48 protein-coding genes and 2 pseudogenes (1 of these 50 running past the window's edge) are annotated in these 49,466 nt (G+C 71.7%); 18 read left to right on the forward strand and 32 right to left on the reverse strand.

What is annotated here, in order from left to right; translation table 11 throughout:
• Window positions 1-707, reverse strand: partial view of an LLM class flavin-dependent oxidoreductase gene (locus ACZ3YL_RS26230; RefSeq protein ID WP_188302682.1) — the 5' portion only. It extends 181 nt beyond the left edge of the window; the window shows 707 of its 888 coding nt (coding positions 1-707); it begins with the start codon at window positions 705-707; its stop codon lies beyond the left edge, outside the window.
• 80 nt (window positions 708-787) lie between these two features.
• Between ACZ3YL_RS26230 and ACZ3YL_RS26235 the strand changes: the two genes are divergently transcribed.
• The 5 genes from ACZ3YL_RS26235 to ACZ3YL_RS26255 all read left to right on the forward strand — a co-directional run bounded on the left by ACZ3YL_RS26235 (window position 788) and on the right by ACZ3YL_RS26255 (window position 3,654).
• Complete coding sequence (locus ACZ3YL_RS26235) at window positions 788-1,102, forward strand: hypothetical protein (RefSeq protein WP_465660039.1); 315 nt, start codon at window positions 788-790, stop codon at window positions 1,100-1,102.
• Between the two features lie 32 nt (window positions 1,103-1,134).
• Window positions 1,135-1,404 carry a hypothetical protein gene (locus ACZ3YL_RS26240; RefSeq protein ID WP_465660040.1) on the forward strand — a complete coding sequence of 90 codons (270 nt, stop codon included), beginning with the start codon at window positions 1,135-1,137 and terminating at the stop codon, window positions 1,402-1,404.
• Window positions 1,405-1,421: 17 nt separating this feature from the next.
• Entirely contained in the window at window positions 1,422-2,381 is a 960-nt protein-coding gene (locus tag ACZ3YL_RS26245) for a hypothetical protein (RefSeq protein ID WP_465660041.1), read from the forward strand.
• Window positions 2,382-2,548: 167 nt separating this feature from the next.
• Window positions 2,549-3,196 (forward strand): DUF433 domain-containing protein, encoded by a 648-nt coding sequence (locus tag ACZ3YL_RS26250; protein ID WP_465660042.1) that lies wholly within the window; start codon window positions 2,549-2,551, stop codon window positions 3,194-3,196.
• On the forward strand, window positions 3,193-3,654 hold the full coding sequence (locus tag ACZ3YL_RS26255; RefSeq protein WP_465660043.1) for a DUF5615 family PIN-like protein: 462 nt from the start codon (window positions 3,193-3,195) through the stop codon (window positions 3,652-3,654). The genes ACZ3YL_RS26250 and ACZ3YL_RS26255 overlap by 4 nt, the downstream gene beginning before the upstream one ends.
• 73 nt (window positions 3,655-3,727) lie before the next feature.
• Here the strand turns inward: ACZ3YL_RS26255 and ACZ3YL_RS26260 are convergent.
• The 7 genes and pseudogenes from ACZ3YL_RS26260 to ACZ3YL_RS26290 all read right to left on the reverse strand — a co-directional run.
• Window positions 3,728-3,961, reverse strand: a pseudogene (locus ACZ3YL_RS26260) (LLM class flavin-dependent oxidoreductase); the annotation flags it as partial.
• A 259-nt stretch (window positions 3,962-4,220) separates the two neighbouring features.
• A complete protein-coding gene (locus ACZ3YL_RS26265; protein WP_465660044.1) occupies window positions 4,221-5,486 on the reverse strand; it encodes an ABC transporter permease in 1,266 nt (421 codons plus the stop codon).
• Window positions 5,483-6,196: an ABC transporter ATP-binding protein gene (locus tag ACZ3YL_RS26270; RefSeq protein ID WP_188302683.1), complete on the reverse strand. Its 714-nt coding sequence runs from the start codon at window positions 6,194-6,196 to the stop codon at window positions 5,483-5,485. Before ACZ3YL_RS26270 ends, ACZ3YL_RS26265 begins: the two co-directional genes overlap by 4 nt.
• Window positions 6,193-7,725, reverse strand: a complete 1,533-nt coding sequence (locus ACZ3YL_RS26275; protein ID WP_188302684.1) for a peptidoglycan-binding domain-containing protein — start codon at window positions 7,723-7,725, stop codon at window positions 6,193-6,195. The genes ACZ3YL_RS26270 and ACZ3YL_RS26275 overlap by 4 nt, the downstream gene beginning before the upstream one ends.
• A 140-nt stretch (window positions 7,726-7,865) precedes the next feature.
• Window positions 7,866-8,387, reverse strand: a complete 522-nt coding sequence (locus ACZ3YL_RS26280) for a hypothetical protein (protein ID WP_465660045.1) — start codon at window positions 8,385-8,387, stop codon at window positions 7,866-7,868.
• Entirely contained in the window at window positions 8,384-9,295 is a 912-nt protein-coding gene (locus ACZ3YL_RS26285; protein ID WP_465660046.1) for a hypothetical protein, read from the reverse strand. Before ACZ3YL_RS26285 ends, ACZ3YL_RS26280 begins: the two co-directional genes overlap by 4 nt.
• 495 nt (window positions 9,296-9,790) lie before the next feature.
• Window positions 9,791-10,030: pseudogene (locus ACZ3YL_RS26290) on the reverse strand (LLM class flavin-dependent oxidoreductase); the annotation flags it as partial.
• A gap of 141 nt (window positions 10,031-10,171) precedes the next feature.
• Here ACZ3YL_RS26290 and ACZ3YL_RS26295 point away from each other — a divergent pair.
• The 5 genes from ACZ3YL_RS26295 (at window position 10,172) to ACZ3YL_RS26315 (ending at window position 14,625) form a co-directional block, all read left to right on the forward strand.
• On the forward strand, window positions 10,172-10,756 hold the full coding sequence (locus ACZ3YL_RS26295) for a hypothetical protein (RefSeq protein ID WP_188302691.1): 585 nt from the start codon (window positions 10,172-10,174) through the stop codon (window positions 10,754-10,756).
• An 82-nt stretch (window positions 10,757-10,838) separates the two neighbouring features.
• Complete coding sequence (locus ACZ3YL_RS26300; RefSeq protein ID WP_465660047.1) at window positions 10,839-11,978, forward strand: ABC transporter ATP-binding protein; 1,140 nt, start codon at window positions 10,839-10,841, stop codon at window positions 11,976-11,978.
• A complete protein-coding gene (locus tag ACZ3YL_RS26305; protein WP_465660048.1) occupies window positions 11,962-12,861 on the forward strand; it encodes an ABC transporter permease in 900 nt (299 codons plus the stop codon). Before ACZ3YL_RS26300 ends, ACZ3YL_RS26305 begins: the two co-directional genes overlap by 17 nt.
• Before the next feature lie 38 nt (window positions 12,862-12,899).
• Complete coding sequence (locus tag ACZ3YL_RS26310) at window positions 12,900-13,817, forward strand: ABC transporter ATP-binding protein (protein ID WP_188302694.1); 918 nt, start codon at window positions 12,900-12,902, stop codon at window positions 13,815-13,817.
• A gap of 91 nt (window positions 13,818-13,908) precedes the next feature.
• Window positions 13,909-14,625: an ABC transporter permease gene (locus ACZ3YL_RS26315; RefSeq protein ID WP_188302695.1), complete on the forward strand. Its 717-nt coding sequence runs from the start codon at window positions 13,909-13,911 to the stop codon at window positions 14,623-14,625.
• A 116-nt stretch (window positions 14,626-14,741) separates the two neighbouring features.
• On the opposite strand, the gene ACZ3YL_RS26320 is transcribed toward ACZ3YL_RS26315, so the two are convergent.
• From ACZ3YL_RS26320 to ACZ3YL_RS26375, 12 genes are all read right to left on the reverse strand, one after another.
• On the reverse strand, window positions 14,742-15,980 hold the full coding sequence (locus ACZ3YL_RS26320; RefSeq protein WP_465660049.1) for a CynX/NimT family MFS transporter: 1,239 nt from the start codon (window positions 15,978-15,980) through the stop codon (window positions 14,742-14,744).
• 134 nt (window positions 15,981-16,114) lie between these two features.
• Window positions 16,115-16,846, reverse strand: coding sequence for a FadR/GntR family transcriptional regulator (locus ACZ3YL_RS26325; RefSeq protein WP_465660050.1), 732 nt, complete (start codon window positions 16,844-16,846; stop codon window positions 16,115-16,117).
• 128 nt (window positions 16,847-16,974) lie between these two features.
• Window positions 16,975-17,985: a hypothetical protein gene (locus ACZ3YL_RS26330; RefSeq protein WP_465660051.1), complete on the reverse strand. Its 1,011-nt coding sequence runs from the start codon at window positions 17,983-17,985 to the stop codon at window positions 16,975-16,977.
• 16 nt (window positions 17,986-18,001) lie between these two features.
• Window positions 18,002-18,835, reverse strand: coding sequence for an HAD family hydrolase (locus ACZ3YL_RS26335; RefSeq protein WP_465660052.1), 834 nt, complete (start codon window positions 18,833-18,835; stop codon window positions 18,002-18,004).
• Window positions 18,832-20,106, reverse strand: a complete 1,275-nt coding sequence (gene serS / locus ACZ3YL_RS26340; protein ID WP_188302699.1) for a serine--tRNA ligase — start codon at window positions 20,104-20,106, stop codon at window positions 18,832-18,834. Before serS ends, ACZ3YL_RS26335 begins: the two co-directional genes overlap by 4 nt.
• Window positions 20,107-20,710: 604 nt before the next feature.
• Window positions 20,711-21,646, reverse strand: coding sequence for a prephenate dehydratase (gene pheA / locus ACZ3YL_RS26345; RefSeq protein WP_188302700.1), 936 nt, complete (start codon window positions 21,644-21,646; stop codon window positions 20,711-20,713).
• A 131-nt stretch (window positions 21,647-21,777) separates the two neighbouring features.
• Window positions 21,778-23,139, reverse strand: a complete 1,362-nt coding sequence (gene efeB, locus ACZ3YL_RS26350) for an iron uptake transporter deferrochelatase/peroxidase subunit (protein ID WP_465660053.1) — start codon at window positions 23,137-23,139, stop codon at window positions 21,778-21,780.
• 5 nt (window positions 23,140-23,144) lie between these two features.
• A complete protein-coding gene (locus ACZ3YL_RS26355; protein WP_465660054.1) occupies window positions 23,145-25,208 on the reverse strand; it encodes a copper resistance protein CopC in 2,064 nt (687 codons plus the stop codon).
• Window positions 25,209-25,221: 13 nt separating this feature from the next.
• The gene (locus ACZ3YL_RS26360; RefSeq protein WP_317621207.1) at window positions 25,222-25,752 is read right to left on the reverse strand and encodes a copper chaperone PCu(A)C; all 531 of its coding nucleotides are present in this window, start codon (window positions 25,750-25,752) and stop codon (window positions 25,222-25,224) included.
• Window positions 25,749-26,426, reverse strand: a complete 678-nt coding sequence (locus ACZ3YL_RS26365) for an SCO family protein (protein ID WP_188306532.1) — start codon at window positions 26,424-26,426, stop codon at window positions 25,749-25,751. The genes ACZ3YL_RS26360 and ACZ3YL_RS26365 overlap by 4 nt, the downstream gene beginning before the upstream one ends.
• 82 nt (window positions 26,427-26,508) lie before the next feature.
• The gene (locus ACZ3YL_RS26370) at window positions 26,509-27,267 is read right to left on the reverse strand and encodes a YcnI family copper-binding membrane protein (protein ID WP_465660055.1); all 759 of its coding nucleotides are present in this window, start codon (window positions 27,265-27,267) and stop codon (window positions 26,509-26,511) included.
• 203 nt (window positions 27,268-27,470) lie between these two features.
• Window positions 27,471-28,280: a hypothetical protein gene (locus ACZ3YL_RS26375; protein ID WP_223242677.1), complete on the reverse strand. Its 810-nt coding sequence runs from the start codon at window positions 28,278-28,280 to the stop codon at window positions 27,471-27,473.
• A 229-nt stretch (window positions 28,281-28,509) separates the two neighbouring features.
• Here ACZ3YL_RS26375 and ACZ3YL_RS26380 point away from each other — a divergent pair, with 229 nt between their 5' ends.
• Window positions 28,510-29,136: an ATP-binding protein gene (locus tag ACZ3YL_RS26380; protein ID WP_465660056.1), complete on the forward strand. Its 627-nt coding sequence runs from the start codon at window positions 28,510-28,512 to the stop codon at window positions 29,134-29,136.
• 100 nt (window positions 29,137-29,236) lie between these two features.
• Here the strand turns inward: ACZ3YL_RS26380 and ACZ3YL_RS26385 are convergent, their stop codons facing one another.
• Both ACZ3YL_RS26385 and ACZ3YL_RS26390 read right to left on the reverse strand, forming a co-directional pair.
• Window positions 29,237-29,917 (reverse strand): hypothetical protein, encoded by a 681-nt coding sequence (locus ACZ3YL_RS26385; protein WP_465660057.1) that lies wholly within the window; start codon window positions 29,915-29,917, stop codon window positions 29,237-29,239.
• Between the two features lie 100 nt (window positions 29,918-30,017).
• Window positions 30,018-30,980 carry an LAETG motif-containing sortase-dependent surface protein gene (locus ACZ3YL_RS26390; RefSeq protein WP_465660058.1) on the reverse strand — a complete coding sequence of 321 codons (963 nt, stop codon included), beginning with the start codon at window positions 30,978-30,980 and terminating at the stop codon, window positions 30,018-30,020.
• A 239-nt stretch (window positions 30,981-31,219) separates the two neighbouring features.
• On the opposite strand from ACZ3YL_RS26390, the gene ACZ3YL_RS26395 reads away from it, so the two are divergent.
• A complete protein-coding gene (locus ACZ3YL_RS26395; RefSeq protein WP_188306551.1) occupies window positions 31,220-31,450 on the forward strand; it encodes a hypothetical protein in 231 nt (76 codons plus the stop codon).
• A 25-nt stretch (window positions 31,451-31,475) separates the two neighbouring features.
• A complete protein-coding gene (locus tag ACZ3YL_RS26400; RefSeq protein WP_465660059.1) occupies window positions 31,476-32,804 on the forward strand; it encodes an amidase in 1,329 nt (442 codons plus the stop codon).
• 55 nt (window positions 32,805-32,859) lie between these two features.
• Here the strand turns inward: ACZ3YL_RS26400 and ACZ3YL_RS26405 are convergent, their stop codons facing one another.
• Complete coding sequence (locus ACZ3YL_RS26405) at window positions 32,860-33,501, reverse strand: TetR/AcrR family transcriptional regulator (RefSeq protein WP_465660060.1); 642 nt, start codon at window positions 33,499-33,501, stop codon at window positions 32,860-32,862.
• Window positions 33,502-33,651: 150 nt separating this feature from the next.
• Here ACZ3YL_RS26405 and ACZ3YL_RS26410 point away from each other — a divergent pair, with 150 nt between their 5' ends.
• Both ACZ3YL_RS26410 and ACZ3YL_RS26415 read left to right on the forward strand, forming a co-directional pair.
• Window positions 33,652-34,518, forward strand: coding sequence for an alpha/beta hydrolase (locus tag ACZ3YL_RS26410; protein WP_465660061.1), 867 nt, complete (start codon window positions 33,652-33,654; stop codon window positions 34,516-34,518).
• A complete protein-coding gene (locus ACZ3YL_RS26415; RefSeq protein WP_465660062.1) occupies window positions 34,515-35,120 on the forward strand; it encodes a TIGR03086 family metal-binding protein in 606 nt (201 codons plus the stop codon). The genes ACZ3YL_RS26410 and ACZ3YL_RS26415 overlap by 4 nt, the downstream gene beginning before the upstream one ends.
• Here ACZ3YL_RS26415 and ACZ3YL_RS26420 read toward each other — a convergent pair.
• Window positions 35,117-35,260, reverse strand: a complete 144-nt coding sequence (locus tag ACZ3YL_RS26420; RefSeq protein WP_188306556.1) for a hypothetical protein — start codon at window positions 35,258-35,260, stop codon at window positions 35,117-35,119. The genes ACZ3YL_RS26415 and ACZ3YL_RS26420 overlap by 4 nt on opposite strands.
• 203 nt (window positions 35,261-35,463) lie before the next feature.
• Here ACZ3YL_RS26420 and ACZ3YL_RS26425 point away from each other — a divergent pair, with 203 nt between their 5' ends.
• Window positions 35,464-36,285, forward strand: a complete 822-nt coding sequence (locus ACZ3YL_RS26425; RefSeq protein ID WP_465660063.1) for an integrase — start codon at window positions 35,464-35,466, stop codon at window positions 36,283-36,285.
• A 90-nt stretch (window positions 36,286-36,375) separates the two neighbouring features.
• Here the strand turns inward: ACZ3YL_RS26425 and ACZ3YL_RS26430 are convergent, their stop codons facing one another.
• The 3 genes from ACZ3YL_RS26430 to ACZ3YL_RS26440 form a co-directional block, all read right to left on the reverse strand.
• On the reverse strand, window positions 36,376-36,744 hold the full coding sequence (locus ACZ3YL_RS26430; RefSeq protein ID WP_188306558.1) for a hypothetical protein: 369 nt from the start codon (window positions 36,742-36,744) through the stop codon (window positions 36,376-36,378).
• Between the two features lie 190 nt (window positions 36,745-36,934).
• Window positions 36,935-37,894 (reverse strand): pirin family protein, encoded by a 960-nt coding sequence (locus ACZ3YL_RS26435; RefSeq protein WP_188306559.1) that lies wholly within the window; start codon window positions 37,892-37,894, stop codon window positions 36,935-36,937.
• A gap of 140 nt (window positions 37,895-38,034) precedes the next feature.
• Window positions 38,035-38,538: an SseB family protein gene (locus tag ACZ3YL_RS26440; RefSeq protein WP_375896745.1), complete on the reverse strand. Its 504-nt coding sequence runs from the start codon at window positions 38,536-38,538 to the stop codon at window positions 38,035-38,037.
• A gap of 215 nt (window positions 38,539-38,753) precedes the next feature.
• Here ACZ3YL_RS26440 and ACZ3YL_RS26445 point away from each other — a divergent pair, with 215 nt between their 5' ends.
• Window positions 38,754-40,583 (forward strand): acyl-CoA dehydrogenase, encoded by a 1,830-nt coding sequence (locus tag ACZ3YL_RS26445; protein WP_465660064.1) that lies wholly within the window; start codon window positions 38,754-38,756, stop codon window positions 40,581-40,583.
• A 623-nt stretch (window positions 40,584-41,206) separates the two neighbouring features.
• Window positions 41,207-42,520, forward strand: coding sequence for a M18 family aminopeptidase (locus tag ACZ3YL_RS26450; protein WP_188306561.1), 1,314 nt, complete (start codon window positions 41,207-41,209; stop codon window positions 42,518-42,520).
• 56 nt (window positions 42,521-42,576) lie between these two features.
• On the opposite strand, the gene ACZ3YL_RS26455 is transcribed toward ACZ3YL_RS26450, so the two are convergent.
• From ACZ3YL_RS26455 to ACZ3YL_RS26475, 5 genes are all read right to left on the reverse strand, one after another.
• Window positions 42,577-44,391 carry an NHL domain-containing thioredoxin family protein gene (locus ACZ3YL_RS26455; protein WP_465660065.1) on the reverse strand — a complete coding sequence of 605 codons (1,815 nt, stop codon included), beginning with the start codon at window positions 44,389-44,391 and terminating at the stop codon, window positions 42,577-42,579.
• 311 nt (window positions 44,392-44,702) lie between these two features.
• Window positions 44,703-46,490, reverse strand: a complete 1,788-nt coding sequence (locus tag ACZ3YL_RS26460; RefSeq protein WP_465660066.1) for an ATP-dependent nuclease — start codon at window positions 46,488-46,490, stop codon at window positions 44,703-44,705.
• Window positions 46,491-46,733: 243 nt separating this feature from the next.
• The gene (locus ACZ3YL_RS26465) at window positions 46,734-47,204 is read right to left on the reverse strand and encodes an NUDIX domain-containing protein (protein ID WP_465660067.1); all 471 of its coding nucleotides are present in this window, start codon (window positions 47,202-47,204) and stop codon (window positions 46,734-46,736) included.
• A 361-nt stretch (window positions 47,205-47,565) separates the two neighbouring features.
• The gene (locus ACZ3YL_RS26470) at window positions 47,566-49,101 is read right to left on the reverse strand and encodes a recombinase family protein (RefSeq protein WP_465660068.1); all 1,536 of its coding nucleotides are present in this window, start codon (window positions 49,099-49,101) and stop codon (window positions 47,566-47,568) included.
• A gap of 21 nt (window positions 49,102-49,122) precedes the next feature.
• Window positions 49,123-49,263, reverse strand: coding sequence for a hypothetical protein (locus ACZ3YL_RS26475; RefSeq protein ID WP_465660075.1), 141 nt, complete (start codon window positions 49,261-49,263; stop codon window positions 49,123-49,125).
• Window positions 49,264-49,466: the final 203 nt, after the last annotated feature.

Consider the following 49,466-nt stretch of genomic DNA (forward strand, 5'->3'; position numbering starts at 1 on the left):
TGGAGCAGCACCTTCTCCAGCGTCGCCACGTCCCGGCCCTTGGCCTCGCAGGCGGCGGTCAGCTTCTCGATCTGCTGGGCGATCACCGCGGGCGCCTGCTCCACCGGCACGTCCGCCGGCCCCTTCGGGTCCCCGTACGTCACCCAGCCCTGCCCGTACTCGGCGGCCAGCTTCAGCCCGCGCGGCCCGGTCGCGGCCACGTAGAACGGCACCCGCGGGTTCTGTACGCAGCCGGGGATGTTCCGCGCCTCGACCGCCGAGTAGTACGTGCCCTCCCGCGTCGTGGCGTCCTCGCGCAGCAGCTCGTCCAGCAGCGGCAGGAACTCCCCGAACCGGTCCGCCCGCTCCTTCGGCGACCACGCCTCCTGCCCCATCGCCGTCGCGTCGAAGCCCGTCCCGCCGGCCCCGATCCCCAGCGTGACCCGCCCGCCGGACACGTCGTCCAGCGTGATCAGCTCCTTCGCCAGGGTCACCGGGTGCCGGAAGTTCGGCGAGGTCACCAGCGTCCCCAGCCGCAGCCGCTCGGTCACCCCGGCCGCCGCCGTCAGCGTCGGGACCGACCCGAACCACGGCTCGTCCCGGAACGACCGCCAGGAGAGGTGGTCATAGGTGTACGCGGCATGGAACCCGAGCTCCTCGGCCCGCCGCCAGATCTTCTGCCCCTCGCTCCACCGGTGGATGGGGAGGATAACGGTACTCAAGCGCATGCCGTGACGATACGCCTGCGGATCGGCGGGACTTCGGACCGCCCGCAAGTCGGCACGAGCAGGTCCGCTAGCGTGGAGCCATGGGCACGTTGAGCAGGCGAGAACTGGCCGCGCTGGTCGAGGAAGCGACGGTCGACACCTACGACGAGCACGAGGAACTGACGGCTCTGTTCACCGCCGTCGAGGAGAACCTGGCGGTGCCGTTCAGCACCTCGGTGCTGGGCGTCGAGGTGACCGTGCGTGGCATCGACCTCTCCCGGGACGGAAGGATCGTCGCCCTGTGTGCCCGCGGTGAGTTCCGGCAGACGATCGGATTGCTGGACCTTCAGCTGCCGGAACCGGCTCCGGACGGCGCGGAGTGGGTTGAGGCGTACCGCTACTACTGGACGCAGTGAGCGCCGGAACTTTCAAGATCGAGAGGGCCTGCATGGCTGCCGTGGTACGGAACGAGGATGAGGCATCGTTGCGAGACCTGATCGAGCGAAGCTCCGAACTGAAGGGTGAACTCGTCGCCTTCGCCCAGAGCGCGCGCTTCGACCGGTGGTTGACGCCCCTCCTCCTGGAGGCCGCCGGGCCCAAGCGGCAGTTGGAGGAAGGCGATGCGATCCGGATCATCGACAACTTCATCCTGCGGTACCGCTTGCCGGACGGTTCGACCGTGGTGGACCGGTTCGTCGCCGGGCGGCGGGGCTTTTGACCGAGGCGGATCGGGAGATGCTTCTCGGCTGGCGTGACCCCGTCGAGGGCATCTTCGAGATCCGGCGCAAGGATGGGGACGCCGTCGTCCTGCTGAACCTGATCGACGACCTGGAGTACCGCACGTACTCGAACGTCGGGCGGGTGGCCTTCCGCGGAGTGTCCAAGGGGGGATTCCTGCACACCTGCCTGGTGCCCGTCCACTCGGTCGACGGGGCGTGGCTGATCTCCGGAATGATGTCGTCCTACCCGAAGTCCAGCGCCACCGAGATCGCCCAGGCGGCGCTCCAACTGGCCGCCGAACACCCCGCATTGGTCTTCCGCAACCCCGAGAAGATCGAGCAGGGATGGCGCTCGATGCGGGAGGACCGAACCGCGTTCATCGAGTTCTGCGGCAGCGACGAACTGGTCCTCCCCCCTGCCGAAACCGAGGAGCGGCTCAACGCCTACTACCGGCACCGGCAGGAAGCCGCCGTCGCCGAGCATCCCGACCGGGCCCGGGGCAGGCGGCTCCCCGGCCTGGCCTTCCCGGCCTTCGAACTGCCGCGAGGACTCGCGGAATCGGAAACGGTCGGTGCCATTTATGACGAAGTCGACGGGCTCAACTTCTACCCGGACTACGGGATGCTGCGGGACCTCTTCGCCGATCCGGCCCTCCCTGGCCGCAGGCAGCACCAGGACCTGCTGCGCGTGTACCTGCGCGAGGAGTCGATTGCACCGCTGCCGCTCCGCCGCCTGGCCGCCGCCCACCCGGAGACCGTCGACGAGGTGTTCCGGAAGCTGCTGCGGAAGCCCGGATTCACCTGGGACGAGCACGGCGAGGAGCTGCTGCGCCGGCGCAAGCCCCGGTACTACGAGCAGGAGCCCCGCCCGGGCGTTTCCGTGATCGGTGAGCGCCTCAGCGAACTCGCTGCCGGCGGCCGTCGGCAGAGGTTCACCAGGACACGGCGTGTGCCGGGTCGACCCTGCCACCCGTGACCGCGCCGGCTTTCGGTGATCATCCCCCCGACCTCCTCGGGGCGACCGACGGAGCTTCGGCCTCTGGTGAGTCCCCGTTCGGGTGAATTCCTGGCGGGCGTGCCGGCTGTAAGAGACCATGAAGTACGGTTCCGTACGCTGCCGTGTGAGCTATGGGAGGTGCCGCCGTGTCTTACGAGCCGAAGCTCGCCGCTGCGCTGTCCGGCGCCACCCTGCGCCAGCTGTCTCACTGGCGCAGGGCCACAGGCCCGCGTGGTGCCGTCCTCGTGCCGGAGATCTCCGGCTCCCGGCCGATCCTCTACTCATTCCGGGATGTCGTCGCGCTTCGCATCTGCGTGAGGCTGCGGGAGGAAGCGTCGCTCCAGAAGATCCGCCGTGCTCTGGGCACCCTGCGCGACGATCTCGACGAACGCGAGCATCTGTCCAGCTATCGGCTCGTGGCTGGCGACGGCACGATCTATCTGGCAGATCCGGACCACGCCGTCGACCTCGTGCGCAAGCGAGGCAACGTGGTCATCCACGAGATGGTCGATGTCCTCCGGCCGTTCTACCGAAACGGCCGACAGATCCCGAACCTGCTGCGTCCCAGGAATCATCTGTCCGTCGATCCCCTGGTCCGGGGGGGTGAGCCGGTGATCGAAGGAACGCGGATCCCCGCTTCGGAGGTCGCAGCTCTTCTGAGGGATGGCGTCCGACCGGAGTCAATCAGGGACTTTTACCCCGGCGTCACCCCCGAAGCAGCTCGTGATGCGGCCGACTTCACCGACTACGTCGACAGTTACTCGGACGAGGGCCCCCGGCAGGCCGCCTCTTGAGGATCCTGCTCGACGAGAATGTCCCCTTGCCGTTGGCTCATATGGCTCGATTGCTACTGAAGCAACACGAGCTTCAGCACGTGGCAGAGATCGTCGGCTGGGCAGGAACCAAGGACATCGACCTCTACACGCGGGCCGCCTCAGCCGGCTTCCAGGTCGTGATCACCAACGACACCAAGCAGATGGCTCGCCCACTGGAGGTCGCGGCTATCGCCGAATCGGGGCTGCACAGGATTGAGTACCGCCACAATCACAAGCACGGTGGCCTCGTGGGTCTGGGCGCGGCTGTCGCCACCGTCTGCGCTGGCCTGCCGCATGCGCTGACCGAACTCGAACGCGCAACGGGCCAACTTCTGATATCCCTCACCTCGATCGACCCGTCACATCAGAGCCGACTGCGGATCGTGGATCCCTCCACGGTTCCTCCGAAACACTGGCCCACATCCGGGAGTGCCTGAGGAGCAGGGCTGCCCCTGGACGAGCTCCTCGTCGAACAGGTGGGAGTGCACTCTTGCGAGGTCAGGCTGCAGTAGGTGAACGAGGCTTGACCGAGGTCACCAGCGTCCCCAGCCGCAGCCGCTCGGTCACCCCGGCCGCCGCCGTCAGCGTCGGGACCGACCCGAACCACGGCTCGTCGCGGAAGGAGCGCCAGCTCAGGTGGTCGTAGGTGTACGCGGCATGGAACCCGAGCTCCTCGGCCCGCCGCCAGATCTTCTGCCCCTCGCTCCACCGGTGGATGGGGAGGATCACCGTACTCAGTCGCATACCGGCGACCTTACGTCCGTCGGGAGGATCGGGTGGAGCCCTGTTTCACAGCCGATCGGGCGATACGGTCACCAGGGTGGTGTGGGGGCGCCACCTTGCCACCGTGGCTCCAGGAACTCCTCGCCGGCGCGGGCGGGCGGGAGTTTCGCCACATCGTCATCCACCTCTGCCCTCAGCCGACCCGTAGCCGCGTCCCGGCCGGGCCCAGTCGACGGAGTCAAGTCCTTCCTACGTGCGCAGGACACTACCGCCGCCCCGCCTAAGTGCTCCTGAGGGCCTGCAGCGGGTCGGTGCGCGCGGCGCGCAGGGCCGGGTAGAGGCCGGCCAGGAGGCCGACGACGGTGCCGATGAGCGGTGCGGGCAGGGTGGTGGCGGGCTGGAGGACGGCGGTCCAGTCGCGGGCGGCGGCGACGGAGACCACGGTGGCCGTGCCGAGGGCGGTGCCGATCAGGCCGCCGAGGGTGCCGAGGGCGGTGGACTCGGTGAGGAACTGGGCGGCGATGTGGCCGGTGCGGGCGCCCAGCGAGCGGCGCAGGCCGATCTCCTGGGTTCGTTCCAGGACGGCGACCAGGGTGGTGTTGGCGATGCCGACGGCGCCGACCAGCAGGCAGATCCCGGCCAGGGCCAGGAACAGTCCGGTGAGGTCGGAGGTGACGGTGTCCTGGAGGCTGTGCGGGTCCGGCGGGGGGACGACGGTGAACGCGTCGGGGGCGTCCGGGCGCAGGGCGAGGGGGAGTTGGGCCGCGACCACGGGTGCCGCGCCGATCCGGGTGGCGACCAGTGCCTGGGCGGCGCGGTCGGGTTGCGGGGCCGGGTTGCCGAAGTGTTCGAGTGCTGTACTGGCGGGGATCAGCAGGCTCAGCAGGGCGCCGGGCTGGCGCTGGACATCGGTGTAGATGCCGATGACGGTGTAGGGGATGCGGTCGATGAAGACGGCGGGCTGGGCGTCCAGCCGGCTCACCCCGAGGCGCTTGGCGGCGGCCTCGCTGAGCAGCACCACCGGCTGCGCGGTCCGCTGGACGAACTCGTCCAGGGTGACCCCGGCGGTCAGGGTCGGTTCCATCGCGGCGACCGCGCCCGGGGTGGCCGCGAGGACGGACAGTCCGGTGCCCTCGTCGGGGCCGTCCGGGCGGCGGGAGAGGGTCGGGGTGGCGGGTACCGGCCACCAGACGCCGCCGGCCCGTACGCCGTCGATCGCGGTGATCCGGTGGTCGACGTCGGCGGGGAAGTCGCTCGGCGGGTTGGCGCCGGGGGCGGTGCCGTCGGTGCGCGGCTGGTCGGTGACGGTGACGGTGGTGGCCTTGGTCAGGCTGAACCGTTCGCCGATCTGGCCGGTGGCGGTCGCGGTGAGGCCGAGGACGGCGACGAAGGCGCCGATGCCGAGCACCGTGCCGAGCATGGTGAGCACCGAGCGGCCCGGGCGCTGGAGGATGCCGGACAGGGCCTCGGAGAGCAGGTCGCGCGCGCTCAGGTGGGAGGGCGACTCGGGGAGCACGGCTGCGCCGCGTCGTCGGATGCGGATCACCGGACGGGTGCTCCCGCCTCGCTGAGCACGCCGTCGTGGATGCTCACCCGGCGTTCGGCGCGGGCGGCCACGGCAGGGTCGTGGGTGATGACGACCAGGGTGTAGCCCTGCTCGTGCAGTGCGTCGAACTGGGCGAGCACTGCCCCGGCGTTGGCCGAGTCCAGGTTGCCGGTCGGCTCGTCGCACAGCAGCAGGCTCGGCCGGTTCACCAGTGCGCGGGCGATCGCCACCCGCTGGCGCTCACCGCCGGACATGGTGGCAGGCAGCGCGTCCGTGCGGTGGCCGAGGCCGACCAGGCGCAGCGCCGCCACGGCGGCGGCCCGGCGGGAGCGGCGCGGGGTGCGGTTGTAGACCTGGGCGAGGGCGACGTTCTCCTCGGCGGTGCGGTGCGGGAGCAGGTGGAAGGACTGGAAGACGAAGCCGATGCGGTGTCCGCGCAGGGTGGAGCGGTCCTTGTCGCGCAGGCTGCCGGTGTCGATGCCGTCCAGTTCGTAGCGGCCGGTGGTGGGGGTGTCGAGCAGGCCGAGCAGGTGCAGCAGGGTGGACTTGCCGGAGCCAGAGGGGCCGGTGACGGCCAGGTACTCGCCGCGGCGGACGGTCAGGTCGGTGGGGTGCAGGGCGGTGACGGGCGGGCGGCCCGGGTGGGTGCGGCCGACGCCGTGCAGGGCGATCACGGGCTTGTCGCCGGCCTCGGTGGCGGGTTCGGTCACTTGCCGACCACCACCTGGTCGCCGGCCTTGAGGTTCGCGCCCTGGACCGGGGTGACGGCCACGAGGCCGTCCGCGGTGACGCCGGTGGTCACCGGGACGGTGGTGCGGTTCCCGGCCGCGTCCACCGTGGTGACGGATGTCCGGCCGGCCGCGTTGGTGGAGACCGCGGCGATCGGCACGGCGGTGACGGGGGCGCCGGCCTTGGCCTTCAGGACGGTGAGCCGGACGTTCTTGCCGTTCATCGCGGGGGGCAGCGGGGTGTTCGGGGTGATCGTCACCGGAACGTAGCTCTGTCCGCCGGGTTGGCCGCCGGGCTGGCCGTTGGGCTGGCCGGGCTGGCCGTTGGGGGCTCCGCCGCCGTCCGGTCCGCCCTTGCCGCCGCCCGCCGCGCCGCCGAGGGTGATGACCCTGCCCGCCGGGGGAGTGCTGGTCGGGGCGCCGACCTCGGCGACGGTACCGGGGACGGTGGTGTTGGTGTCCTCGGCGAGCAGTTCGACGGCCATGCCCGGTTGCACGCCCGCTGCCTGGGCCGGGGTGAGCTGGCCGGTGACGGCCAGGCCGCCACTGGTGAGCGACAGCAGGGTGCCGGAGGCGGGTGAGCCGACCGCGCCGTTGACGGCGGTGACGGTCGCGGGGAGGGTGGGCAGGAACAGTACGTGGGCGGCCGGGACCATCGGGCCGTTGGCGGCCCTGGCCCTGGCAAGGGCGGCCTGGTCGGCGGCCAACTGCTTCTTCGCGTTGGCGAGTTGCTGGTCCAGGTCGCCGGACGGGGGCGGCTGCGGGGTCTGCGGCGGAGTGGTCGCCGTCGGCGGCTGGGCGGAGCCCGCCTTCTTCCTCTCCGCGAGGCCGTCCACCGTCTGCTTGTCCGTGTCCACCGCCTTCTGCGCGGTGTCCACGGCCTGCTGGGTGGTGGCGCCGGTGGTCGGCACCGGGTAGCCGAGCTCGCCGTAGAAGGCCGACACCGCGGCGGCCGTACCCAGCCCGTACGTCCCCCTGTCGTCCCCGTCGATACCGTGTCCCAATCCGGCCAGCGCGGCCTGGAGTTCGGCCACGTCGGGGCCGGTGCTGCCGGGCTTGAGGTCGCGGTACGCGGGCACCGGCCCGGGTAAGGCGAACAGCGGCTGCCCGGACACCTCGGCGAGCAGCCTCCCGGCCGTCACGGCGTCCCCCTGCTTCACGGCCAGCTTGGAGACGAACAGCGCGGTCACCTCGGTGGAGGCGGCGGCCGGGACGACGTTGTACTGGGCGGGCGGGTACACCACGGCGCGGGCGGCTATCGAAGGGGTCAGCACCTGGCTGACCACGGGCGCGGTGAGCAGGCTGTTCGGCGGCGGTGCGGTCTGCGCGGCCCGCTCCGCCGGGGACTTCACCAGCGTCGCCGCCCCCACCCCGCCCACTGCCACCAGTGCGGCGGCGAGCGCCACCCCCAGCAGCACCCGCCTGCGCCGAGCCGCCCGAGAACGGGCGGGCGGGGGCGACGGAAGAGGCTGGGCTATGTCGTCGTCAGCGCTCATCGTCGTCGTGGTCAACGGTGCCTCCTCCTTGATGGCGCCCTGGGAAGAGCATGACCTATCGGATGTCGTTGAGACGTAAGGGGGTTGGTGACGATCGGCCGACAGCGAGCCCGAGTTGGTACCGCAGCATCACGGGAGCCGTCCCTGGTCCACCTTCAGCACTCCGACAGCACCTCGCTCCGTGTCACCAGCCAGCGGCCGTCCCTGGGCGCGAAGGTGTAGCTCGCCAGCTGTTTCGGACGGTCCGTCAATTGGCCGGGCTGAACTCTTCCGCTCCGCGCCTGGTACTGGATCCACTTGCCAACGTCGATGCAGTCCACCAGGGTTGCCAACGTCTCGTCCACCGTGATGCTGCGGATCCGGTGATCGACGGACCCTTTGGCAACGAGCCCGGCGCCGGTCAGGGCGCTCAGGTTCGCACGCAGGATCTCCAGTTGCTCACCCGCCGCGTGGTCGGCCAGTGCCGAGCCGTCACCGGACTCATTGGCCACCAGCATCGCCTTCCAGTAGTCACTGTAGTCCTGCTGGACGTGTAGTCGTTCACCCGTGAATGCCTCACCGCTCTCGGTACCCGAGCGGTTCGCGGCGAGCGTGCCGACGAATCCGGCGACGGCGAGGAGGGCCAGGACGAGCAGCAGGAGCCAACCACGGCGACGGCCGCCTGCCACCACCGTCATGCCTGGCCCAGCAGCTTCTTGGCTGCGGCGATCCGCTGCTGGGAGATTTCCCTGTCTGCTTGGAGGGCCTGCTCGTTCCTGCCGATGTACACCTGCTGGTAGGCGTTCAGCACGGCATTCCAGGTGGCGAGCAGTTTCACCTGCCCTTTGCAGTTCATGTCGGCGGCCGCCGTGTCCCGCTCCTCCTGTGACACCTGCTCCGGCCAGGCCGCCGAACTCGCCTGTACCGGATTCGCGTAGTTGTAGCCCAGCTTGGTCATGCAGCTCTGCCAGTCCGCGAGCGAGGCGCGGACCCGGCTGTCGACGGCGGCGTGGTCGTACGCCTTGGCACGGAGGGTGCCGACCAAGTCCGACGCGGTGTTCTTGACGCCCTCCGCCTGGAGTCGCCGTTCGAACTCTCCCATGCAGCCCCGGTCTGCCTTGGGATCGGCGGCACCGGCCTTCGTCCCGCGATCCCCCATCAGGGCCTTCTGGTATTCGGGGCCCTGCCCAGCCGGATTCCCCGTACCGGAGGTGCCGTTGCCTCCTGGCCTGGGCGGCCGGTGGTACCCGGTCTGCTGCGCAGCGGAGACGGAGAGCAGGCCCAGAAGCGAGGTGTCGATGGGAGTCGGCGGGGGAGGTGTCGACGCCGGCCCGGGGTCGTAGTCGAACCCCTTGGCGGTCATGCAGGTCCGGGTGGCCTGGCCCATGGCCCGGAAGATCAGCGCGGACTCCTCGGCCCCTACCGAGTAGCTGTCCAGCGGATGGGTCACCGGCGAGCCGTCTGCCGGGTCCGCGCTGATCTGCGGGACCACCGGTTCGCCCACGATGTCGGAATCACCGCCCGCCTTCGTGTCTTTGCTGCAGCCTGCGGCGAGCACCGCTAAAGCCACTAAACAGATGGCCACTTGAGCCCTGTTCATCCGCATTCCACACGCCACCTTCATGTCCGACGTCGCCTGACGACGCAAGCCTCGCACCGTCGTGGCCCCGCGGGGCGTCAACCGTCTGGCGGTGGCAGTAGCCCTCCGGCTGCCCACCCCGTCCTTCCAACCAGGCGGGGACGGGCACCGCGTCGCGCACGACCGCCCACTCCGCGGCGCTCATGTCTGACGTGCGACTCGGACGCCCGTACGGCCGGTTGCCGCTGTTCTCAAACCGGTGAGCGATACGGTCGCATGTGCGGGCAGCGGAGTTGGAGCCAGCTGGCGCGAGGGATACAACAGCGACAACAAGGTCTCCTGGCGTGCTCAACGTCTCGACGACCCAGAGCTGCACAAGAGGCCCAGCTCCCTCAGGAAGGTAGAGACGTCACCGTTGTCACGAGTGACACGGACGACTCGCGCAGGCTGTGCGGCCCGCACACACTCGAGCCGGCCTAAGCGCCTGCGTCGATCCCCTTGTCACGTCTTCGCGGGTCAGCACGTGATGGGTGAATGAGGCTTGACCGAGGTCGCCAGCGTCCCCAGCCGCAGCCGCTCGGTCACCCCGGCCGCCGCCGTCAGCGTCGGGACCGACCCGAACCACGGCTCGTCGCGGAAGGAGCGCCAGCTCAGGTGGTCGTAGGGGTACGCAGCGTGGAAGCCCAGCTTCTCGGCCCGCCGCCAGATCTCCTGCCCCTCGCTCCACTGGTGGATGGGGAGGATCACGGCGCTCAGTCGCATGTTCCGACCCCAGCCGCTTCGCCAGGTCCGGTTCGGGATCGCGCCGGGCCTGAGCGGTGGGGAGAGGAGGTGGGTGGGAGGCGCTAATCTGTGCGCCGCGTACCTTTATCTGATCATGCGTTAAACGGGGGTTCTTTCGTCATGTCTGCATCCAGGAGGCTGCTCGCCACCGCTCTGGTCGCCACCGCCGCGTTCGGCCTCGCGGCCTGCGGCCCGGACAACTCGTCGGACCAGGGTGCCGGCGGCACCACGGCCACCGCAGCCCCGGCCGGCGGCGGCGCCGCCTCGCCGACCGCCGCCGCCCCGGCCACCGGCACGGCCAAGCCCGCCGCGAGCGGCAAGCCCACCGATGGCGGTCCGGAGGGGTTCTGCACCAGTGACCCGCTGCCCGCCGGGCAGAAGTGGATCAACGTCGAGAAGGGCACCAGCGCGACGGCCCTGGTCTACAAGGAGACCAAGGACGCCTGCGGCGTCGACGACGTCGCCCACGAGCCGACGGGCGCCGACAAGACCGCGCAGTTCGCCCCCACCGTCAAGGGCCACCTCAAGTCGGTCGTCGCCGCGCCGAAGGACGTCAACGCGGCCGACCTGGCGAAGCACATCAACGAGTGCATCGCCACGCCGGGGAACCAGAAGGGCTTCTACCCCTGTTCGAGCGGTACCTACAAGGCGGCGATCGACGCCTCCGGCAAGGTCGTCGAGATGTGGGAGCGTCCGAGTTCCTGATCCACCGTTGCCGGGCCGCCCCCTAGGGGTGGCCCGGCCCGACGTCATACCGGGGCACTAGAGGACCTCGTCATTCCAGCTCATGGCCCTTGTGGCGCACGCCCGTTACGTTGAGGGCGTGTCCACTGCTGTCATCAAGACCGAGGGCCTCAGCAAGAGGTTTCCCCGGGTCACCGCCCTCGACCAGCTGACCGTCGAGGTGCAGCCCGGGGTCGTCGGGCTGGTCGGGGCCAACGGGGCGGGCAAGTCCACCCTGATCAAGATCCTGCTCGGGCTCGCCCCGGCGACCTCCGGCCGCGGCGAGGTGCTCGGCCTGGACATCGCCACCCAGGGCTCGGAGATCCGCGAGCGGGTCGGCTACATGCCCGAGCACGACTGCCTGCCGCCGGACGTGTCCGCGACCGAGTTCGTGGTGCACATGGCGCGGATGGCGGGGCTGCCCGCCACCGCCGCCCGCGAGCGCACCGCGGACACGCTGCGGCACGTCGGCCTGTACGAGGAGCGGTACCGCCCGATGGGCGGCTACTCGACGGGCATGAAGCAGCGGGTGAAGCTGGCCCAGGCGCTGGTGCACGACCCCAGGCTGGTGCTGCTGGACGAGCCGACCAACGGCCTCGACCCGGCCGGCCGGGACGAGATGCTCGGGCTGATCCGCCGGGTGCACACCGACTTCGGGATCTCGGTGCTGGTCACCACCCACCTGCTCGGCGAGCTGGAGCGGACCTGCGACCACCTGGTGGTCATCGACGGCGGCAAGCTGCTGCGCTCCTCCTCCACCGCCTCCTTCACCGAGGCGACGGCCGTCCTCGCGGTCGAGGTCACCGACTTCCCGCCCGTCGCCCACTCCGCTGCGCACCCCTCGGTGGACGCGAGCGCCGAGCCGGGCGCCGAGGTCCGGGCCCGGCTGGCGGCCTGCGGACTGGAGGTCCAGGCGGAGGGCTCGCACCTGCTGCTGGTCCGGCTGGCCGGCGAGGACACCTATGACACCATCCGCGACACGGTCGCCGAACTCGGCCTCGGCCTGGTCCGGTTGGAGCAGCGCCGGCACCGGGTCGCCGAACTCTTCACCGACGCCACCGCCGGCACCGACGCCACCGCCGGCACCGACGCCACCGCCGGCAACGGCACCAACGCCGGCAACGGCACCAACGGCACCACCGCCACCACCGACGAGGACGACCGGAACGCCAGGGGAGGTAAGGACGATGCCGCAGCCTCCTGACACCAGGCCCGCCGACACCGGTGTCATCCACGACATCGGCTACCGCGGCTACACCGGCCCGCGCCTGGGCCGCGGCTACGCCGCCCGCTCGCTCTTCACCCAGAGCCTGCGCGCCGCCTACGGCCTGGGCCGCTCCGGCAAGTCCAAGGTGCTGCCGATGCTGCTGCTGGGCGTGGTCACCGTCCCGGCGATGATCTTCGTCGCGGCCGCGGTCTTCCTGAAGCGGGACGAGCTGCCGGTCGAGTACGCCGGCTACCTCTCCAGCCTCAGCCTGGTGGTGTCGATCTTCCTGGCCTCCCAGGCGCCGGTGCTGCTCTCCCGGGACCTCAGGCACCACACCGTCCCGCTCTACTTCTCCCGCCCGATCACCCGCGCCGACTACGTCCGGGCCAAGTTCGCCGCCATGGCCTGTGCCCAACTCCTGCTGATGGCAGCGCCGTTGCTGGTGCTGTACGTCGGAGCCCTGCTCGGCGGGATGGACTTCGGACACAACACCGGCCAGTTCCTGTACGGCCTGGCGGCGGCGGTGCTGTACTCCCTGGTGCCGACCTCGGTGGCGCTGGTGATCGCCGCGAGCACCCCGCGCCGGGGCTTCGGGGTGGCCGCCATCATGGGCTACCTGACGGTGAGTTCGGCGGTCGCGGCGGTCGTGGTGGGCATGAGCCGCCCGGGCCCGGGCGGCTCGGACGCGGCCCAGTGGACGGCGCTGATCTCGCCGAACGGCCTGGTGGAGGCGCTGGTCAACGAGGTGTTCGACCTCGGTGCCGGCATCGACCGCCGGCACGCCCCGGGTGCGCTGGGCACGCTGGTGTTCGCCCTGGTCGCGGTGGCGATGGTGGCGGGCTCGTACCGGCTCCTGCTGCGCCGCTACAGCCGCGTCTGATGAACCGCAGTGTCGAGCGAGAGGTCTGAGAGGGCGGCATGGCCACCATCACCATCGACAAGGTCTCCCGCTGGTTCGGGAACGTCGTCGCGGTCAACGACATCACGATGTCGATCGGCCCCGGCATCACCGGCCTGCTGGGGCCCAACGGCGCGGGCAAGTCCACCCTCATCCACATGATGAGCGGCTTCCTCGCCCCGTCCAGCGGCGCGGTCACCCTGGACGGCGCGCCGATCTGGCGCAACCAGCAGGTGTACCGGCAGATCGGCCTGGTCCCCGAGCGGGAGTCGATGTACGACTACCTGACCGGCTGGGAGTTCGTCCTCGCCAACGCCGAACTCCACGGCCTGCCCCAGCCCGGCGCCGCCGCCCGGCGCGCCCTGGACCTGGTCGAGATGGCCTACGCCAAGGACCGCCGCACCGGGACGTACTCCAAGGGCATGAAGCAGCGGGTCAAGATGGCCTCGGCGCTGGTCCACGATCCGGCCGTGCTGCTGCTGGACGAGCCCTTCAACGGCATGGACCCGCGTCAGCGGCTGCAGCTGATGGAGCTGCTGCGCCGCTTCGGCGCGGACGGCCGGACGGTGCTGTTCTCCTCCCACATCCTGGAGGAGGTCGAGCAACTGGCCCGGCACATCGAGGTGGTGGTGGCCGGACGGCACGCCGCCTCGGGCGACTTCCGGCGGATCCGGCGGCTGATGACCGACCGCCCGCACCGCTACCTGGTCCGCTCCAGCGACGACCGCCGGCTCGCCGCCGCGCTGATCGCCGACGGCTCTACCACCGGCATCGAGGTGGACGGGCGGGAGCGGGCGCTGCGGATCGAGGCGGTGAACTTCCAGGGCTTCACCACCCTGCTGCCCAGGGTCGCCCGGGAGGCCGGCATCCGGCTGTACACCGTGTCCCCGGCGGACGAGTCGCTGGAGAGCGTCTTCTCCTACCTGGTGTCCGCATGACCGCTCCTGACGTCCGCATGACCGCCCCTGACGTCCGCATGACCAAGCAGACCTTTGCCCAGGAAGTTGCCCAGGAAGGGGCCGACCGGCCATGAACCCCACCGTCGCCAGGCTGACCCTGCGCGGCCTGCTCGGCCGCCGCCGCGGCGTCCTGCTCCTGGTGGCCCCCGCCCTGCTGCTGGTCGTCTCGGCCATCGCGAGCGGGTCGAGCGGGGACTCGCACAGCCTGACCGTCAAGATCCTCGGTCAGCTGGACCTCGGCACCCTCGTCCCGATCCTCGGCCTGGTGATCGGCACCGGGGTGATCGCCACCGAGATCGACGACGGCTCGATCGTCTACCTGCTCGCCAAGCCGCTGCCGCGCTGGCAGATCATCACCACCAAGCTGACCGTCGCGATCGGCACCACCTGGGTGTTCGCCGCCGTCCCGACGCTGCTCGCCGGGCTGCTGCTGTACGGCACCGAGGACGGTGTGGCGCTCGGCTACACCGTCGCGGTGCTGGTCGCCGGGGCCGCGTACAGCGCGCTGTTCCTGCTGCTCGGCGTGGTCACCCGGCACGCGGTGGTGGCCGGGCTGGCGTACGCGCTGATCTGGGAGTCGCTGATCGGCAACTTCGTCGAGGGCGCCCGGACGCTGAGCATCCAGCAGTGGGGACGGGCGGTCGCCGAGGCGGTGGCCGGGGACACCGCGATCGGCGCCGACGTCTCCTTCGGAGTGGCCGTACCGCTGCTGCTGGTGGTCACCGTGGGGGCGACGGTGCTGGCCTCGGTGAAGCTCGCCGGGCTGACCCTGGCCGCCGAGGAGTAGCCGCCGCGCCCGGGGCCCTGCCCGTGGGACAGGGCCCGGCGGCGTCAGCGGGTCCTACGGCGTCAAAGGGTCCTGTGACGTCAGCTGGTCCTGTGACGTCAGCGGGTCCTGCGACGTCAGAGGGTCCGGCTGCGCCCGGCCCCGAAGCCGGCCGCGCCGACCACCAGCACCAGCACCAGCATCAGCACCAGGGTGGCGTCCCAGCCGCCGGTGAGCTGGTGCAGCGCACCGGCGCCGACCGGGCCGGCCGCCGCGACCAGGTAGCCGATCGCCTGGGACATGCCGCCCAACTGGGCGGCGCCGGCCGCGGTGCCGGTGCGCAGCACGATGAAGGCGAGGCCGAGGCCCAGCGAACCGCCCTGGGCCACGCCGAGGACGGCCGCCGTCGCCCAGGCGCCGGAGACCGGCGCGACCAGCAGCATCGCGATGCCGAGCCCGTTCAGGGCGGCCATGGTGACCGCCAGGGCGCGCTGGCTGGTCATCCGGCCGGCCATCAGCGGCACCAGGAAGGCGCCGGCCACCTGGACCAGGTTGGAGAAGGCGAAGACCAGGCCGGCCTGGCCGCGGTCCATGCCGTGGTCGGCCAGGATGGTCGGCATCCAGGCGACCAGGGTGTAGACGAGCAGCGACGAGATGCCCATGAACAGGCTGATCTGCCAGGCCAGCGGGGACTTCCAGATGCCCTCGATCGGCTTGGCGGGCTGGGTCGCGGTGGCGACCGCCGTCTTCGCCTGCCGGGAGCGCAGCACCTGCGGCAGCCAGGCCACCGCCGCGACCAGCGCGAGCAGCGACCAGGCGCCGAGCGAGGCCCGCCAGCCGCCGCCGAGCGCGTGCTCCAGTGGGACGGAGGTGCCGGCCGCGAGGGTCGCGCCGACCAGCATGGTGGTCGAGTAGACGCCGGTCATGGTGGCCGCGCGGTCCGGGAACTCCCGCTTGACCAGGCCCGGCATCGACACGTTCAGCACCGCGATGGCCACGCCGATCACCACGCAGCCCGCGTACAGCGCGAACACCGAGGGCAGCACCCGCAGCAGCACGCCGGCGCCGAGCACCAGCACCGCGCCCAGCACGACCCGCTCGGCGCCGAACCGGCGGGTCAGCCGGGGGGTGAGCGGGGCGCCGACGCCCTGGAACAGCACCGGGACGGTGGTGATCAGCCCGCTCGCGGTGGCGGACAGCCCGAAGGTCCGCTGGATCTCGGCGACCATCGGGGAGACGGCGGCCAGGCAGGCGCGCATGTTCAGCGCGACCAGCAGGATGCCGGTCAGCAGCGGCGCGGGGTGGGCCAGCCGGGAGCGGACGGGGAGCGGGGCAGGGGTGGTGACAACCGGCTGCTGGGCACGGGTGACGGCCATGGGTGTGCTGTTCTTTCCGTGGTTCAGGGGGTGGCGCGGGCACGGCGGAGGAAGGCCTTCACCGGCCGCGGGGAGGACGGAAGCGGGGAGGAGGGGAGGGGAGCAGGGCGGAGGGAAGCGGGGCTTGCGCCGTCCTACTTCCGGGCCGCGATGGCCGCGAGCAGCTGCTCGACGGCCGCGGTGGGCTCGGCGAGCAGCGCGCGACACGCCGCCTCGGCGCGGTCCGGGTCGCCGCTCTCGATCGCGTCGACCAGCGCCTCGTGGGTGGCCACGACCGCCTCGGGCATCTCGTGGTCGCCGAAGGCGGAGGTCATCGCCTCGTGCACGGAGGCGCCGAAGTAGCGGTACACCTCGGCCAGGGCCGGGTTGTGCGCGGCCTCGACGATGGCGGTGTGGAACTCCAGGTCGTGCTCGACGGTGGCCTCGCGGCCGGCCCGCTCGGGGTGCTTCGCGAAGACCTCGGCCTCCCGGGCCAGCGCGGCCCGCATCCGCCGGATGTCCTCGGGGGTGTGCCGCAGCGCGGCCAGCCGGGCGCCCTCGGTCTCCAGCGCGGCACGGACCTCCAGGACGTCCCGGATGCCCGAGCGCTGGACGCCGCGCAGCACCGCCGCCGGGTCGCTGGTGGACCGTACGAAGGTCCCCTCGCCCTGCCGGGAGACCAGCATTCCGGCGTGCACCAGCACCCGGATCGCCTCCCGCACGGTGTTCCGCCCGACCTGCAGCTGTTCGGCCAGCTCGTGCTCGGTGGGGATCTGCGACCCCACCGGCCAGGCCCCGTCGGCCAGCTGCTCGCGCAGCCGGTCGATCGCGGTGTCCACCAGGGAGCGTCGCCCGGCCGCCTGCAGGCCGTTGCCGTCGCCGCTCATGCCGGGTCTCCCTTCGCACACCACTCATCGATCGTCGGTCATCCTACAACCACTTGCCCGGTCATCCTACAACTGGGGATGAGCCCGCCCTGAACAGCCCGGACCGCCTCGCGCGGCCCGCGACCGGTTCAACCCCGCTCGTCCGGCTCCCGCAGCTCCAGGAGGTCGACCGGCCCCCGCGCGTCCCCCGGGGCCCACCCGGTCAGCTCGGCCATCGCCTCGCCGGGCGTGAGGCCGAGGTCGTGGGCGGTGTGCAGCCGGGCCAGCCACGCGCGGGCCGTCCGGTACCGCTCCGGGTGGTCGAGCACGTCCAGGCCGAGCGGTTCGAAGCTCGCCGCGTGCTCGGCGTCGCAGGCCCACAGGTGCCCGAGCGGCCCTTGCTCGTCGGAGACCGGTACGTAGCGCACGGGGGCCGCCGTGGTGCGCCGGTAGCCGATCCGGCCGAAGCCGGGTGCGTCGATGAACTCCCGGTACCGGCCCGCCAGTTCGAAGCGGGACCAGGTGTCGGACGGGCTGCCGTCCCGCTCCGCGCGGGGGAGCACGCCGGTCCTGGTGGGGGTGGCGAAGGGGGTCGGCTCCGCCGGGTCCGGCTCCCGGCCGAACGCCTCGGTCAGCCCGGCCAGCACGGCCGCCAGCCGGGGCGCGTTCGCCGCGTGCACGGCGGGCTGCGCCCGGCCCCGCAGGTCGAAGGGCAGCCAGGCGTCGGAGTACGTCACCAGCTCCACTCCGGTGAACCGGGTGTGCGCGCCGGCGGACAGCAGGAACAGCCCCTCGGTGGGCGCGGCCACTCCAGCCGGGAGATCGCCGACCGGGAGATGGCCGAGCGGGAGATCGCCGAGCGGGAGATGGCCGAGTGGGCCGGGCCCGCCGTCGAGCAGCCCCGGCACGGTGCACCAGGCCTCCGCCGAGCCGTACGGGCCGGGCGGCAGGTTCCTGGTGAGGGCGCCCCGGTACAGCTGGGCGCTCGGCCGGCCGGTGTCGTGGAGGGTGAGCCGGACGTCGGGCTCACCGGCCGCGAGCCGCTGCTCGGCCAGCACCGTCCAGCCGGTGCGCAGGTCCCGCAGGCAGCGGGCGAGCGGGTCGGGTGCCGCGACGGCCTCGCCCCAGGTCCACCGGGCCACCGGCGTGCTGGCGATCACCGCGGGCCCCCGATGCTCAGCGTGCCGGGTAGAGGCGTTCCAGGACGACGGCGACGCCGTCCTCGTCATTGCCCGCGGTGACCTCGTCGGCGACGGCGAGCAACTCCTCGTGGGCGTTGGCCATGGCCACGCCGTGCGCTGCCCAGCCGAACATCGGCACGTCGTTGGGCATGTCGCCGAAGGCGATGGTGTCGGCGGCGCGCACCCCCAGGCGGCGGGCGGCAATGGCCAGGCCGGTTGCCTTGGACAGGCCCAGCGGCAGCAGCTCGACCACGCCGGCGCCGGCCATCACCACGCCGACCAGGTCGCCGGCGGCGCGCCGGGCGGCCTCGGCGAGGGCGTCGTCGGTCAGGCCGGGGTGCTGGATGTAGAGCTTGCTGACCGGGGAGGCGAGCAGTTCGCCGCGCTCGACCCGGACGACCGGGAGGTCGGAGCCGATCAGCAGCTCGTAGCCGGGGCCGGCCAGCACCTGGCCGTCCAGGCCGTCCTGGTTGGCGGCGACGGCCAGCGGGCCGGTCTCGGCCTCGATCTTCTCCAGGGCGACGGCGGCGAGCCGGCGGTCCAGGGTGAGCGAGGTGAGCAGCTTGTGCGCGCCGGCGTCGTAGACCTGGGCGCCCTGGCCGCAGACCGCTATCCCGGTGTAGCCGATCTCGTCGAAGACCGGGCGGGCCCAGACGGCCGAGCGGCCGGTCACGACGATGTGCAGCGCGCCCGCGCCGGTGGCCGTGGCCAGGGCGGCGCGGGTGCGCTCCGAGACGGTCTCCGCGCTGGTCAGCAGCGTGCCGTCGAGGTCGGTGGCGACCAGCCGGTAGGGCAGCTCGCCACTGATCGGGTGTGCGGTCGAGGTCACTTGACCGGCTCGAGGACGGTCCGCCCGCCGAGGTACGGACGCAGCGCCTCGGGCACGACGACCGAGCCGTCGGCCTGCTGGTGGTTCTCCAGGATCGCCACGATGGTGCGCGGGACGGCGACCAGGGTGCCGTTCAGGGTGGCGAGCGGGCGGGTCTTGCCGTCCTCGCGCATCCGGATCGACAGCCGGCGGGCCTGGTACTCGGTGGTGTTGGAGGTCGAGGTGACCTCGCGGTACTTGCCCTGGGTCGGGATCCAGGCCTCGATGTCGAACTTGCGCACGGCCGAGGAGCCGAGGTCGCCGGAGGCGACGTCGATCACCCGGTACGGCAGCTCCAGCGCGTTGAGGAAGTCCTTCTCCCACTGGAGCAGCCGGCGGTGCTCGTTCTCCGCGTCCTCGGGCGTGGTGAAGACGAACATCTCCACCTTCTCGAACTGGTGGACGCGGATGATGCCGCGGGTGTCCTTGCCGTAGGTACCGGCCTCGCGGCGGAAGCAGGACGAGTAACCGGCGTAGCGCAGCGGCAGCTTGTCGGCCTCGATGATCTCGTCCATGTGGTACGCCGCCAGCGGGACCTCGCTGGTGCCGACCAGGTACTTGTCCTCCTCGGGGAGGTGGTACACGTTCTCGGCGGCCTGGCCGAGGAAGCCGGTGCCGTCCATGGCGGCCGGGCGGACCAGGGCCGGGGTGATCATCGGGATGAAGCCGGCCGCGGTGGCCTGGGCGATCGCCATGTTGACCAGGGCGAACTCCAGCAGCGCGCCGGGACCGGTCAGGTAGTAGGAGCGGGCACCGGCGACCTTGGCGCCGCGCTCGGTGTCGATCGCGCCCAGCAGCTGGCCGAGTTCGACGTGGTCGCGGGGCTCGAAGCCCTCGGCGGCGAAGTCGCGCGGGGTGCCGATCTCCTCCAGGGTGACGAAGTCCTCCTCGCCGCCGACCGGGGCGGCCGGGTCGATGAGGTTCGACAGGGAGCGGAGCAGGCGGTCCGCCTCCTCCTTGGCCGCGCTCTGTTCGGCGTCCGCGGCCTTGACCTCGGCGGCCAGTTCCTTGGTGCGCTGCAGCAGGGCGGTCTTCTCCTCGCCCTTGGCCTGGGCGACCTGCTTGCCGAGCACCCGCTGCTCGTTGCGCAGTTCGTCGAAGCGGCTGCCCGAGGACCGGCGTCGCTCGTCGGCGGAGAGGAGGGCGTCGACCACGTCGACGTCCTCGCCACGGACGCGCTGCGAGGCGCGCACTCGGTCAGGGTCCTCACGGAGCAGGCGAAGGTCAATCACAGGCCCAAGCGTACCGGGCGGGCGTTCCTCCACCGGTACCGGTTTTTCCCTGGGGATAACTCACCGGTTCCTGTGGATAACTTCTGTGGGGAACAGGCGGGGTCCGGATCGGGGGTGGGTTATCCACAGGCCTGGGCCTGGGCCTGTGGATGAGAGGGGATGATCGGCATCCGCTGATCGAAACCGAGGAATTGAGGTTTCAAACCTCAATGAACCTTCTCGGGTGAGGGAATTGAAGCACTCGCACGGGTGATTTGCAGGCAAGCGGGTGACTCTGGTCGGATTAGTCATCTCTGCGACGCAAACCGATGGTCCGACCGGTTCTGGGCAATGGCTATACCGTTTTGTCGACTCATCCCCAGGCCTGTGGATAACTCGCGGCTGTGGACAGCGGGGAGGCCTGTGGACAGCGGCCCCCGGAGCCGGACGTTCCTGTGGATGACGGCACGGTCACCCGCCGCACTTGATCAGTCCGGTCGATAACGGTCGGAAAAGGTCAGAAAGACACCAGATGGCGTTCAGGCGTCCTGGATCACGCCCGGACCGCCGGATGTCCCTGCGCGGATGTGCCCGCTCTCAGATGTCCCCGCTCGGATGTGCCCGCTCAGATGTCCCCGCGCCCGTCGAGCGCCCGGGAGAGCCAGTCCGCCGCCGCGGTGAAATCCTCGTCCGAGGTCCCCGGCCGCCGGTGCCTGGACGCCTGCCGGTCCGCGCGCGGATAGGAACCGAGGAACCGCACCTGCGGACTGATCCGCTTGAGCCCCATCATCGCCTCGGCCACCCGCCGCTCGGACAGGTGCCCCTCGCAGTCGATCAGGAAGCAGTAGTTGCCCAGCCCCTCACCGGTCGGCCGGGACTCGATCCGCATCAGGTTCACCCCGCGCACCGCGAACTCCTGCAGCAGCTCCAGCAGCGCACCCGGGTGGTCGTCCGGCAGCCAGACCACCATCGAGGTCTTGTCCGCCCCGGTCGGCGAGGAGACCCGCCCCGGGCGGCCGACCAGCACGAACCGGGTGGTCGCGCTCTGCGCGTCCGCGATCTCCTTGACCAGCGGGTCCAGCCCGTAGATCGGCGCCGCGAACTCGCCCGCGAACGCCCCGTCGTACCGGCCCTCGGCGACCAGCCGGGCACCGTCCGCGTTGGAGGCGGCCGACTCCCAGACGGCGTCCGGCAGGTTGGCCGCCAGCCACTTGCGCACCTGCGGCTGGGCCACCGGGTGGCTGGTCACCGTCTTGACCCCGGTCAGTTCGGTGCCCGGCCGCACCAGCAGCGCGAAGCTGATCGGCAGCAGCACCTCACGGTAGATCATCAGCGGTGCGCCGGCGGCGAGTTCGTCGTTGGTCGCGGTGACCGCGCCCTCCACCGAGTTCTCGATCGGCACGAACGCCCCGGCGGCCTCCCCGCCGCGCACCGCCTCCAGCGCCAGCGCCACCGAGGACAGCGGCACCAGCTCCCGGGTCGCCGCCTCGGGCAGGGTGTGCAGCGCCGCCTCGGTGAAGGTGCCGGCCGGGCCGAGGTAGGTGTAGCGGGTGGCCGACATGACGCCTCCGTGGAGAGAACGGGAGTGGTACCGGGGCAGGGTGTGCCGAAGCAGTCACCATAACGACTCCGCGGCCCCGGCAGGACGGCGTTCCACCGGCCGGGACCGCTCCACCGCGGTGGGGGCCGGAACTACCCCTCCAGCAGCTGCTGCCCGAGGTACCCTCCGGCCGGCACCCCCGGCGGGACGGCGTACAGCCCGCTCGCCTCGTGCCGCAGGAAGCGGGACAGCCCGTCGCCCCGGGAGAGCTTGCGCTGCACCGGGGTGAAGCCCCTGCGGGGGTCGGCCTGGAAGGCGAGGAAGAGCAGTCCGGCGTCCGGTGAGCCGTCCGGCAGCGCCCCGTCGTGGTACGAGAAGCCGCGCCGCAGCATCGCTGCCCCGCCGTTGCCCGCCGGGGCGGCGACCCGTACGTGGGCGTCGGAGGGGATCGCGAGCCCGCCGTCCGGGCCCTGGGCGCCGAGGTCCACCGGGGTGCCCTCGCCCGATCCGGCCGGCGCGTTCAGCGGCGAACCGTCCGCCTTGCGCCGTCCGATCACCCGCTCCTGACGCTCCACCGGCAGCTCCTCCCAGTGGTCCAGCAGCATCCGGATCCGCCGGAACACCAGGTACGAGCCTCCGGCCAGCCAGGCCGGCTGGTCCCCGCCGGCGGTGCAGAACACCTTGGCGGCGAAGCCGTCCTCGCCCGGCTTGGGGTTGTTGGTGCCGTCGATCTGGCCCATCAGGTTGCGCCCGGTCATCGGGCGGGCGGTGGCGCCGGGGGTCCGGGCGAAGCCGGCCGACTGCCAGCGCAGCGTCGCCGTGCCGGCCGCCAGCTTCTGCAGGGTCCGCAGGGCGTGCACCGTCACCAGCGCGTCGTCGGCGCCGAGCTGGACGAACAGGTCGCCCTCGCCGCGCGCCGGGTCCAGCGCCTCGCCGGGGAAGGCGGGCAGCGGTTCGAGGGCCGCCGGGCGGCGGTCGGCCAGCCCGGCCTTGTCGAACAGCGCGGCGCCGAGGCCGAGCGTGAGGGTGAGCGAGCAGGGCCCGGCGTCCAGCGCGACCTGGTTGTCGAACTCCTCGGCCGGCTCCCCGGCGGTCAGCCGGTCGACGGCCTTGGTCCAGCGCTGCAGCAGGGCGCGCAGCCCGTCCCGGCCGGCCCCGTCGACCAGGTCGAAGGCGGCCAGCTGGACCCGGGCCTGCTGGGGTTCGAGGATGCCGGCCTGGTGCTCGCCGCGGAACGGCACCCGGCCCGCGCCGAGCGCGCCGCCCGTCGGGTGCGCGTCGGTGCCCGGCCGGCCGTAGGCGACCGCCCCGGCCACGCCGGCCCCGGCGCCGACCAGCAGTCCGGCACCGGCCGTGCCGAGCAGTGCCCGCCGGGTGAAGCCCGCCGGGGTCGCCCCCTGCCGTCCCCCCGCGTCCAGTCCCACCGCGTCCTGTTCCACCGCGTCCTGTTCCGCCGCACCCTGTTCCACCGCGTCCTGCTCCGCCGTGTCGGGTGCCGCCGTGTCCGGATCCACCGCGCTCACCCGACCTTGAACGACTGGGTCGGGGTGGTCTGGTCGATGTCGGAGGAACGGATCTGCACCGAGACCACCCAGGTGCCGCCCAGCGGCAGCTGCGCGGTGCCGCTCCAGCGGCCGGTGCCCTCCGGGGTGAGCGCGACGGGCAGCGGGCCGAGGTCGCGGTCCGGCAGGGTGAAGGCGAGCTGCACCTCGGGGACGTCCACCGGCTTGCCGTCCGCGCCGTCCAGCGCGAGCTTGACCTCATTCGGGCCGGTCCGGGCCGGGTTGAGGGTGACGGTCGCGATGCCCTTGGCGTTCGGGGTCCGGCCCTTGGTGTCGTACGGCAGCTTGAGCTCCACCGTGCGGCCCGGCTCGGTCTGCGGGGCGGCCGCGGAGCCACCCGCCACCGGGGCGGCGGTCCCGGCCGCCTTGACCTCGCCCGCCACCCGCCCGGGCGGGGAGTTGGTGAGCATCGTGGTGACCACCAGCACCGCCACCGCGACCAGCGCCTCGACCAGCACCGAGCGGCGCAGCCCGGCGCGGGTCGGGGTCAGTCCGCGCTCGCGCCCGGCGCTCGCCGCGGCGGCCCGCTGGCGCTCCAGCTGGGCCCGTCGGACCGGGTCCTCGCCGTGCGCCGCGGCGCCGACCGGCTCGGGCACCTCGGCCCGTTCGACCTCCGCCGCCTCGGCCGGGGCCGAGCGCAGCCGGGCCAGCCAGCCGCGGGAGATCCAGGCGACGCCCAGCATCACGACCACGCAGCCGGACTTCACCAGCAGCAGCTTCCCATACTCGGTGCCGGTCAGCGCGCCCCAGCTGCCCAGGCCCCGCCAGGACTGGTAGATGCCGGTGCCGGCCAGCACGGCCACCGAACCGAAGGCGATCTTCGAGAAGCGGTCCACCACCTCGGCGCCGACGCCCTCGCGCAGCGCGACCAGCAGCGAGGCCAGGCCGCCCAGCCAGAGCGCCATCGCGATCAGGTGCAGGATGCCGAACGGCAGCGCCAGCCAGACCTGGATGCCCACCGAGGCGTGGTCGGCGCCGACCCAGGTCGCCGAGAGCGCCACGGCCAGCACCAGTCCGGCCACGCCCAGGCCGAGCCGGGCCTCGCGCTGCGGCCGCTCGGCGGCCCGCTGCTCCAGCGCGCGCAGTTCGGCGGCCTCGGCGTCCTCGCCCCGGTCCTCCTGCTCGCCCGCCGCTGCGGCCACCGGCCTCGGCGGCTGCCCCAGCTGCCCGACCAGCAGCGACAGGAAGATCCCGGCCGCCGCGAGCAGCAGCAGCCGGGCGGCCAGCGCGGTGCCGATCCGCTCGTCCAGGGTGGCGCGCACCAGCGACAGGTCGAGGGCCTGCCCGATGCCCGAGCCGCGCTCGTACGGGCCGCGCAGCATCAGCACCGCGACGGTCGAGGCCAGCAGCGCCGTCCAGCCGGTCATCAGCAGCCGCTGCACCGGACGCCGGGCGGCGCCGGCCGGCCAGCAGACCAGCACGAAGGCGGCGACCCCGGCGAGCAGCGCGAACGCCGCGTAGGCGACGGTGCGCCCGGTCCCGTACAGGGCGGCGACCAGGGTGTCGGCCTTGGCGCCCTGGAGCGCGGTGGTGGACACCGAGGTGTCCGAGGGCGCGCCGATGGAGAAGGTGAACGCCCCGCCGACCGGGTGCGAGTCCTCCGAGACGGCCCGCCACGCGACGGTGTACGTGCCGTTGGCGAGCCCGCTGTTCAGGCCGACCCGGGCGGTGTTGCCCTTGCCGTCGGCGTGCGCCGGGTTGCCGGTGTCCACGGCCTTGCCGGCCGGGTCGAGCACCCGGACCGAGTCCCCGGACAGCGAGACGCTCTCGCTGAAGGTCAGCGTCACCGCCGGCGGGGCGGTGGCGACCACCGAGTTCTGCGCCGGGTCGGTGGCGTCCAGGGTGGCGTGCGCGGAGGCCGGCGCGGCGCCGGCGAGCATCAGCGCGAGCAGCGCGCCGAGTGTCCCCAGCGCGGCGGCGACGCGCCGGGGGACGCTCCGGTGGCGAGCGGTCGGGGGCTGGGCGGTCGGGGGCTGAACGGTCCGGGGGCGGGCGGTTCGGCGGTGGGCGGCCTTCTCCATGCTGGCGGGTCCCCTAACTCTGGCCTGGGCGGTAGGTGAGCTCCTTGACCGGCACCTTGACGGAGATGGTGCCGGACTTGGCGAAGGTCAGGTCGAGCTCCAGCTCGTCGCCCAGGGCGGGGGCCTTCTGCCAGTCCATGATCATCAGATGGGTGCCGCCGCGGGTGAGCTGGAGCGCGCCGTGCGCGGGCACGTCCAGACTGTTCACCTGCTCCATGGTCGAGGCGGTCGAGCGGTGCATGGTGACCGACCCGGCGGCCGGGCTGGTCACCTTGAGCAGCTGGTCCGGCCCGCCGTCGTTGCGCACGGTCAGGTAGCCGGCGCCCATCCCGCCGGCCGGGGGCAGCGGGATGTAGGAGTCGGCCACGCTCAGCTTCGCCGGACCGGCGTCCGCCGACGTGCCGCCCTGGCCGCCCGTCCCGCAGGCCGCGAGTATCGCCCCGCCGCCGAGGACCGTCGCCAGCACCGCGCCGGCCAGCGCCGAGCGGCGGAACCGCCGGTTCCCCGGACTCCTCCCGTCGGTGGGCTCGCTTCGCTCGCTCACGCCGCGACCCCCTTGGCGAGCAGCGGCAGGTCGTGCTCGTAGGTCTTCTCCTCGGTGCCGCTCATGTAGAGGACGTGCGCCTTGTCGTCCGAGGGGAGGAAGGCCAGCACCTGGGCGCCGTGGGTGGAGGTGACGGTGCCGTCCGCGTTGACCACCGGGTCCTCGATCATGATTCCGAGCGACCTGGCGGCGGTCTTCACCTTCGCCAGGTCCCCGGTGAGGCCTATGAAGTCGGTGCCCATCGAGTCCAGCCAGGTGCGCAGCACCTTGGGGGTGTCGCGCTGGGGGTCGGTGGAGACGAAGACGACGTTGACCTTCTTCCGGTCCTCCGCGGAGAGCGCCTTCATCGCCACGCCGATGTCGCCCATGGTGGTCGGGCAGACGTCCGGGCAGCTGGTGTAGCCGAAGAACAGCAGGGTGGCCTTGCCGTTGGTCTGCTGCCGCAGGTCGTACGGCTGGCCGGAGGTGTCGGTCAGCTGGAGGTCCGGCTTCTCGAAGTTCTTCGCCAGCTTGGTGCCCTGGTACGGGGTGTCCTCCTTCTGCTGGACGACCTTGGCGGCGGAGGAGTCGCCGCCGGAGGAGCCGCAGGCGGACAGGGTCAGCGCGGCGGCCAGGGCGAGCGCGGCGGCGCCGGCCAGCCGGGCGGTGCGGGACGGGCGGGTGGTTCGGGGCATGGTGGATCCGATCAGGCGCGATGGACCGCCGGCGGGGCCGTACCCGGTACGGGTGCGGGGTACGGCCCCGCCGGCGCGGGGGTCAGGAGGCGGAGCCGCTGTTCTTCCGGCGCAGGCCGAGCACGCCGACGGCGGTGCCGATCACGCCGACCACGATGCCGACCACGCCCAGGGTGCGGGCGGTGCTGTCGCTGGACTTGCCGTCGTCGGCGGCGGAGGCGGCGTGGTCGGAGCTGTCCCCGTGGGCGCCGCCGGCCGGGGAGGCGGAGGCGGTGACGCCGTGGCCGTCACCGGCGGCGGCCTTGGTGAGCTTCAGGGTCGGGGCCGGGTGGGCCGGCTCGGGCTGGCCGGCCTGGGCCTCGTCGATCCAGCGGACGACGTCGCCGTTGTCGTAGGTCTGCAGCGCCTTGAACGCCATGCTGTCGGCGTCGGTCGGCAGCGGGCCGAGCGAGACCCGGAACTCCTGGAACTGGCCGGGGGCGATCTTGGTGCCCGGGTCGGCGGTCCAGGTGATCTTGGAGGCGGCCTCGTTGACGTCGCTGCCGTGCACCTTGATCGGCTTGTCGAGCTTGGCCTTCTCGACGGTCGCCGTCCAGCCCGTCATCGGCAGGGTCCGGACGGACGCCAGCGGGTGGTCCAGCGGCAGGTTGACCTCCAGCTTCACCGTGCTCGCCGTGTCGCTCTCGTTCGGCACCTGGAAGTTCACGGCCGTGTAGCCGCCCTGGGCGGCCGTACCCGGGTTCACGGTGACGTGCGCGAAGGCCGGGCCGGCCAGCGCCACCACGGAGGCGGCGGCGGTCATGGCGACAGCGGCGATACGACGGGTGGGAAGGGAACGCATGATGGGGGTCTCCGATCGGAGCTGGGCGGCCGGCCGCACCGGGCAACGGGGGAACCGTGCCTCGGCGGCGCCGCACGCGCGGACGTGAGTGGGGGCAGAGCCAGGGGCCGCCGTCGCCGTGGGCGGACGGGAACGACCCGGACACCGCGCACCTCACCGGCACGCCACCGGCACCCCACCTCGGGGCGCGCGGAAACACCGGATCAGTACGCGAAGGCCCCGCACGGCGGACCGCGCCGCACCACGCTGTGCCGCAGCACCGCACCCGCGGAGAGCCGGCTCCCGCCGCCCCCCGCACCGAACCGGCGGACCGGACCGGCCGCACCGGACAGACCGCGCAGCAACACGGCCACCAGCACCAGCGCCCACCGCAGCGGCGTCGCCCAGTGCTCCCGGGCCGCCGACGCGGCCACCCGCACCAGCCGCCACAGCGCCGCCTCGCCGCGCCGCAGCCACCAGCCCGCCACCAGCGCGGCGGCCAGGTGCCCGGCCAGCATCGACGGCGTCATCCCCAGCACGCCGCCCTGCCACCACGGCGCGGCGGCGTACGCGTGCGGATCCAGACCCGCCGAGGACACCAGCTGCTCCGGCGAGGCGCCGCCCGGCAGACCGACCAGCGTGCCCGGACGCGCCTCGTTGCAGATCAGCCGGCCGGCCGCCTGCGGCATCGTCATCGCACCGTGGTCCATGCCCGCGAAGCCGTGGCCGCCGAGACCGTGGAACAGGCAGTGCAGCCCCAGCTGCCCGGCGCCCAGCGCCCCGGCGATGGCCGCCAGCGAACGCTCCCGTCCACCGCACGCCACCGCGAGCACCAGCACCGCGGCGAAACCCGTCGCCAACGCGGCCGGCGGCACGTTCCCGCCACCCGCCAGCGCGTGCCCGGCGGCCGCTATCAGCGTGCACACCACCGCGAACGGGACCGCCCGGGCAAGCCGCAGGTCCCAGGCGGCGGCCCCCACCGGCCGAGCCGGTACAGGGGTGCCCTGGAACGGGGTGGCGGGGAGGGCAGTCATGGCCGGGACATCATCTCATCGCGTACACCGCCGACACGGGCAGGGTGGGAAATCCCTACGAATGCCCCGTTCGGCCGCGGCGCGCACCCCGCGGCATGCGCCCTTCGGCACAGACCCCGTCCCCAGTCCATCCGCCGAACGGGCGGTAGCCGCCCCTGGGCACGGTTCACCGCCGAATCGCCCGGAGATACCTAGTTGTATGTGGAGCCGCAGCCAGGAGGGACCTCCCGTGGACATCTGGTGGACTCTGCACCTCAAGCGCGACCCGGCCAGCGTCCCGCTGGCCCGTCGCATCCTGCTCGGTGCGATGGCGACCGCGGGCGTCGACCCGCAGATCGCCGACGACCTCGGCGTCGCCATCACCGAGGCCTGCGCCAACGCCGTCGAACACGGCGCCACCGGCCGACCCGACGACGGCTTCCAGGTCACCGCCTCCATCAACGGCGACCGCCTGCGGATCGAGGTCACCGACTCCGGCCCCGGCCTGCCCGCCCCCAGCGCCCCGCCCGCCCGCCGCCCGGTCACCCACCCCGCCGCCGCCGGCCGCGGGCCCCGCCGCTCCCGCCGCGCCCGCGCCACTGTCCCGGCCCGCGTCCTCACCGCCCACCGCCCCCGCCGCGACGGCCACCCGTACGACACCCACGTCCTCCCCCACCGCGCCCCGGCCCCCAGCCTCCGCCCGGTCGACCTGGACACCCTCCCCGACCTCACCGCCGAATCCGGCCGCGGCCTCTTCCTCATCCACGCCCTCACCGACCACGTCCAGCTCCGCAACCACCCGCTCCGCGGGGCCATCGTGAGCTTCGACAAGATCCTCAAGTGGCAGGACGACGCGCTGCTCCGCGTGGCCTCGTAGCCGGTGCCCGCCGCGCCGGGGCTGTCGTGGGGTGATCGGTGGCGGCGGCTCGGTCGTGCGGGGCCGCATCTGTGGCGCCCCGGGCTGGTGGCCGGGGTGGTCAGTCGGTGGTGGGGCGGCGGCGGGTGAGGAGGAGGAGGGTGGCGCCGAGGAGGAGGGTGGTGGTGCCGGCGATGGCGAGGGGGCGGGTGGCGGCGCCGGCGCCGGTGTCGGCGAGGTGGTTGGGGGCCGGGGTGTGGTCGTTGGGGGTGAGGGGGCCCGTGTAGGTGGCGGTGAGCTGGGGGCAGGTGTACTTCTTCGCCGGGGCGGAGCCGCTCGGGAGGACCTCGGACTTGGCGGTGAAGGTGAGGCGGTGGTCGCCGTGCGGGGCTCCGGCGGCGAGCCGCACCTGGAGGGTGAGCTTCTGGCCCTGGGGGAGCTGGTAGCCGCCGGTGTTGACCGGGGTGCCGGTGACGGTGAGGGGCTTCCAGGCGCCGGCTCCCGCGCGGAGTTCGAGGGGGAGGCTGCCGCCGCCGGCGTCGGCGAGGGCGACGGTGGTGGCGAGCTGCTTGACCGTCGCGGTGCTGGTGTTGGTGAAGGTGACGGAGAGTTCGCCCGGGGCGTCGCTGGTGCCGGTGGCCGGGATCGGGTCGGCGGTGGTGCCTTCCGGGCAGTCGCCGGAGGCGGTGGACGGCGCGGCCGAGGGGGTGTCGGCGGCGTGGGCGGGGGCCGTGGCGAGCGCGACCGGACCGGCGGTGAGCACGAGCAGGGTGCAGGCGGCGGGAAGGCGGGCGGGACGCATCGGCGGGCTCCAGCGGTGGGGTCGGGGTTCGCTCTCCGGGGGAAGACCACCGAGGGGCCCGAACGGTTGTCCGCGGCCCCTCGGTTCATTTGGCGGAGGATCAGCTGTGCGCGCCGGCCTTGCGGCGGCGCAGGACGAACAGGGTACCGGCGCCGGCCGCCAGCACCGCGGCGCCGCCGAGGGCGATCGGCAGCGTGGTGGAGTCGGCACCGGTGTGGGCCAGTTCCGGACCGGCCGAGGCCGAGGCGGTGGCGGTGGCCGTGGTGGCGCCGGGCGCGGGGGCGGCGGCCGTGGCCGGGGCGGAGGGCGTACCGGTGGTGGCCGGAGCCGGGGTGCCGTCGACAACCTTGAAGGGCGTGGCGACGCGGTAGGTGCCGGTGAAACCGGTGCAGCTGCCTTCCGGACCCTGGCGCACACCGGGGACGTCCTTGCTGAGGAAGGACTCGGAGGCGCCGTCGAGCTGGGCGAAGTAGTCGGCGCTCAGCGCCTTGCCGGTGGCGGCGAGGCGCACCTGGAGGGTGAGCTTCTCGCCCTTGGCGAGCTTGAACGTGCCGAGGTCGGCGCGGAGGTAGGTCATGTTGTTCTCGATGGCGTCCTGGCCGATGGGCTTCCAGTCGCCACCGGGGAGCTTCAGCTGGACGGTGAAGGCGTCCTTGCCCCAGGTGGGCTGGTTGGGCGCGCCCTCCTCGCCGATGTCGGTGACGAAGAAGTGGGTGCTGAGCTTCTTCAGGTCGACGGGGGTGTCGTTCTCGAAGGTCACGGTCGCCTCCTGCGCGCTGCCGCCCTTGGTCAGGGTGACGCCGGCCAGGCCGCTGCCGGTGACCTTGAGGTTCTCCACGTGGTACCCGCCCGGGCAGGGGCCGCTGGGCGAGGGCATCGGCGCGATCGGCAGGTGGGGCGGCAGGGTGGTGGGGCCGCCGGTGGGGGCGGTGGGGGCGCTCGGGGCCGCGGTGGTGGAGGGGGTCACGGGGATCCCGACGGCGCCGGCGGTGGCGGCGCCGACCGTGGCACCGAGGGTGAGGGCGACCAGGGCCGCGGAGGCCAGGAGACGGGAAGAGCGCACGATCGGTGCTCCAGCTGTGGAGTGGGGGAAGGCCGTGGTGGGCGACGCGGGCCCGGGCGCGGGGCGCCGGTCCGGGTCGCGATCGCGCACACTATCGAGCCACGGTGGCCGGATCCGGACGGGGGTGGCGCGGTTCGAACGAGGCCCGGCGGGCCTTGTGTCGTTGGTGTACGGGGGAGGTCCGAACCGGCGAGGCGGCCCCGGTTGCCGGGGGCGGGGGGCGGTCGGACGATGGGGGCATGATGCACCAGATGCGAGCCGAGTACGGTCCCCAGGGGGAGGCCGCCGGGGTGCGGCTGTGGCACATGGTCCGGGGCGGGCAGAGCGTGGCGATGTGCGGCCGGGAGCTCGATTCCGGGGCGCCGGTGCGGGAGGCGGTGGACTGGGGGCGGACCCCGGAGCTGTGCTGCCACACCTGCGGGGCGTACTTCCTGCGCGAGGCGCCGTACCTGTCGGCCGAGCACCAGTGAGCGACCGGCCGCTACCGTGCTCGGCATGGAGGAGTCCCTGGTCCGGCCCCGGTCGCTGACCGTCGAGGCCACCGCGCTGCGTTCCGGTGCGTCCGCCCTGCCCGAGTACGTCGACCGGTTCTGCGCGCTGGTCGAGCGGGTGGACCCGCTGCTCCGCGCCTTCGTGGCGGAGTCCGGGCGGCATGCCCGACTGCGGGAGCGGGCGCGGGAGTTGGCCGCGCGGTACCCCGTTCCGGCGGGGCGGCCGCCGCTGTACGGGGTGGCGGTGGGGGTCAAGGACATCGTGCACGTGGACGGGCTGCCGACCCACGGCGGGTCGGCCCTGCCGCCGGGGGTGCTGGCGGGGCCGCAGGCCGTGGTGGTGGACCGGTTGCTGGCGGCGGGGGCGCTGGTCGCGGGCAAGACGGTGACCGCCGAGTTCGCGGCGAGCGCCCCGGGGCCGACCCGCAATCCGCACCGTCCGGGGCACACCCCGGGTGGTTCCAGCAGTGGTTCGGCGGCGGCGGTCGCGGCCGGGCTGGTGCCGTTGGCGATCGGCACCCAGACGGTCGGGTCGGTGATCAGGCCGGCCGCGTACTGCGGGGTGGTGGGTTTCCGGCCGACGTACGGGCGGATCCCGATCGCGGGGGTGATCCCGAACGCGCCGAGCTTCGACACCCTGGGGGTGTTCACCGCCGACCTGGCGGGCGCGGCACTGGCGGCCTCGCTGCTCTGTGACGACTGGCGGACCGGGGGAGCGGAGACGGCGGAGACGGCGGGGCCGGCGGGGCCGGTGGTCGGGGTGCCGGACGGCCCGTACCTGGAGCGGGCCGAACCGGCCGCGCGGCGGGTCTTCGAGGAGTGGCTGGAACGGCTGGCGCGGGCCGGGGTGACGGTGCGCCGGGTGCCGCTGTTCCCCGACTTCGCCGAGGTGACACGGCAGTTGCAGACCGTCAACCGGTTCGAGCTGGCCCGCGGTCATGCCGACTGGTTCGCCCGGTTCGGCGGGCTGTACCGGCCGGAGACGGTGGCGAGCATCCGGGTCGGGCAGGGGGTCGCGGCGGAGGACCGGGTGGCCGCGCTGCAGTTCCGCGAGCGGCTGCGCGAGCGGGTGGCCGGGGCGGCCGCCGAGGCCGGGGTGGACCTGTGGCTGGCGCCGTCCGCGCCCGGTGGGGCGCCGGAGGGGCTGCACAGCACCGGGGACGCGGTGATGTCGCTGCCGTGGAGCTTCCTCGGCCTGCCCGCGCTGAGCCTGCCGGCCGGGCGGACTCCGGACGGGCTGCCGCTGGGGCTGCAGGTGGTCGGCGCGGTGGGCGGGGACGAGCGGCTGCTGGCCCAAGCCGCCCTGCTGGAGCGGGTGTTGGTGAGGCCTTAGGGCCCGCCTTCAAGCCCCCGGCGTCGCCCCGGAGGCGGGAGTCGGAAGACCGGCCTCAGGCCAGGGCCGGGTCGGCGGGGTCGGTGGCCTCGGCGCGCAGCAGGCGGAGCAGGAGGCGGCCGGCCCGCTGGTACGGGATGTCCTCCTCGTGCAGCACGGCCTGGGAGTTGGCCGTCTCCAGCACCGCGATCAGGGCGAAGGCGAGGTCGCCGAGGTCGGTGCCGGGGCGCAGGGTGCCGGCCGTACGGGCTTCGGCGAGGGCTTCGGCGACGGTGTCGTGCCACTCCCGGGCGCAGTCGGCCAGGGCGTCCCGGACGGTGCCGGGGCGGGCGTCGAACTCGGCGGTGACCTCGTAGAAGAAGCAGCCGCCGGGGAAGACCCGGGCCCGGGAGTAGGCGAGCCAGCTCTCGCACAGCGCCCGGGCTTTGGCGAGGCCGGGCGGGGTGTCGGCGACCGGGGCGACGACGGCGTCGGCGAAGATCCGGCGGGCGGCGCGGATGGTGGCGAGCTGTAGCTCCTCCTTGGAGCCGAAGCCGGCGAAGACGCCGCTCTTGCTGAGTCCGAGGTCGGTGGCGAGGCGGCCGATGGACAGGGCGTCCAGGCCTTCGACGGAGGCGATCTCGACGGCGCGGCGCAGGACCGCCCGGCGGGTCTCCTCGCCGCGCAGGACCCGTCCGTCCGTGGTCGGTCCGGCCATCGTGCGTCCTCGTTCCTCTCGCGGGGGGTGTCGCCCAGGGTAGTGCGCCGTCCGTGGGTCGTTCTGAAAACTGCACGAACGGTCGTGCTAATATCTCGCCGCGAGCAAGGAGCGAGCGCAAGGCCCAGGAGCGAAGAGCAGGGAGACCCGATGGACCCCGCCCAGGCACTGATCCGCACCGCCCTCAACCCGACCGCCCGGATCGCCCCCGGCCTGGCCGGGCGAGCCGCCTTCGAACTGTTCCGGCACCCACTGCGGCGCAGCCGGGTCCGGACCGCCGAGCAGGAGGTCCACCGGCGGGCCGCCCGCGAACCGCTCGCCGTGCACGGCAAACCCGTGGTCGGCTACCGCTGGGGCAGCGGTGAGCGCCCCGTCCTGCTGCTGCACGGCTGGCGCTCCCGGGCCTCCCGCTTCGCGCCGTTCGTCCCCCGGCTGCGCGCCCTCGGCCTCAGCGCCGTCGCCTTCGACGCGCCGGGCCACGGCGACTCCGGCGGGCGCGGCACCAGCGTGCTGGAGTACCGCGAACTCGCGCTCCGACTCCAGGACCGGTACGGGCCGTTCGAGGCCGTGGTGGCCCACTCGCTGGGCGTCTGCGCGGCCTTCGGGGCGCTCGGCGACGGCCTGCGGGCGGGGCGGCTGGCGGCCGTCTCCGGGGTGTCCGAGGTCGGCTTCTTCCCGGGTGCCTTCTGCGCCGGACTCGGCCTGGACGCCACCGTCGAGCGGGCGCTGCGCAGCCGGATCGAGCGTGACCTCTTCGCCGGTGACGCCGGGGTCTGGGAGCGCTACGACGCCGCGCTCCGGGCGGAGGCGATCAGCCTGCCCGTCCTGGTGGTGCACGACGAGGGCGACGACGTGGTGCCGATCGCCCAGGCGCACCGGCTGGCGCGGGCGTACGGTGAGCGACTCGACCTGGTGGTCACCCGGGGGCTCGGCCACCGCCGGATCATCGGGGAACCGGCTGTCGTTGACCAGGTGATCGGATTCATCTCTGCGGGACTGGGGGTAACTGCCGCATGAAACTCGTCGAACTGCACGCACGGGCCATGGACTTGGCCGTCGAGGTGGTGGACACCGTCCGGCCGGACCAGCTGGACCTGCCCACCCCGTGCGCCGGCTGGACGCTGCGCCGGCTGCTGGAGCACTGCGTGGGCCAGCACCAGGGCTTCGCCGCGGCCGCCCGCGGCGCCGGGCCGGACCTCGCGCTCTTCGCGGACGCCCCGCTGGGCGCGGACCCGGCGGCGGACTTCCGCCGCACCGGCGCCGACCTCACCGCGGCCTTCCGGGAGGCGGCCGCCGCCGAACGGGCGCTCTGGCTGCCGGAGATCCGCGACGGCGGGCCCTTCCCGCTCGCCCAGGCCGTCGGCTTCCACCTGGTGGACACCCTCGTGCACGGCTGGGACGTCGCCGCCGCGCTGGGCGGCGCGGAGCGGCTGGTCGCGGCGGTGGACGGCGACGACGCCCTCGCCGACGCGCTGCTGGCGGTCTCCGAGGCCGTCCCGGACACCCCGGAGGCCCGCGCGCCCGGCCGGGCCTTCCGCCCGGGGCTGGCGCCCGACGGCGAGGGCCGGTTCGACCGGGCCCTGGCGCTGCTCGGGCGCGACCCGGCCTGGAAGGCCTAAGCGGCCCGCCGGGAGTCGAAGTCGCGCTTCTCGTCGCCGCGCTTCTCGTCCGGGAAGCGCGGCCCGCCGATCAGGAAGAACAGTGCGGCGGTCGGAAAGCCGAGCCCGGCGGCGACCAGCACGATGAACTGCCAGAACATCTTCCGCTCCTCGTCAGTCCCGGGCCGCCGGGGCACCCGAAGGTGGTCCCAAACCCGACCGGCCCTGAATGGCCGAATTGTCCGGTCGTTATCCGACGGTATGGCCGAATCGCCCCCGCTGCCACCGGACACCGGGCCCCGGCCCGCACCCCAACCGTGCACGGGTCTGGGCGCGGGCCGGGGGTGGCGGCCACACTGTCGGGATGCAGCTACAGCTCGCAGGGGAAGCACGGCGGCCCGACCGCGAGAGCGAGGACTTCGTGGCGGCCTCGCCGGAGGCACTGGTCCTGCTGGACGGCGCGAGTGCGCCGGCCGGCCTGGAGTCCGGGTGCCGGCACGGAACCGCCTGGTACGTCCGCCGGTTGGGCGTGCACCTGCTCGCCCGGCTCACCGACCGGGTGGACCGTTCGATCGCCGAGTGCCTGGCCGACGCCATCGTGGAGACGGCCGCGCTGCACGGCGGCCGCTGCGACCTCGGCCACGCCAACACGCCCGCGGCGATGGTGGTCGCGGCCCGGCGGCACGGCGAGTCGCTGGAGTACCTGGTGCTCGGCGACTCGCTGCTGGTGCTGGAGTTCAAGGACGGCCCGCCCCGGGTGATCGGCGACAACCAGCGCTTCCCCGGCGGGGAGGAGCTGCGCCGCCAGGTCTGGGCGACCGTCCCCGGCTCGGCCGAGCGGGCCGCGCTGCACCTGGAGTACGCGCTGGCGGTGCGCGCCGCCCGTAACCGGGGCGCCGGCCCGTGGATCGCCGCCGCCGTTCCGCGGGCCGCGGAGCACGCCGAGACCGGCTTCGTCCGGCTGGACCGGCTGCACGCGCTGGCCGCCCTCACCGACGGCGCCTCGCGGTACACCGAGCGCTTCGGGATGGGCAGTTGGGGCGATGTGCTGAAGCTGCTCGCCGAGTCGGGGCCGGGTGAGCTGATCGCCCAGGTCCGTGAGGTGGAGCGGGCGGACGCCGGCTGCGAGCGCTGGCCGCGCGGCAAGACCCACGACGACGCCTCCGCCGTCTACGCGTTGCTGTAGGCGGCGGAGGCGCTGCTCGGTCGGGGGCGTGCGCTCGGTCGGGTTCGTGCGGTCGTGCGGTCGGGCGGGGTCGCGGCCCGGGTCTTCGGGTCAGCGGTTGTAGCCCCAGGCGAAGCTGGACGCGTCGCCGACCTTCTGGACCCACGGCCGCACGTAGCGGGACGGGTCGTCACTGGTCGAGTACCCGCCGCCGGTGATCTGGCCGACCCAGCCCTGGTCGCTGGTGTACGCGCCGGCCTCGCAGCCCTGGGTGCCGTTGCTCCAGTTGGTCAGGTCGTACTCCACGTACCAGTGCGCGTTGTAGTAGAAGTGCACGTAGATCGAGCAGGTGCCCGTGGTGTCGTAGACGGTGTACGAGCTGGTGTCGATGGCCGGTCGGGCCTGGGCCGCGGTGGCGCCGGTCAGGGCGATCAGCGGGGCTGCGGCGAGTACGGCGAGCCGCCGGACGGTACGGCGCATGGCTGGGTTCCTCCCGTTGTGGTCTCGACCAATCTGGCCAGTGGTTCAGACCAATCGCATTATCCCGACGCGCCTGGAGCTGGTGTCAATACCCGTGCGGCAAGGGGGAGATGAGGCTTCGGAGCGCTTCCGGTACGGAGCATGCGAAAGGGCCCGGACCGTGTGGTCCGGGCCCTCTTCGCGCGGTGGGTCAGCTGGCGCTGGTCGGGATGGTGCCGAGCCGGCCGGCCTGGAAGTCCTCCATGGCCTGCTGGAGCTCGCGGTGGCTGTTCATCACGAACGGGCCGTACCAGGCGACGGGTTCGCGGATCGGGAGGCCGCCGAGGAGCACGACCTCGAAGTTGGTGTCGCGGGAGTCCTGCTTCTCGTCGGCGCGGATGGTGAGGGAGTCGCCGTCGCCGAAGACGACGGCCTGGCCCCGGTGGAAGGGGCGGTGCTCCGTGCCCGCCGAGCCGCTGCCGGCCAGGCCGTAGGCGAGGGCGTTGAAGTCCGCGCGCCAGGGCAGGGTGATCTGGGCGCCGGGGCTGATCGAGGCGTGGATCATGGTGATCGGGGTGTGGGTGGTGCCGGGGCCCTGGTGGCCGTCCAGCTCACCGGCGATCACCCGGAGCAGCGCGCCGCCGTCCTCGGTGCTGAGCAGCTTGACGCTGCCGCCGCGGATGTCCTGGTACTTCGGGGCGATCATCTTGTCCGAGGCGGGCAGGTTGACCCACAGCTGGAGGCCGTGGAAGAGGCCGCCGGACTTCACCAGCGACTCGGGCGGGGTCTCGATGTGCAGCAGGCCGGAGCCGGCCGTCATCCACTGGGTGTCGCCGTCGGTGATGGTGCCGCCGCCGCCGTGCGAGTCCTGGTGGATGAACGTTCCGTCAATGATGTAGGTGACGGTCTCGAAGCCGCGGTGCGGGTGCCAGGGGGTGCCCTTGGGCTCGCCGGCCGCGTAGTCCACCTCACCCATCTGGTCCATCATGATGAACGGGTCGAGGTACTTGGTGTTGATCTTGGCGAAGGCACGGCGGACGGGGAAGCCCTCGCCCTCGTAGCCCTCGGGGGCGGTGGCGACGGTGAGTACCGGCCGCGCGTTCGCGACGGCCGGGTCCGGCGTGGTGACGCGCGGGAGGGTCAGCGGGTTGTCGACGGTCACGGCGGGCATGTCGGCCTCCTTTGAGGGGGGTTCTCTGGCCTACGTGCACGAGGTTAGTTCAATCCTCAACAACAAGCAAGTTGAAAGTTGAACTATGTAGTGACGGGGGAGCCGGGCCTTCCGGCCCGGGGGCTCCCTCTCAGGATGGGTCAGCCGTACATCCGGCGCATGGTGAAGTCGACCATCTGCTCGACCGCCTTGGCGTCGAACACCATCCGGTGCTCGCCCTCCATGTCCAGCGCGAAGCCGTAGCCGGTCGGCAGCAGGTCCAGCACCTCGGCGCCGGTGACGGTGAAGTGCTTGGAGTCCTTGCCGGCGTAGCGGCGCAGCTCCTTGAGCGAGCTGAACATCGGGATCACCGGCGTCGGGGTGTTGTGCAGCGCCAGGAAGCCGGGGCGCTCACCTCGCGGGCAGTGCACCTTCGAGGTGATGAAGATGGCCTGGAAGTCCTCGACCGCCATCGAGCCGGTGGTGAAGGCCCGCACCGCGTCCGCCAGGGACGGCGGGGACGGCTCCGGGTAGAGGGACTGCTGGGGCGCCTGCCCCTGGGTGCCGTACGCGTCCGGTCCGGGCATGCCGTTCATGCCCGGCTGCGGACCCGCCTGCTGCTGGTAGGGGTCACCCGGGTATGCGTTCTGGTCATATCCGTACACACGGACAGGCTAGCGGGAGCGCACCCGCCCGCGCTGGCGTCGATCCTGACAAGGAGTGGCCGCCCCGGCTTGTGGGACGTGACCACGTTCATAGCGGATTCACCGCCGGGGGCTTGCCCAAGTTACCGCTGGGTAGCATCATGATGCCTACTGGTGGGTACGGGGCGCCCGAAACGCGGCGGTCTCCCGGAAGCGACGAACCGGAGAAAACGGCCATGGGTCACTACAAGTCCAACCTGCGGGACGTGGAGTTCAACCTCTTCGAGGTGTTCGGTCGCGACCAGGTGTACGGCACCGGCCCGTACGCGGACATGGACGTCGAGACCGCGAAGAACATCCTCAGCGAGATCGCCCGCCTCGCCGAGAACGACCTCGCCGCGTCCTTCACCGACACCGACCGCAACCCGCCGGTCTTCGACCCGGAGACCAACACCGCGCCGGTCCCGGCCGCGTTCAAGAAGAGCTACCAGACCTTCATGGACGCCGAGTGGTGGCGCCTGGGCATCCCGGAGTCCATCGGCGGCCAGGTCACCCCGAACTCGCTGATCTGGGCCTTCGCCGAGCAGATCCTGGGCTCCAACCCCGCCATCTGGATGTACTCCTCCGGCCCGGCCTTCGCCGGCGTCATCGCCGAGGAGGGCACCGAGGAGCAGCTCGAGGTCGCCAAGCGGATGACCGACCGCCTGTGGGGCTCCACCATGGTCCTCACCGAGCCCGACGCGGGCTCCGACGTGGGCGCCGGCCGCACCAAGGCGATCCAGCAGGAGGACGGCTCCTGGCACATCGAGGGTGTGAAGCGCTTCATCACCTCGGGCGAGCACGACATGTCCGAGAACATCATCCACATGGTGCTGGCCCGCCCCGAGGGCGGTAAGCCGGGCACCAAGGGCCTGGGCCTGTTCATCGTCCCCAAGTTCGACTTCGACTGGGAGACCGGCGAGCTGGGCGAGCGCAACGGCGTCTACGCCACCAACGTCGAGCACAAGATGGGTCTCAAGGCCTCGAACACCTGCGAGATGACCTTCGGCGCCAAGCACCCGGCCAAGGGCTGGCTGCTCGGCGAGAAGGTCGACGGCATCCGCCAGATGTTCAAGATCATCGAGTTCGCCCGGATGATGGTCGGCACGAAGGCCATCGCCACCCTCTCCACCGGCTACCTGAACGCCCTGGAGTACGCCAAGGAGCGCGTGCAGGGCGCCGACATCTCGCAGTTCCTGGACAAGACCGCCCCGCGCGTCACCATCACCCACCACCCCGACGTGCGCCGCTCGCTGCTCACCCAGAAGGCCTACGCCGAGGGCATGCGCGCGCTGGTCCTGTTCACCGCGTCCGTCCAGGACGACATGACCGCCGCCAAGCTGCGCGGCGAGACCGACGAGGCCGCCGAGCGCCTCAACGACCTGCTCCTGCCGATCGTCAAGGGCTACGGCTCGGAGAAGTCCTACGAGCAGCTCGCCCAGTCCCTGCAGACCTTCGGTGGCTCCGGCTACCTGCAGGAGTACCCGATCGAGCAGTACATCCGCGACGCCAAGATCGACACCCTGTACGAGGGCACCACGGCGATCCAGGGCCAGGACTTCTTCTTCCGCAAGATCGTCAAGGACGGCGGCCAGGCGCTGGCCGCGCTGTCCGAGCAGATCCAGAAGTTCCTCGCCTCCGCCGAGGGCGGCGACGCCCTGGCCGCCGAGCGCGAGCTGCTCGCCAAGGCCGCCGGCGACCTGGAGGCCATCGTCGGCAAGCTCATCGCCGACCTGACCTCGGTCGAGCAGGACGTCAAGAACATGTACAAGGTGGGCCTCAACACCACCCGCCTGCTGATGGTCTCCGGCGACGTCGTCGTCGGCTGGCTGCTGCTGCGCCAGGCCGCGGTGGCCCTGGCCAAGCTGGAGGCCGGCGCCTCCGAGAAGGACGTGCCGTTCTACCAGGGCAAGGTCGCGGCCGCCCGCTTCTTCGCCAAGAACGTCCTCCCGACCATCGCCCCGCAGCGGGCGATCGCCGAGGGCATCGACAACGAGATCATGGAGCTGGCGGAGGAGGCCTTCTAAGGCCCGTACCCACCCGTCGCCCGCCACCTCCCTTCGTGGGACACGCTGCGTGCGGCACCTCCTGAACCGCCTGACGACACCCTCACACCGAAGGGCCCGGCTGCCACCGGGCCCTTCGGTGTTTCCGCGTGGTTCCGTTGTTCTCGGGGTTTCAGTGTTTTCGGACAGTTCTGAAACTACGTGCCGCGGAGCGCGGTGAGCGGGTCGGTGCGGGCGGCGCGCAGGGCCGGGTAGAGGCAGGCCAGGAGGTCGTCGTCGTGGTCAACGGAGGCCTCTCCCGGGGGACTTCACTGGGACGAGTGTGATCACCGGCCGCCGGGAAGGGGGACGGGTTCCCGGGATTTCCGTTCCGCTCGGCCCTGTTGACGGTCGGCCACGGGCCGCGCGGCCCGGCGGGACTCCTCCGGGGTCGGCTCGGAGGGCGGCCGGACGGGCCTGCTGACGGTGTGCGACGGCGGGGAACCGGGCGGTGAAGGGGGGTCGGTGAGGTGCGGGTTCGGGGTTGTGTGGGTGTTCCGCATCGCATGCGAGGTCACGAATGCCATGTCCGTGTACGGGCATATGCTCAAGGTGCGAAGCCGATCCCCCATCCGGCTTCGGCCCTCCCTCGACCCTGGAGCAGTATGTCGACCGCCGCCCGCCAGGCATTCTTCGACCGGACGCACACCGACGATCTGATCGCGTTCCTCGGCACGTCGCCGTCCCCGTACCACGCGGTCGCGAGCGCCGCCGAGCGCCTGGAGAAGGCGGGGTTCCGTCAGGTCGCGGAGACGGACGCCTGGGACGCGACGGCCGGCGGGCGCTACCTGATCCGCGGGGGCGCGCTGATCGCCTGGTACCTGCCGGAGGGGGTCGGGCCGCAGACACCGTTCCGGATCGTCGGCACCCACACCGACTCGCCCAACCTGCGGGTGAAGCCGGTGCCGGACGCCGGCTCGGCCGGGTGGCGGCAGGTCGCGGTGGAGATCTACGGCGGCGTTCCGCTGAACTCCTGGCTCGACCGTGACCTGGGCCTGTCCGGCAGACTGGCGCTGAAGGACGGCAGCGCGCGGCTCGTCCAGCTGGACGAGCCGCTGCTGCGCGTGCCCCAGCTCGCCATCCACCTGGACCGCCAGGTCAACGACGGCATGAAGCTCGACCGGCAGCGGCACCTCACCCCGATCTGGGGTCTCGGGCCGGTCGACGAGGGCTCGCTGATCGCCTACGTCGCCGAGCGGGCCGGGCTCGCCGCCGAGGACGTGGCCGGCTGGGACCTCATGACCCACGACGTCCAGCCCGCCTCCTACCTGGGCCGCGACCGGGAGCTGCTGGCCGGCCCGCGCCTGGACAACCTGCTGTCGGTGCACGCGGCCACCGCCGCGCTGGCCGCCGTGGCCGTCGCCGCCGCCGAGGGCGGGGTCGCGCTGCCGTACATCCCGGTGCTGGCCGCCTTCGACCACGAGGAGACCGGCAGCGAGTCCGACACCGGCGCGCAGAGCCCGCTGCTCGGCAACGTGCTCGACCGGACGGTCCACGCCCGCGGCGGCTCCCCGGAGGACCGCGCCCGGGCGCTGGCCGGCACCGTCTGCCTGTCCTCGGACATGGGCCACGCCGTCCACCCGAACTACTCCGAGCGGCACGAGCCGGGCCACCACCCGCTGCCGAACAACGGGCCGATCCTCAAGGTCAACGTCAACAACCGCTACGCGACCGACGGCGTCGGCCGGGCGGTGTTCGCGGCCGCCTGCGAGAAGGCCGGCGTGCCGTGGCAGAGCTTCGTGTCCAACAACGCGATGCCCTGCGGTACGACGATCGGACCGATCACGGCGGCGCGGCTGGGCATCAAGACGGTGGACTGCGGCATCGCGGCGCTGTCCATGCACTCGGCGCGCGAGCTGTGCGGGGCGGAGGACCCGTACCTGCTGGCGAGCGCGATCAAGGCGTTCCTGGAGGGCTGAGGACGCCGACACCCGGAGGGGGCCCGTTCTCGGCGGGCCCCCTCCGCGCTGCCCGGCTACTCCATGCCCGCCAGCACCAGCGGGAGGCGGCGGACGCCGTCGGCGACCAGCTTCACCGGCACGCCCCAGTCCTGCTGGTGCACGTGGCAGGCCGGGAACTCGATCGCCGGGTCGTCGTCGCAGGAGGCGGCCATCGCGGAGACGTGCAGCACGCCCTCGGTGACCTCGTCGGAGAGCACCAGCTCGCGGGAGAGGTCGGTGTCCGCGCCCGCGCCGGAGACCAGCAGCTCGGGCGGGGTCGAGCTGACCAGCAGTCGGGTCGACGGGCCGTAGCGCTCGTCCAGCTTCTGGCCGCTCGGCGCCTCGAAGACCACGTCCAGCCGGAGGGCGCCGGGGGCGACCTCGGTGGCCGCCCGCTGGGTGCGGTGCGCCACCGACTCGACCCGCACCGCCTCCTCCGGCAGCCGCAGCCTGGTCAGCCGGTGCCGGGCCGACTCGACCACCACGATGTCGTCGTCCACCAGCACCGCCCCGGAGGGCTCGCGCAGGTCGGTGGCCAGGGTGGTGACCTCGCCGCTCGCCGGGTCGAAGCGGCGCAGCGCGTGGTTGTAGGTGTCGCTGACGGCCACCGAGCCGTCCGGCAGCACCGTCACGCCCAGCGGGTGCTGGAACAGCGCCTGGTCGGCGGCGCCGTCACGGTGACCGAAATCGAACAGGCCGGTGCCGACGGCGGTGTGGACGGTCCTGGTTTCACGTGAAACGAAACGCAGCGCCGAGGTCTCCGAGTCGGCCACCCAGAGCTTCCCGCCGTCCGCCGAGACCGCCAGGCCGGACGGCTGGGCGAACCAGGCCTCGGCGACCGGGCCGTCCACCAGGCCCTCGTTGGTGGTGCCGGCCGCGACGCCGACCGTACCGGCCGCCGGGTCGTACGCCCACAGCTGGTGCACGCCGGCCATCGCGATCCACACCCGGCCGTCGAACCAGGCGACGTCCCACGGCGAGGAGAGGTCCACCTCGCGGGCCGGGCCCGCGGTGGGTGAGCCCTGCCACCACTGACGGCCGGTGCCGGCCAGGGTGGTGACGCTGCCGTCGGCCAGCCGCACACCGCGCAGCGCGTGGTTCACGGTGTCGGCGACGACCACGTCGTAGTCGCCGCCCTCGGGGAGCAGCGCCAGGCCCTGCGGCTCGCTGAACCGCGGACTGGTGCCGTCCACCAGACCGCGCTGCCCGTCACCGATCCGGCGCACCACCGTCTCGCCGTCCTCGGCCAGCTCGACCAGGCTGTGGTGGCCGGAGTCGGCGACCAGGAAGTGGCCGTTCGGCAGCCGCACCGCCTTGCCGGGGAACTTGAGGTCGTCGCTGCTCGGCTCCGGCGCCACGTACGGGCCGTCGCCGCGGCGCAGGGTGCCCTTGGCCTCGTGCTCCGCCTCCAGCTCGGCCACCAGGCGGGCGATCGCGTGGGCGTGGCCCTCACCGGCGTGCTGGGCCACCACGTAGCCCTCGGGGTCGATCACGACGAGCGTCGGCCAGGCGCGGACGGCGTACTGCTTCCAGGTCGCCAGCGCCGGATCGTCCAGCACCGGGTGGTGCACCTCGTAGCGGGCCACGGCGTCGACGACGGCCTGGTGGTCGGCCTCGTGCACGAACTTCGGCGAGTGCACCCCGACGATCACCACGGTGTCGCGGTGCTGCTCCTCGAGCTCGCGGAGCTCGTCGAGGACGTGCAGACAGTTGATGCAGCAGAAGGTCCAGAAGTCTAGTACGACACACTTACCTCGCAGGTCGGCAAGCTTGAGTTCCTTGCCGCCTGTGTTGAGCCATCCACCGGCGCCGACCAGCTCGGGGGCGCGGACACGTGCACGAGAAGCCATGCCCCAATCAAACCTCACGAGCGGTGTCCGCGTTCCGGGCCCCCGTGTGATTGGCAACTCCCTGCCGCGCAGGCCAAGACAGTCCTCTGTTCAACCCCCGCCCGACGAAGAAATCGGCATCTTCGTCGGGCGACCATACCGGCGGCACGGTCTCGGAGCCGGTGCCGCTCACAGTCGGCCTAGGTGTTCACCCGTAGCCGCCCTGGGTAGCGGTGATGCTGCGCGGGGCTGGGCGGCAGCAGCGGAGCAACTCGGTCCCAACAGGCCGCCAGGCACAATTCGAGGACATGTCCACGGTGGGCAGAGCAGAGTTAAGAAAGTTGCTTCATTATCGCCCGAACAACTATCTGTATGTGCTCCTGGGCTCGACTGCCGAGATGTTCCTCTCTTTGAAGTGCCTCCGATAGCCATTCGGGCCCCTTGCGACTTTCGACAGTCGGCGCAAGGCGCTCAAGCTCGCCCTCTCGAACCAAGACGATACCAATCGACTCCAGCTCTTCCAGGAGGCGGGATGCCGCATTGGCAGACGGTCCGTCTCTGAATGAGCGAACTCCAAACTCTTTCAAGTCTTGCCATGGGCTTCGATCCGCCCGCAGGGCTGCTAGTACGACTCCTTCGGTAGACTTGTCATATCGATCTTGAGGATTTTCCTCCAAGACCCTGCGGACCAGTTCAAGAACCTGGCCTCTGGTTTTTGGCGTACGGGGGAGTTTGAATTGCTGCGTTGCCTTCCGGTAGTCGCTTTCGAATGAACTCCAGTCTCCGCCCATTGCCTCTACGAGTGTCCTGATTTTTCTGGACTCATTGAGGATGTCCAAATCGGCGACAACTACCATAGGTACGGAGACCGAGCGCAATGACTTGACTGCCCGGGCGAAGCCGTCTTTGCCGCCGACCGGCGTGAACTGAATGTCGCCTGATGAGAACTGCAGCTTTTCGACGCCCTCTAGTGACGCGGCGAAAAATCGGCAGTCCCCGTCGGATTCTGCCAGCACTACCGCGCGATGAAAAAGCCCATCGAGTACATTGCTGTACTTAAGGACCGGATCGCTCCATAGGTGTCGAACCATTTCGTGGTCTAGCTGATGGATTGAGGTGTCATCGCTGCGGCGGTCAAGACGCACTACTGCCACCGGAGTCTGAGTATCGAGTAGTCCGGTTAGTAGATTGCGGTCGTGGGTAGCAAGAAGTATTTGAATGCCGCGTTCCGCCGCGATTTGCCCAAGTACCGCTCCCGCAATCTTTGCCTGTGGCGGGTGGAGAAAGGCCTCAGGCTCATCGACGAGCATAATCTGGCAATTAGATGTCACCAATGGCAGTAACAGGCCTAGGAGGCTGCGCATGCCATCACCCTGGCTTTCCAGAGGCGGCAATTGGGCTAGGGATTGAACATATGCTGGCGTTATTGAATCAACTGCCGGTGCCTCGATATCTGTTTGTCCAACGCGGAGCTGAGTCCGACGTCCAATCCGTTCAAGGGTGAGCTGCTGTCGAAATATCCGCTCGCTAAGCTGTTGCATCAGGGCGAGCAGGTCTGGGTTATCCTGTATGCGATGAAGAGGGTGTATGGGCGGGTCGCCCAGCTCTTTTCTTTGCTCGACCGGCGCGACTGCCCCAATTCTCTTGTGTAGATCTGTCCGATGGACGACATGTCCTGCGATCTTGCTGAGAGATTGGGGGGTGCTCTCGCCCCTGCAAAAGCTGCGGATGGCGCTGATGCCCACTGCCCGGCCGCCGTTGCCGTCGAGAAACCCCTGGCTATACTTTTTCCCGGACCATTCGGAATTCTCTTTGAACCAGGCAAATGTGTCTGCCTCACTCCCCTCTCGGGCGAGAGTGACATCTTCTATGAGCTTGGTCCTGTAGACGGTGTCCTCTGGCCTTGAGAGTTTAGTCCACAAGTCGCGCAAGAGGGTAGACTTTCCAGAGTTGTTGCCGCCGACTATCACAGTCACGCCGCTGCGTGGAGGGCAGACCGTGGTCCCGTTGGTCATAGAGATTTCATTGATTGAGACAGAGAAGTTGACTGAATTCCCTCCCTCTGCAAGGTCTTCGGGTAGGGATATCTCGGTCTTGTCTTGGCGTACAGGCGATGACATGGCCGTCATTATGCACGGACCGAGCCGATGCGGGGGATGTTTTTGAGAATCTCAACGGAGATGCGGAGTCCATGCCCTTGTGGCCGTGCTGCTGCAATCGGGGCCGATGTCCTCACGAAGCGTGGTGAGGGATGTCGCTCAGGGCGTACACGTGCATGAGAAGCCATGCCCAAAAACCCGCGCTGCCGTCCGCATTCCGTGCAGGGCTGGTCATCGGCGCCAGCTGAGGCTCGGGTCGCTGGTCTACCCGAGGTAGGGAGAGGTCCGCTGTTCCAGGAAGTGCCGGAGCCGTAGCTGCTGGGTGTGGTGCATCGGCAGGTTGGCGATCTCCTCAGGGAAGACGGAGCGGAGGTCGGTGGACTCGTCGGAGATGCGCAGAGTGCCGCCCGTCACCCGGGCGGTGAAGCAGACGTTGAACTGTTGGCGGACCTCACCATCCGAGTACGCGATGACGTGACGTGGGTCGGTGTAGGTGCCGACCAGGCCGGTGATCTCGACTTCCAGACCCGTCTCCTCGAAGACCTCCCGCACGGCCGCGTCCGGCAGCGACTCGCCGAGGTCCATCGTCCCGCCGGGCAGGGCGTACAGGCCGTTGTCGACCCGTCGCTGGAGCAGGATGCGCCCGGCGTCGTCCGTCACGACGGCGGATGCGGCGACCACAAGTCGGTTGGGCTTGGGGGCGTTGGGATCGTCGTAGTACTCGGTCCGTGCCACGGATCAGCTCTCCTCGACCGGTCGGGCGGTGCTCCACACCGCATCGAAGCTCGAAGCGTAGGTGTCGAACAGCCCGTTGCCGACACCCTCCCTGCCGCGCTGGGGCGGGAGTGGGAGGGGGCGCTCGCCTGGTCGGCGGCGAGAGGCAGCGCAGCACGGGTGACGTGGTGACGGAAATGACGGTCGGTTCTGGTTTCTCTAAGTACACGCGTTCTAGAGAAAACCTGGATCACCCGTCATTCCGTCACCACGTCACCCTCGCCGCCCGGGCGCAAGCGTCGACATGGCCGCCAGCAGGCATGAAGAAGCCCCACCTGATCACCACCGGACCAGGCGGGGCTGAGAGGGCCGCATAGAGCGGCTACTCCGTGATCGCGGCCCACTTGATACGGACTCGCTGCTCGGGGACGAAGCGCTTCCCGCGTTCGCCCTTGCTGATGAACACGCCGTCTATGGCCAGGGACAGGCGGTCCCGCTTCTCATCCTGCGTCGAAGCCCCCCAAGCGGGGTACAGCATCTCGCTGTCCAGGAGTGGAGTGATGTCGACGGCGGGGAGCGGGATGTTGGCGAGATCGGCGTGCAGGCCGTCGATGCGGCTCTGGAGCCGGGCGGCGAGGCGGTCGTAGCGGTCGAGTGCACCCGGGCGGTCGAACTCGCCACGGACGTAGCGTGCGTCTTCGAGGTCGGCCAACCGGGCTTCCTGATCGGTGATCTCTGAGGCAATCGCGTCCCGCTTGGCGAAGGTTTCGGGGTCGGTCCGCTTCATCCACCGGTCAGCGATCGCCACCAGCAAGGGGGCGTCCAGATCGAGGGCGGGGAGCAGCGAGAGGAACCGCTCGGACACGTAGTCGTCCACCCGGTCCGCCATGGCGCTGGCGCCGGGGCACTGGTTGCCCGCTCGGCGGGCCATGCACTGGTAACTGTTGCCGACCTTGTGCATCCGGCGACCGCACCCGGGTACGTCGCAGAACACGAGGCTGGTGAGCAGCGCCGTGCCGTTCGGCTTCGGCATCCGCTTGCCTGCGTGGACGCGGGTCCGGGATTCGAGTTGCCGGATGATCCGCTCGCGCTCGCCGACCGTGACGATCCCCTCGCCGATGCTGACCGTGTCCAGCGTCTCGGGGTCTCGGTAGGGGAATACGCGGCTCGTGAACTTCCGGCTCCCGTCCTCGGCTTCGATGGTTTCGGTCTCAGGCATGAGACCGGCGAAGGCAGGCGACTTGACCAGGTTCATGATGCTCGCGGCGTTCCACTGGCCGCCCCGGGCCGAGGGGATGTCGTACTCGTTGAGCAGCCGGGCGATTTGCACGAGGGACTTGCCGGCCAGCGCGTCATCGGCGATGAGGCGGGCGTAGACGGCCGTCTCGGGGTCGTGCACCAGCTTCTTCGTGGCGGGGTCGACCAGCAGCCCGTACGGAGGCTGTCCGCCGATCCACTGGCCCTGTCGGCGCAGGTGTCGCTTCGCGTGGGCCACGCGGGTACCGAGGTTCTTCGACTCGGACCGGGCGAGTTCGGCGAGCATGGCGACGACCATGCGGGCCGAGTCGTTCGAGGTGTCGAGACCGTCCACGACGGAGACCAGACGGCCGCCCGCCTTCTCGATGTCGTCCAGGACCTTGCCGACCTGGCCGATGCCCTTGCGGGACAGGCGGTCCAGCTTCCACACGATCAGCGTCCCGACGACGCCCGCCGTGACGGCGGCAAGGGCGGAGTCGAAGCCTTTGCGCTCAACGTCCTTGAAGCCGGAGCGCCCCCGGTCGATGTGGACCCTGCGGACCGTCAGGCCGTTGCGCTCGGCCCATGCGCGGCAGTCGGCTTCCTGCCGTTCGATCGCCGTCTTGCCGTCCCGGTCCAAGGACAGCCGAAGGTACAGGTCACACAGGGTGTGGTGGTGCACGTACGCCCCCTCTGGAGATCCCTACATTGTGTAAGACTTCCAGAAGTCCAGGATGGTGATCTTGCCCCGGAAGTCGGCGAGGGTGAGGTCCTTGTCGCCGGTGTTGAGCCAACCGCCGGCGCCGACGAGTTCGGGGGCGCGTACGCGTGCACGAGATGCCATGGGGGTTATCCAACCTCATGTGGGGTGGGGGGCCGCTGACGCGGGGGTGTGTTCGTGGGGGTGGGCTCTCGGGAGGGTGGGTGGGTGCCAGGGGCGGCTCCGGGGGTGGCCGCTCCGGGGGCTGGGTGATTTTCGGACTGCCGACTCTGTGGGTGGGGGGTTGGGCGCCGTTGGCAGTCTGAAAATAACAACAAAAACCCCAC

The organism is Kitasatospora sp. NPDC023176, assembly GCF_055560495.1.

Bases quoted from the DNA above. Each gene is read 5' to 3' on its own strand.
- ACZ3YL_RS26235 (WP_465660039.1), top strand. From the start codon at position 788: ATGGGCACGTTGAGCAGGCGAGAACTGGCCGCGCTGGTCGAGGAAGCG.
- ACZ3YL_RS26240 (WP_465660040.1), top strand. From the start codon at position 1,135: ATGGCTGCCGTGGTACGGAACGAGGATGAGGCATCGTTGCGAGACCTG.
- ACZ3YL_RS26245 (WP_465660041.1), top strand. From the start codon at position 1,422: ATGCTTCTCGGCTGGCGTGACCCCGTCGAGGGCATCTTCGAGATCCGG.
- ACZ3YL_RS26280 (WP_465660045.1), bottom strand. From the start codon at position 8,387: ATGACGGTGGTGGCAGGCGGCCGTCGCCGTGGTTGGCTCCTGCTGCTC.
- ACZ3YL_RS26285 (WP_465660046.1), bottom strand. From the start codon at position 9,295: ATGCGGATGAACAGGGCTCAAGTGGCCATCTGTTTAGTGGCTTTAGCG.
- ACZ3YL_RS26295 (WP_188302691.1), top strand. From the start codon at position 10,172: ATGTCTGCATCCAGGAGGCTGCTCGCCACCGCTCTGGTCGCCACCGCC.
- ACZ3YL_RS26300 (WP_465660047.1), top strand. From the start codon at position 10,839: ATGGCCCTTGTGGCGCACGCCCGTTACGTTGAGGGCGTGTCCACTGCT.
- ACZ3YL_RS26305 (WP_465660048.1), top strand. From the start codon at position 11,962: ATGCCGCAGCCTCCTGACACCAGGCCCGCCGACACCGGTGTCATCCAC.
- ACZ3YL_RS26310 (WP_188302694.1), top strand. From the start codon at position 12,900: ATGGCCACCATCACCATCGACAAGGTCTCCCGCTGGTTCGGGAACGTC.
- ACZ3YL_RS26315 (WP_188302695.1), top strand. From the start codon at position 13,909: ATGAACCCCACCGTCGCCAGGCTGACCCTGCGCGGCCTGCTCGGCCGC.
- ACZ3YL_RS26320 (WP_465660049.1), bottom strand. From the start codon at position 15,980: ATGGCCGTCACCCGTGCCCAGCAGCCGGTTGTCACCACCCCTGCCCCG.
- ACZ3YL_RS26325 (WP_465660050.1), bottom strand. From the start codon at position 16,846: ATGAGCGGCGACGGCAACGGCCTGCAGGCGGCCGGGCGACGCTCCCTG.
- pheA (WP_188302700.1), bottom strand. From the start codon at position 21,646: ATGTCGGCCACCCGCTACACCTACCTCGGCCCGGCCGGCACCTTCACC.
- ACZ3YL_RS26355 (WP_465660054.1), bottom strand. From the start codon at position 25,208: ATGGAGAAGGCCGCCCACCGCCGAACCGCCCGCCCCCGGACCGTTCAG.
- ACZ3YL_RS26365 (WP_188306532.1), bottom strand. From the start codon at position 26,426: ATGCCCCGAACCACCCGCCCGTCCCGCACCGCCCGGCTGGCCGGCGCC.
- ACZ3YL_RS26370 (WP_465660055.1), bottom strand. From the start codon at position 27,267: ATGCGTTCCCTTCCCACCCGTCGTATCGCCGCTGTCGCCATGACCGCC.
- ACZ3YL_RS26375 (WP_223242677.1), bottom strand. From the start codon at position 28,280: ATGACTGCCCTCCCCGCCACCCCGTTCCAGGGCACCCCTGTACCGGCT.
- ACZ3YL_RS26385 (WP_465660057.1), bottom strand. From the start codon at position 29,917: ATGCGTCCCGCCCGCCTTCCCGCCGCCTGCACCCTGCTCGTGCTCACC.
- ACZ3YL_RS26395 (WP_188306551.1), top strand. From the start codon at position 31,220: ATGATGCACCAGATGCGAGCCGAGTACGGTCCCCAGGGGGAGGCCGCC.
- ACZ3YL_RS26400 (WP_465660059.1), top strand. From the start codon at position 31,476: ATGGAGGAGTCCCTGGTCCGGCCCCGGTCGCTGACCGTCGAGGCCACC.
- ACZ3YL_RS26405 (WP_465660060.1), bottom strand. From the start codon at position 33,501: ATGGCCGGACCGACCACGGACGGACGGGTCCTGCGCGGCGAGGAGACC.
- ACZ3YL_RS26410 (WP_465660061.1), top strand. From the start codon at position 33,652: ATGGACCCCGCCCAGGCACTGATCCGCACCGCCCTCAACCCGACCGCC.
- ACZ3YL_RS26415 (WP_465660062.1), top strand. From the start codon at position 34,515: ATGAAACTCGTCGAACTGCACGCACGGGCCATGGACTTGGCCGTCGAG.
- ACZ3YL_RS26420 (WP_188306556.1), bottom strand. From the start codon at position 35,260: ATGTTCTGGCAGTTCATCGTGCTGGTCGCCGCCGGGCTCGGCTTTCCG.
- ACZ3YL_RS26425 (WP_465660063.1), top strand. From the start codon at position 35,464: ATGCAGCTACAGCTCGCAGGGGAAGCACGGCGGCCCGACCGCGAGAGC.
- ACZ3YL_RS26430 (WP_188306558.1), bottom strand. From the start codon at position 36,744: ATGCGCCGTACCGTCCGGCGGCTCGCCGTACTCGCCGCAGCCCCGCTG.
- ACZ3YL_RS26435 (WP_188306559.1), bottom strand. From the start codon at position 37,894: ATGCCCGCCGTGACCGTCGACAACCCGCTGACCCTCCCGCGCGTCACC.
- ACZ3YL_RS26445 (WP_465660064.1), top strand. From the start codon at position 38,754: ATGGGTCACTACAAGTCCAACCTGCGGGACGTGGAGTTCAACCTCTTC.
- ACZ3YL_RS26450 (WP_188306561.1), top strand. From the start codon at position 41,207: ATGTCGACCGCCGCCCGCCAGGCATTCTTCGACCGGACGCACACCGAC.
- ACZ3YL_RS26455 (WP_465660065.1), bottom strand. From the start codon at position 44,391: ATGGCTTCTCGTGCACGTGTCCGCGCCCCCGAGCTGGTCGGCGCCGGT.
- ACZ3YL_RS26460 (WP_465660066.1), bottom strand. From the start codon at position 46,490: ATGTCATCGCCTGTACGCCAAGACAAGACCGAGATATCCCTACCCGAA.
- ACZ3YL_RS26475 (WP_465660075.1), bottom strand. From the start codon at position 49,263: ATGGCATCTCGTGCACGCGTACGCGCCCCCGAACTCGTCGGCGCCGGC.